General features: G+C 46.3%; 46 protein-coding genes, 2 pseudogenes and 1 riboswitch (1 of these 49 cut by a window edge). Of the genes and pseudogenes, 21 read left to right on the forward strand and 27 right to left on the reverse strand.

Annotated elements, in window-relative coordinates:
* The 3 genes in view from L0660_RS08775 to L0660_RS08785 are tightly spaced (each overlapping or abutting the next) and all read left to right on the forward strand, a layout consistent with a single transcriptional unit that may run on beyond the window.
* A protein-coding gene (locus L0660_RS08775; protein WP_235159154.1) for a helix-turn-helix transcriptional regulator crosses the window boundary here: on the forward strand, nucleotides 1–93 show its 3' end. Its footprint begins 276 nt before the window's first position; 93 of the gene's 369 nt are visible here — the last part of the coding sequence; its start codon lies beyond the left edge, outside the window; its stop codon occupies nucleotides 91–93.
* A complete protein-coding gene (locus tag L0660_RS08780) occupies nucleotides 77–580 on the forward strand; it encodes an SRPBCC domain-containing protein (protein WP_235159155.1) in 504 nt (167 codons plus the stop codon). The genes L0660_RS08775 and L0660_RS08780 overlap by 17 nt, the downstream gene beginning before the upstream one ends.
* The gene (locus L0660_RS08785; RefSeq protein WP_235159156.1) at nucleotides 577–1,194 is read left to right on the forward strand and encodes a dihydrofolate reductase family protein; all 618 of its coding nucleotides are present in this window, start codon (nucleotides 577–579) and stop codon (nucleotides 1,192–1,194) included. Before L0660_RS08780 ends, L0660_RS08785 begins: the two co-directional genes overlap by 4 nt.
* 123 nt (nucleotides 1,195–1,317) lie before the next feature.
* On the opposite strand, the gene L0660_RS08790 is transcribed toward L0660_RS08785, so the two are convergent.
* The 9 genes from L0660_RS08790 to L0660_RS26105 form a co-directional block, all read right to left on the reverse strand.
* Entirely contained in the window at nucleotides 1,318–1,536 is a 219-nt protein-coding gene (locus L0660_RS08790) for an alpha/beta fold hydrolase (RefSeq protein ID WP_235159157.1), read from the reverse strand.
* Between the two features lie 3 nt (nucleotides 1,537–1,539).
* A complete protein-coding gene (locus L0660_RS26310) occupies nucleotides 1,540–1,710 on the reverse strand; it encodes a GrpB family protein (protein WP_374759642.1) in 171 nt (56 codons plus the stop codon).
* The gene (locus tag L0660_RS08795; protein WP_235159158.1) at nucleotides 1,707–2,483 is read right to left on the reverse strand and encodes a metallophosphoesterase; all 777 of its coding nucleotides are present in this window, start codon (nucleotides 2,481–2,483) and stop codon (nucleotides 1,707–1,709) included. Before L0660_RS08795 ends, L0660_RS26310 begins: the two co-directional genes overlap by 4 nt.
* 98 nt (nucleotides 2,484–2,581) lie before the next feature.
* Entirely contained in the window at nucleotides 2,582–3,184 is a 603-nt protein-coding gene (locus L0660_RS08800) for a DUF6428 family protein (protein ID WP_235159159.1), read from the reverse strand.
* Between the two features lie 55 nt (nucleotides 3,185–3,239).
* Complete coding sequence (locus L0660_RS08805) at nucleotides 3,240–3,572, reverse strand: helix-turn-helix transcriptional regulator (protein ID WP_235159160.1); 333 nt, start codon at nucleotides 3,570–3,572, stop codon at nucleotides 3,240–3,242.
* A gap of 261 nt (nucleotides 3,573–3,833) precedes the next feature.
* On the reverse strand, nucleotides 3,834–6,086 hold the full coding sequence (locus L0660_RS08810; protein WP_235159161.1) for a xanthine dehydrogenase family protein molybdopterin-binding subunit: 2,253 nt from the start codon (nucleotides 6,084–6,086) through the stop codon (nucleotides 3,834–3,836).
* 285 nt (nucleotides 6,087–6,371) lie between these two features.
* A complete protein-coding gene (locus tag L0660_RS08815; RefSeq protein ID WP_235159162.1) occupies nucleotides 6,372–7,013 on the reverse strand; it encodes a hypothetical protein in 642 nt (213 codons plus the stop codon).
* Between the two features lie 25 nt (nucleotides 7,014–7,038).
* Nucleotides 7,039–7,518: a (2Fe-2S)-binding protein gene (locus L0660_RS08820; RefSeq protein WP_255703373.1), complete on the reverse strand. Its 480-nt coding sequence runs from the start codon at nucleotides 7,516–7,518 to the stop codon at nucleotides 7,039–7,041.
* Between the two features lie 81 nt (nucleotides 7,519–7,599).
* A complete protein-coding gene (locus L0660_RS26105; RefSeq protein WP_255703372.1) occupies nucleotides 7,600–7,722 on the reverse strand; it encodes a hypothetical protein in 123 nt (40 codons plus the stop codon).
* Between the two features lie 170 nt (nucleotides 7,723–7,892).
* On the opposite strand from L0660_RS26105, the gene L0660_RS08825 reads away from it, so the two are divergent.
* Nucleotides 7,893–8,798, forward strand: a complete 906-nt coding sequence (locus L0660_RS08825; protein WP_235159163.1) for an AraC family transcriptional regulator — start codon at nucleotides 7,893–7,895, stop codon at nucleotides 8,796–8,798.
* Nucleotides 8,799–8,965: 167 nt separating this feature from the next.
* Here L0660_RS08825 and L0660_RS08830 read toward each other — a convergent pair whose 3' ends face one another.
* The 3 genes and pseudogenes from L0660_RS08830 to L0660_RS08840 all read right to left on the reverse strand — a co-directional run bounded on the left by L0660_RS08830 (nucleotide 8,966) and on the right by L0660_RS08840 (nucleotide 12,012).
* Nucleotides 8,966–10,285: a DUF389 domain-containing protein gene (locus tag L0660_RS08830; protein ID WP_235159164.1), complete on the reverse strand. Its 1,320-nt coding sequence runs from the start codon at nucleotides 10,283–10,285 to the stop codon at nucleotides 8,966–8,968.
* 67 nt (nucleotides 10,286–10,352) lie between these two features.
* Nucleotides 10,353–11,775 (reverse strand): annotated as a pseudogene (locus L0660_RS08835) (alanine/glycine:cation symporter family protein).
* 63 nt (nucleotides 11,776–11,838) lie between these two features.
* Nucleotides 11,839–12,012, reverse strand: coding sequence for an alpha,alpha-trehalase (locus L0660_RS08840; protein ID WP_235159165.1), 174 nt, complete (start codon nucleotides 12,010–12,012; stop codon nucleotides 11,839–11,841).
* Nucleotides 12,013–12,127: 115 nt separating this feature from the next.
* On the opposite strand from L0660_RS08840, the gene L0660_RS08845 reads away from it, so the two are divergent.
* Both L0660_RS08845 and L0660_RS08850 read left to right on the forward strand, forming a co-directional pair.
* Entirely contained in the window at nucleotides 12,128–12,844 is a 717-nt protein-coding gene (locus L0660_RS08845; RefSeq protein ID WP_235159166.1) for an alpha/beta hydrolase, read from the forward strand.
* 3 nt (nucleotides 12,845–12,847) lie between these two features.
* Nucleotides 12,848–13,357 carry a M48 family metallopeptidase gene (locus tag L0660_RS08850; protein ID WP_235159167.1) on the forward strand — a complete coding sequence of 170 codons (510 nt, stop codon included), beginning with the start codon at nucleotides 12,848–12,850 and terminating at the stop codon, nucleotides 13,355–13,357.
* A 51-nt stretch (nucleotides 13,358–13,408) separates the two neighbouring features.
* Here the strand turns inward: L0660_RS08850 and L0660_RS08855 are convergent, their stop codons facing one another.
* The 3 genes from L0660_RS08855 to L0660_RS08865 form a co-directional block, all read right to left on the reverse strand.
* Nucleotides 13,409–15,772 carry a TonB-dependent receptor domain-containing protein gene (locus L0660_RS08855; RefSeq protein WP_235159168.1) on the reverse strand — a complete coding sequence of 788 codons (2,364 nt, stop codon included), beginning with the start codon at nucleotides 15,770–15,772 and terminating at the stop codon, nucleotides 13,409–13,411.
* Between the two features lie 103 nt (nucleotides 15,773–15,875).
* Nucleotides 15,876–16,943: an AraC family transcriptional regulator gene (locus L0660_RS08860; RefSeq protein ID WP_235159169.1), complete on the reverse strand. Its 1,068-nt coding sequence runs from the start codon at nucleotides 16,941–16,943 to the stop codon at nucleotides 15,876–15,878.
* A gap of 97 nt (nucleotides 16,944–17,040) precedes the next feature.
* Entirely contained in the window at nucleotides 17,041–17,598 is a 558-nt protein-coding gene (locus L0660_RS08865) for a DoxX family membrane protein (RefSeq protein WP_235159170.1), read from the reverse strand.
* A gap of 168 nt (nucleotides 17,599–17,766) precedes the next feature.
* Here L0660_RS08865 and L0660_RS08870 point away from each other — a divergent pair, with 168 nt between their 5' ends.
* A complete protein-coding gene (locus L0660_RS08870; protein ID WP_235159171.1) occupies nucleotides 17,767–18,231 on the forward strand; it encodes a transposase in 465 nt (154 codons plus the stop codon).
* A 137-nt stretch (nucleotides 18,232–18,368) separates the two neighbouring features.
* Here L0660_RS08870 and L0660_RS08875 read toward each other — a convergent pair whose 3' ends face one another.
* From L0660_RS08875 to L0660_RS08900, 6 genes are all read right to left on the reverse strand, one after another.
* Nucleotides 18,369–21,347, reverse strand: coding sequence for a DPP IV N-terminal domain-containing protein (locus L0660_RS08875; RefSeq protein WP_235159172.1), 2,979 nt, complete (start codon nucleotides 21,345–21,347; stop codon nucleotides 18,369–18,371).
* Between the two features lie 11 nt (nucleotides 21,348–21,358).
* Nucleotides 21,359–22,795 carry a SusD/RagB family nutrient-binding outer membrane lipoprotein gene (locus L0660_RS08880; RefSeq protein WP_235159173.1) on the reverse strand — a complete coding sequence of 479 codons (1,437 nt, stop codon included), beginning with the start codon at nucleotides 22,793–22,795 and terminating at the stop codon, nucleotides 21,359–21,361.
* A gap of 11 nt (nucleotides 22,796–22,806) precedes the next feature.
* Complete coding sequence (locus L0660_RS08885; RefSeq protein ID WP_235159174.1) at nucleotides 22,807–26,058, reverse strand: SusC/RagA family TonB-linked outer membrane protein; 3,252 nt, start codon at nucleotides 26,056–26,058, stop codon at nucleotides 22,807–22,809.
* A gap of 10 nt (nucleotides 26,059–26,068) precedes the next feature.
* Complete coding sequence (locus L0660_RS08890) at nucleotides 26,069–27,022, reverse strand: cytochrome-c peroxidase (protein WP_235159175.1); 954 nt, start codon at nucleotides 27,020–27,022, stop codon at nucleotides 26,069–26,071.
* Between the two features lie 17 nt (nucleotides 27,023–27,039).
* Nucleotides 27,040–27,498, reverse strand: coding sequence for a protein-disulfide reductase DsbD domain-containing protein (locus L0660_RS08895; RefSeq protein ID WP_235159176.1), 459 nt, complete (start codon nucleotides 27,496–27,498; stop codon nucleotides 27,040–27,042).
* A gap of 101 nt (nucleotides 27,499–27,599) precedes the next feature.
* Nucleotides 27,600–28,913: a peroxiredoxin gene (locus L0660_RS08900; RefSeq protein ID WP_235159177.1), complete on the reverse strand. Its 1,314-nt coding sequence runs from the start codon at nucleotides 28,911–28,913 to the stop codon at nucleotides 27,600–27,602.
* A gap of 291 nt (nucleotides 28,914–29,204) precedes the next feature.
* Between L0660_RS08900 and L0660_RS08905 the strand changes: the two genes are divergently transcribed.
* The 6 genes from L0660_RS08905 to L0660_RS08930 all read left to right on the forward strand — a co-directional run bounded on the left by L0660_RS08905 (nucleotide 29,205) and on the right by L0660_RS08930 (nucleotide 39,550).
* Nucleotides 29,205–30,515 (forward strand): hypothetical protein, encoded by a 1,311-nt coding sequence (locus tag L0660_RS08905; RefSeq protein ID WP_235159178.1) that lies wholly within the window; start codon nucleotides 29,205–29,207, stop codon nucleotides 30,513–30,515.
* A gap of 122 nt (nucleotides 30,516–30,637) precedes the next feature.
* Nucleotides 30,638–30,738, forward strand: a riboswitch (SAM riboswitch).
* 210 nt (nucleotides 30,739–30,948) lie between these two features.
* Nucleotides 30,949–31,575: a YceI family protein gene (locus L0660_RS08910; RefSeq protein WP_235159179.1), complete on the forward strand. Its 627-nt coding sequence runs from the start codon at nucleotides 30,949–30,951 to the stop codon at nucleotides 31,573–31,575.
* A gap of 242 nt (nucleotides 31,576–31,817) precedes the next feature.
* Nucleotides 31,818–34,571, forward strand: coding sequence for a TonB-dependent receptor (locus L0660_RS08915; protein WP_235159180.1), 2,754 nt, complete (start codon nucleotides 31,818–31,820; stop codon nucleotides 34,569–34,571).
* 25 nt (nucleotides 34,572–34,596) lie between these two features.
* Nucleotides 34,597–35,391: a DUF4397 domain-containing protein gene (locus L0660_RS08920; protein ID WP_235159181.1), complete on the forward strand. Its 795-nt coding sequence runs from the start codon at nucleotides 34,597–34,599 to the stop codon at nucleotides 35,389–35,391.
* Between the two features lie 1,267 nt (nucleotides 35,392–36,658).
* On the forward strand, nucleotides 36,659–38,614 hold the full coding sequence (locus L0660_RS08925) for an ATP-binding protein (protein ID WP_235159182.1): 1,956 nt from the start codon (nucleotides 36,659–36,661) through the stop codon (nucleotides 38,612–38,614).
* Nucleotides 38,615–38,680: 66 nt separating this feature from the next.
* On the forward strand, nucleotides 38,681–39,550 hold the full coding sequence (locus tag L0660_RS08930; protein ID WP_235159183.1) for a HEPN domain-containing protein: 870 nt from the start codon (nucleotides 38,681–38,683) through the stop codon (nucleotides 39,548–39,550).
* 160 nt (nucleotides 39,551–39,710) lie between these two features.
* Here the strand turns inward: L0660_RS08930 and L0660_RS08935 are convergent.
* Nucleotides 39,711–40,133: pseudogene (locus tag L0660_RS08935) on the reverse strand (DUF6250 domain-containing protein); the annotation flags it as partial.
* A gap of 723 nt (nucleotides 40,134–40,856) precedes the next feature.
* On the opposite strand from L0660_RS08935, the gene L0660_RS08940 reads away from it, so the two are divergent.
* The 7 genes from L0660_RS08940 (at nucleotide 40,857) to L0660_RS08970 (ending at nucleotide 47,172) form a co-directional block, all read left to right on the forward strand.
* Nucleotides 40,857–41,573, forward strand: coding sequence for an SDR family NAD(P)-dependent oxidoreductase (locus L0660_RS08940; RefSeq protein WP_235159184.1), 717 nt, complete (start codon nucleotides 40,857–40,859; stop codon nucleotides 41,571–41,573).
* Nucleotides 41,574–41,668: 95 nt separating this feature from the next.
* Nucleotides 41,669–42,673, forward strand: coding sequence for an FAD-dependent oxidoreductase (locus L0660_RS08945; protein ID WP_235159185.1), 1,005 nt, complete (start codon nucleotides 41,669–41,671; stop codon nucleotides 42,671–42,673).
* Nucleotides 42,674–42,681: 8 nt separating this feature from the next.
* Nucleotides 42,682–43,386, forward strand: a complete 705-nt coding sequence (locus tag L0660_RS08950; RefSeq protein ID WP_235159186.1) for a MarR family winged helix-turn-helix transcriptional regulator — start codon at nucleotides 42,682–42,684, stop codon at nucleotides 43,384–43,386.
* A 177-nt stretch (nucleotides 43,387–43,563) separates the two neighbouring features.
* Complete coding sequence (locus L0660_RS08955) at nucleotides 43,564–44,496, forward strand: fasciclin domain-containing protein (protein WP_235159187.1); 933 nt, start codon at nucleotides 43,564–43,566, stop codon at nucleotides 44,494–44,496.
* A 79-nt stretch (nucleotides 44,497–44,575) separates the two neighbouring features.
* On the forward strand, nucleotides 44,576–45,631 hold the full coding sequence (locus L0660_RS08960) for a sensor histidine kinase (protein WP_235159188.1): 1,056 nt from the start codon (nucleotides 44,576–44,578) through the stop codon (nucleotides 45,629–45,631).
* Between the two features lie 28 nt (nucleotides 45,632–45,659).
* Entirely contained in the window at nucleotides 45,660–46,424 is a 765-nt protein-coding gene (locus L0660_RS08965; protein ID WP_235159189.1) for a LytTR family DNA-binding domain-containing protein, read from the forward strand.
* Nucleotides 46,425–46,458: 34 nt separating this feature from the next.
* Entirely contained in the window at nucleotides 46,459–47,172 is a 714-nt protein-coding gene (locus L0660_RS08970; RefSeq protein ID WP_235159190.1) for a hypothetical protein, read from the forward strand.
* Between the two features lie 162 nt (nucleotides 47,173–47,334).
* Here the strand turns inward: L0660_RS08970 and L0660_RS08975 are convergent, their stop codons facing one another.
* Complete coding sequence (locus L0660_RS08975) at nucleotides 47,335–49,767, reverse strand: TonB-dependent receptor (protein ID WP_235159191.1); 2,433 nt, start codon at nucleotides 49,765–49,767, stop codon at nucleotides 47,335–47,337.
* Nucleotides 49,768–49,987: 220 nt separating this feature from the next.
* Here L0660_RS08975 and L0660_RS08980 point away from each other — a divergent pair, with 220 nt between their 5' ends.
* Nucleotides 49,988–50,602, forward strand: coding sequence for a Crp/Fnr family transcriptional regulator (locus L0660_RS08980; protein ID WP_235159192.1), 615 nt, complete (start codon nucleotides 49,988–49,990; stop codon nucleotides 50,600–50,602).
* Between the two features lie 147 nt (nucleotides 50,603–50,749).
* Here the strand turns inward: L0660_RS08980 and L0660_RS08985 are convergent, their stop codons facing one another.
* The 4 genes from L0660_RS08985 to L0660_RS09000 are packed head-to-tail and all read right to left on the reverse strand — an operon-like array spanning nucleotide 50,750 to nucleotide 57,447.
* Nucleotides 50,750–52,369 (reverse strand): RagB/SusD family nutrient uptake outer membrane protein, encoded by a 1,620-nt coding sequence (locus L0660_RS08985; RefSeq protein ID WP_235159193.1) that lies wholly within the window; start codon nucleotides 52,367–52,369, stop codon nucleotides 50,750–50,752.
* An 11-nt stretch (nucleotides 52,370–52,380) separates the two neighbouring features.
* A complete protein-coding gene (locus tag L0660_RS08990; protein WP_235159194.1) occupies nucleotides 52,381–55,710 on the reverse strand; it encodes a TonB-dependent receptor in 3,330 nt (1,109 codons plus the stop codon).
* A gap of 35 nt (nucleotides 55,711–55,745) precedes the next feature.
* Complete coding sequence (locus tag L0660_RS08995) at nucleotides 55,746–56,738, reverse strand: FecR family protein (protein ID WP_235159195.1); 993 nt, start codon at nucleotides 56,736–56,738, stop codon at nucleotides 55,746–55,748.
* 28 nt (nucleotides 56,739–56,766) lie between these two features.
* Nucleotides 56,767–57,447, reverse strand: a complete 681-nt coding sequence (locus L0660_RS09000; RefSeq protein WP_235159196.1) for an RNA polymerase sigma-70 factor — start codon at nucleotides 57,445–57,447, stop codon at nucleotides 56,767–56,769.
* Between the last annotated feature and the right edge of the window lie 224 nt (nucleotides 57,448–57,671).

Raw genomic sequence — 57,671 nt, forward strand, 5'->3', positions numbered from 1 at the left:
AATGAGTCTCGCAAACGCTGGAATCAGCGATTCGAAAAGTTGGACAAATTTTTAGCAGATACAAAAGACAGCGAAAATGAAATCACAGGATAAGGAACTCTTAATCACACGCATATTCCATGCGCCCATCGATAAGGTTTTTGACGCATGGACCGACCCTGAAAAACTTAAACGCTGGTATGCGCCCGATGGCTGCACGATCGACTATAAGCATATCGAGGTTAAGGAAGGTGGACGCTTTCATTACCGCATCACTCATCCGACCCACGGCAGTGGATGGGTTATCGGCAAATATCTGGAAATAATGCGACCGGAGAAACTAGTATATACTATACGGCTTTCAAACGAAAACGGCGACCTACTACCACCAGATGATTTAAAATCAGCAGGTTGGCCGGGCGAGATATTGATCAAAGTAACATTCGAATCTCTCGGTAACCAGACAAAGGCAGTGATCTACGAAGCTGTATCGGAAGAGGAAGCCCGTAAAACCGGGGCGTATAGCGGCTGGATCGAAATGTTTGACAAACTGGAACTTCAACTACAAAGCATTCCAAACCATAATTCAGCATCAGCATGAGCAAAATATTCTTTGACAGCGGGATTTCTCTGGACGGCTATTTCGCCGGTGACAACAGAAGTCCACAAAACCCGATGGGCGGCGTGTCGGGCAAACTTCATCAATGGATGTTCAAACAAAAGGCATTCTGGAAACACATCAAAATGGAAGGCGGCCAGGAGGATGGTACCGATGGGACATTGATCGACGATGTGTTTGCCCGGACAGGTTCGTACATTATGGGAAAGCGGATGTTCGAGGAAGGCGAAGTGGCCTGGGCGGAAGACCTGTACGAAGCCGACGTATATGTGCTTACGCGCGAAAAGCGCGAGCCCTGGATTCAGAAAGGGACTACAACCTTTTACTTTATAAATGACGGCATTCAAAGTGCGTTGGAAAAAGCACGGGAGTCAGCAATGGGAAAAGATATCAGGATACAGGGTGGCGCGAACACCATTCAACAATTTCTCAACGCTGGTCTCATCGACGAATTTTTCATTCACATTGCACCGGTCTTTCTGGGAAGTGGCATCCGGCTATTCGATGGAATTGAAGACATTTATGATATGCAGATCATGGAAGTGATACCGTCCGAACTTACCACGCATTTGAGGTACAAGCTGACAAAGAAATGAAAGATTGAATCATCAATCAGCATTTTGCTGGCTGTCTTATCTTATCCTGACCTGCAATAGCTAGTAGTGATTGCTATTCCCAATAAGGCCAAAACAAGCATGGGATAAGCTGATTTCCGAACATTATGCCAGCAAAAATCTTTCTATTAATATAGTAACCTGGCGATATGGTTCAGAGCCGGCTTTCAGTGTCGTAATTTCACCAAGGTAATCGCCATGGCCGCCCGGAATGATCGTTAGGTCTGAGCCTTCAATCAGCTGATGCATCTTCAATGTATGTTCCAGTGTTGCGACATCCTTGTCACCAGTCAAGATCAATGTTTTTGCTGTGATGCTGGCCAAGGTTTAGAGGCTTGTCATCATTCTGTTCCCTACGTTGTGCGGTGTTTCGATTTGTGGATCAAAGCAACTTACTGACACCTGTATGTCAATGATATCTTTTGCAGCAAGACCCGGGACAGCGGTAGATCCTATATGATGAAATGTGGATTTGAAAACCGGCAGTGCTATTTTCATTTTCCCAGACGTAATGATTCTGCATATGCATTGGGAAGGATGCTCGCTTCGACAGCCTTGGCTGCTGTTTCGACATCGTATTCAAAACGTACAAAATCTACCGTAATGCTTTCCTTACTTGCTGTGGATGCATCTGCATTAATGTGCAGGATTACATAGCCGCCCCTTGCGTCACCATCTTTTGGCTTACCAACCGAACCAATATTGATCGCATGCCGGAAATGGTCTGTGCCGTCTGGCTGGACTGATCCCAGGATCCTATGATAGGGTTTGTGGGTATGGCCGAAAAGCATGACATCAGCGCCTGCCTGCTCCATGATCCGCAGCATGCTTTTTTCATCGCGGTCCTCAAACAAGTATTCATTGATCCGTCGCGGACTCCCATGCACCAAAAGAACTGATAACGGTTTCTCATTAAGTTGAAATTCCAGACGGATGTGTGCCGGCAAGGTTCTTAAATAAGCGCGCTGCCCGTCTTTGACAAGTTCGTTTGTATAAGCAATCGATCCTTTGCCGTTTTCCTTTTCATCGTCTGTCTTATATGCACAGCCACAATCGTCGCTGCTCCTTCCGATGCCAAAGTCGTAGTTACCGGCAATGGTAGGAATACCACGCTTTCTGATTTCATCAATAACTTCATTTGGCCATATGTTGTAACCGACCAGATCACCCAGGCAATAAATAGCATCAATGTCTCTGGTTTCAACATCTTTAAAAAACGCATCCAAAGCCGGAAGGTTGGCATGGATATCTGAAAAAAGGGCAATTCTCATATAATAGGCAGTTAATTGGAAAATTTATGCTGTTGTTTGAGTGCAAAATTGACCATCAGGATCAATACCGGCATTGCTGAATTGCATCCGGCACTTGCTCAGCAGCACCCAGAGCCAGGCTTGCAGCTGTCTCCATCGGAGGTGACCAGTTCAAGTTCCTGTTTGACAGGGGCAGGCGCGCAGCAGTATGCTTCTGCTGACGGTGTGCCGCAGCTTTGGTTTCGGGTAAGTGCCTTGCATTGGGTGAAGTCCGGGACCAGGTTAACAGTGAAAGTTTCACCATCGGAAGCAAACTCTCCGGGGTACATCTGGCGTGTATCAAACCTGGAATTACCGAACTCAATTTTAACGATTGCATTAGGGTTCAGTGGAAGCGATTTTTCAACCAGGTCGACAATTTTCAGCGCTTTGTCCACTTTCATTGAACGGTCTACTCCTTTTTCTGATGGTTCCCATAGCTGCACGATCACTTCTGTCCAGCTGTTCATTACCCCGCCGCAATCAACCGAAACAATGGGTGCTTGTTTGATCTCGGTAATGTGGTAAGAACTGTCTACAAACTTGCCTTCTTCATATTGGAATTGCAGGTGCAGATCAGGATTTTGTTGAAGGGTATTTTTAAAATCACCCCAGGTCAGCGGCCCCCGGGTCAGCGGCCCCCGGGTCATCGGCCCTTCGGTCATCGGATTTAATTGGCTCATGGCTTCTATTGGTTAAATGTATTATTACGATTGATATTTTCAAAAAAATTCCTGCTTAATTGCAGCAGGATTCACTAAGTGCAAATGTGTCCAGCAACGAACCAAATGTTTGCTGCGCTTCGACCCACACGACCGGGTTTATACAATAGCATACCCTCGGCGGATTGATTTCGCCCTGGATGATCCCAATTCTTTTGAGCTCCTTCAAATGCTGGGAAACAGTTGCCTGGGCAAGTTCGAGCTCATCTACCAAATCACCGCAAACGCAAGCTTTTCTGGAAATTAGCAGTTGCAGGATCGCAACCCTGGCCGGGTGCGAAAAAGCCTTTGCCAGATCCGCGATACGGTTCTGCTGCTCGGTAAATATTTCAGTTTTAGTTACTCCCATGCTGCAAATATAGACAGCATTTGACCAATTGCAATATTACGATTAATATTTTTCGTCTGCTAAATTCTATGGTATCTTTTACGATTCTGAACCGATGAAGGCATTTTCACGTGTCCTACAGATAAGGTCTTTTATTGTTTGTGCCAACCCGTTTTTATAGACAACTAAACCTGCCGATGGGTCCGCCTGTAAAAACATTACGAACTGAGGTTACCTAACAAAAAAGACCTGATCGTTTTGACCAGGTTCTTTTTTGATGCTTTAAATAACTTTTTCCGTTTCGTCTTTGAAAGGCTGGTTATAATAACGCTTCCCTTTCATTTTATATAGCGCATTGGCCACGGCCCCAAAAACCGGTGGAAACGGAGGTTCGCCCAATCCGGTTGGATCCAGTTCGTTTTGCACGAAATGGACTTGGATGCTTTTGGGCGCTTCGTTCATCCGGATCATCCGGTAATTGTGAAAATTGCTTTGCTGGGCGGCACCTTCTTTGTGGCTCAACTGACCATAAAAGGCATTGCCAATCCCATCCACGACCGCTCCTTGCACCATGTTGGTAGCAGCATCGGGATTAATGACAATCCCGCAATCCATTGCGCTGAAAACGCGCTCGACATAAGGCTGGCCATCTCGCGTGATCATATCCACCACGTGCGCCGCATACGAATTGTGACAAAAATAAGCGGCTACCCCACGGTTGTATTTTTCATTACCAGCCTTGCCCCAGTTTGATTTATCACGCACCAATTCCAGTACACCGGCGTATCGATCGGCATCATATTCATTGTTTTTCCCAACAGGCTTTTCTTTGGCTCTTTTCAAGAGTTCCAGCCTGAATGCGATCGGGTCTTTGTCAGCTGCTTCCGCTACTTCATCCAAAAATGATTGCTCGGCAGCTGCATTGAAATTAGAACGCGGCGCACGGAAAGCACCGATAGTGATGTTAGAAGCGATCTGCCAGCCTTCTGCAAGGTAATTATCTACGGCCCCGGCCGGAAAACGGTTTGCATGGATTGGATGCTCCGGAATTCCACCTCCTTTTACGTGAAACGCGATCAGGTTTTTATTAGCGTCCAATGCCGCGCGGTAAGTGGCGGTGTACATCGGCCGGTAAATGCCGTAGGTCATGTCGTCCTCCCTTGTGTACATCAGCTTAACAGGCGCTTTCATTTTCTTGGAAATCAGCGCAGCTTCGTAGAGATAATGGCCATAAGCCCTGCGTCCAAAGCCACCGCCCATGCGAGTCATTTGTATCTCAATCTTGTCGGCGGGCAGGTTTAATAGCTTTGCAAGTGTAGGCTCAGACCAACCTGGGGCTTGTAACGGACCTGCTACCAGCGCCTTTTCATCTGTCACATGGGCAAAGAAATTCATCGGCTCCATGCAATTATGCGCTAAAAAGGGCCCGTTGTATGTCCGCTCGATCACCTGGGCTGCATTCTTGAAAGCAGCTTCCGGATCACCATCTCGTCTCAATTCCTGGGCCGGCTTGGCAGCATATTCCTGCATTTGCTGCATCTGTGTCGTGGTACTTTCAAGCGCTCCCGGAACGGTAACTTCCCTTTTTCCACCCCTTCCACTTATTGTGTCTTTCACATCACCAGCTGCTTCCCAGTTGGCAACCAGCTTTTTACGCGCACTGATCACTTCCCAGGTGCTACTTCCGACTATAACCAGCAGATCATTGAAGCTACGCGTATCAAAACCACCCTGTTCAAAATCATCCGCATATAATTTAAGAGTAAAAACATCTTTAATACCCGGCATTTTCAATGTTTCGGCGGCATCGAAAGATTTTAGCTTCATGCCAAAAGCAGGCGGGTGCTGGATCATGGCGATGAGCATTCCGTCAACACTATAATCCAGCCCGAAAAGCGGCTGGCCGGAAGTGATCTTCTTTATTTCTACGTTCTTCTTAGACTTGCTGACTATGGTAAAATCCTTTGGTGCTTTCAGCTTCAAATCTTTTGGCACAGGCACGCTGGCTGCTTTGCTGGCCATATCTCCATATTTAGCAGATTTCCCGCTCGAATGCGACAAGACACCTGCCTTGGTGCTCACTTCGCTGGCCGGCACATTCCAGGTTTGGCCGGCAGCTTCACGCAGCATCTGCCTTGCAGCAGCCCCAGCCTCACGCAAGGGTTTCCAGTACATGCGTACAGAATTGCTTCCGCCTGTAAATTGCGCCCCGAGTTTGGCCGGATCGTGCGGCCCCATCTCGACGCTCACGTTTTTCCAATCCACATCCAGTTCTTCTGCCAGCATCATCGGCAGAGAAGTCATTACATTTTGCCCAAATTCAGGGTTGGGACAAATCAGTTTCACCTTGTTATCTGGTAAGATATGAATGTAACCATTCAGGGTTGCCCACTGCTCAGGCAAGCTCAGCGCCTGGGTCTTGTCAGCAGATTTGAAGCTGGATAACCAGCTGACGGTAAGCATCATTCCGCCACCAGACAGGATTGAAGCTTTTAGAAAAGAGCGTCTGTTCAAGGCTGTTTTATCTTTGTCCATGTTCGGATATCTTTAAATGGTTAACTAAGGATCACTTTTTGCTTCAATCTTAACTGATCAGGTGCATGCATTTATATCTATCTTGGCTAGTCCTGTAAGGACGGCCTTCATTTTTATCTATTGCCGGGCCGTAGCCGAAGCTTAGCCCATACAACCTAGCCCGAGCGCCGACACTTCAAGCCTGCTTTTTCCTAATTGTCTTTTTTGCATTGTGTTCTTACTTTTCGTTGAAACCCACCTTTCTGTCACCCTACGCGCACCGGGCCGGCGGGCTGTCGAAGGGCCTTACTTCTTTGGGGCGTAAGCTCCGCTTTGAAGCCAGGTAATCCAGGCTTTTTTGAATTCTGCATGCGTTACCGGTGGCAATGTTCTTCCTTCTCCCGGATCCCAGCCTGCCAACACAAGCCCATCATCGGCGTGCTCGATCAGCTTTTTGATATCCTTATTCCCATTTTGCTTTTTGTCGACCAACTGTTTGGCTAGCTCATGCGCACTTTTTCCTTGAAAAACCATTTTCATGGCAGCAGGCGGCAAATGCCACTCAGGGTTGCCGGGCGGCATATGAAGGCCAGCTATGTTGGTTTCCTGATGGCAATTCGAACATTTCATGGCATAGACGCCCTTTCCATCCAAGCCGCGTTTGGGTCCCATTGCATGCAAATGGCTGTCATCCCCTTGCAGCGGCACATCGCCGGCCGGATGGCAGTTCATACAGCGAGGGCTCATCAGCGTTTTATAAACAATTTCAAAAGCTTGCACCGACGCTACGCTATCACGGTTAATGGTGCTGAATGTAATCTGTTTTACCGGCGCATCATTCCGGAATGCAGATGCCCCGACGGCGACGATAAAAATGAATATTGACAGCACGGTAGCGGCCTTTTTCGGAACAAACAGTTTCATTCCATTTTCTGGTTTTTGCTTCATAAGGTGAATTTGAAAATGGATGTTGTTAACCTTTCGTACCTGTTTTTTTCTGCAACTCGGCAGCCGTGTGGATCGCCTCGCGAATCCGCAGGTAGGTGCCGCAGCGGCAAATATTGCCCGCCATCGCATCATCAATATCCTGGTCGGTTGGGTTAGGCTTTTCGCGCAGCAGCACCGCAGCCGACATAATCTGCCCGGAATGGCAATAACCGCATTGCGGCACGTCAATTTCCTGCCAGGCTCTCTGGACAGGGTGCGAATTTGTTTCAGACAACCCCTCGATCGTTACCACCTTTTTCCCAGCCGCGCGACTCACCTTGGTCACACAGGAACGCACCGCTTCTCCATCCAAATGCACCACGCAAGCCCCACACTGCGCGACCCCGCAACCATACTTAGTCCCTTTAAGACCAGCCAGATCGCGGATCGCCCACAAGAGTGGCATTTGCGGATCAGCTTCCAAAGGGTAATCCTTTTTGTTGATATTTAATGTGATTTTAGCCATGGTGAACAGTGTTTACATTGATGGTGTGATGATACGATATCTTTATTAAATATTGGTTTTATTATCGCTTAATATCTCTTTTCAAACTGCATTTGCCGCTGCCGTTTTCTGCTTGCCGATTGTTTGGGCAATGACAGTAACAAACTCTTTTGACTGGGCAGGCGACCAACCTGTACGCAGTGAAATGTTCAGGTTCTCTGCCATTCTTTCTTTACGGAATTCCGCAGTTTAAGTGGATTGTAAATTTCGGCTTTGATTTGAGAGCAAATGGTATACAGATTCCTGTTTTATCTACCAATATTCCTGATTTGCCTTTCCTGATTTTTCAGCAGGTAATGAATTGGGTAACTTTGGGTAGCTAAAAATTTCAGCCTATGGAAGACATCATCCGTTTCGAAACTGTAAATCAATACAATGCATTTAACCAGCAGGAAACACTGCACCCGTTGGTAACTGTGATTGATTTGTCAACCGCAAGTCCCAGAAAAAAGACCAGCCAATACATGGGCTGCTACGGGATTTTCTTAAAAGATGTCGTCTGTGGTGATCTTCGTTATGGGAAAGAGTATTATGATTATCAGGAAGGCACGCTTGTCTTCATGTCTCCCGGACAGGTTTTCACCGTAGAAAATGATGGGGAGCTTTATCAACCCAAAGGCCACGCGCTCGTATTTCATCCCGATCTGCTTTTGGGAACTTCACTGAACGGGAAGATGCAGGAATTTTCGTTTTTTGGTTTTCAGGTCAATGAAGCCCTGCATTTGTCCCAGCGTGAAAGACAGATTGTGATGGATTGTTTTGGCAAGATCAAGTATGAGCTCGAACACGCCATTGACAAGCACAGCAGAAAACTCATAGTCGCGAACCTTGAATTGTTTCTGGATTATTGCACACGCTTTTACGACAGGCAGTTTCTTACCCGCGATAACATACACAGGGGAATCCTGGCAAAATTTGAGAGCCTTTTGAGCAGTTATTTCAGCTCAGAGAAACCTCAGACCATTGGCCTGCCGTCTGTCTCGTATTGTGCCGATGAGCTCAATTTATCAGCAAAATACTTTGGTGATCTAATTAAGAGAGAAACCGGCCAGACTGCGCAGGAATACATTCAAATGAGGGTGATTGAAGCCGCCAAAGAAAGGATATTTAGTAGCGACAAGACCGTTAACGAGATCGCCTTTGAACTGGGCTTTAAATATCCCCAGCATTTTAGCCGCCTGTTTAAACAAAGGATCGGGCAAACTCCCAACGAATACAGGATTTTAAACAATCTCAATTAATTCTAATGCGCAACGAAATGCAGCCATCAAAAGGACTGATCCGTCTGATGTCAGCATTCCTGCTGACGCTCACGCACATCTTTGTAAACACCCAGGTAAAAAATGCCGGATCAGAAAATAATACGCCGATTTTTCCAAAAGGGCAACTGGCCCCCGCTAGCACTCATTTACGGAACTGCCTTTTCTACATATAGTTTGATTGAATCACTCTTGAGCCTGACCTGCAACCAGTTTTTTATTTTTGTAAAGTCCCTTCCAGTCTGCGTCAGATTGGCAGAACCCAAAACAACAACTGTATAATTGCTTGTTTTACCCCCATTTGTAAAAAACGTTTGCCGTTCAGCTGAGCAGTATCTTACGTCGGGGAATAGGGGTTTGATCTCATTGAACAAAAGACCGGTAGCCTTATTAAGTGCGCCAATGCTGTCTTGTCTTTGAATATTACGGCTGAGCTCGGTCTTTAACTGATTTATCTCAGCCTGATACCGGTCGCTCTGAGTTAGATCTCCGGAAACATCATTAATAGAAAACCCTTGCTGAACGATCACCGTTGTGCTTGCAAGTCCGTAAATTGCCTTTCGGCTGTTTAACCGTTTCTTTTCAGAGTCGTTGATCAGTTTCCCTCCATAAATAAGCTTGATCTGCTTTTTAGCTGGATCCAGTTCGTGCTTTAAAAGGAAATCACCTTCAATATAGCTTTCATTGGTTATAAAATTGTTGGCATTCTGAATAAAATGCTCTTTTTGAACCAATAAATAACCATAGTAAATGCTGGGAATGGTCGTTAAGAGCACCAAAAAACTGACCCAGCGATTTGCCATGGTCTTTTGATGTTCGTTGGCATAGTCGCGGATGGGATATTGAAGCAGCCTTACCGTGATCAGCGTTGCGGTTCCTATAAATACAGTGTTGATCGTAAGCAGGTAAAATGCGCCAAAGAAGAATCCCCAATTGGCCGTTGCCAATCCGTAACCCGCCGTACAAAGCGGAGGCATCAGCGCGGTTGCTATGGCAACACCAGGAATTACATTGCCCTTATTTTTGCTGGAAATCGCCACGATTCCGGCAAGTCCTCCGACCAGTGCGATGATTACATCATAAATGTTAGGCTGCGTCCTCGCCAGCAGTTCAGAGTGCGCCTGGTAAATGGGTGTAACATAAAAATATATGGCAGACGTAAGCAGGCCGGCAACAATAGCAAAAAGATAATTAACGAGTGCTTTTCGGAAAAGTGAAAAATCGTAAGTCGCAATGCTATATCCCATCCCAAGGATCGGCCCCATTAATGGTGACACTAGCATGGCGCCAATGATTACCGCGGTCGAGTTGACATTTAAACCAACCGATGCAATGAAGATGGCAAAAATAAGGATCCACAAGTTTGTTCCTTTAAACTCAATGCCACTCTCGACCGTATCGTGAATCTTTATGTAGTCCTCCCGCTCAGAAGAAATATCAAACCTTCTGAGTAACTTTTCAATGATCATAACAGTGATTTAAAATAAGATAGTTGGAAGGACAAAATCACAAGGGATTCGATTTTGCCCAATTACATTAGTGCCACTCTTCTGCATTTTTGACTCCCCAGTCAGATGCTTTATAAACAGGATCTTTGCCTTGTTTTTTCTGCTGCTGATAATCTTTCAATGCGTCCAGCGCGGGTTTTCTCAAAAGCAAAATGGCGATAATGTTCAGCCAGGCCATCATTCCAACACCAATGTCCCCGATTGTCCAGGCGAGTTCGGCTGTTTTTACTGATCCGTAAAATGTGGCCGCCATGATCAGGCCGCGCAGCACCCACAGCATGACTTTGCTGTCACCATCTTTCATTAAATAGCTCAGATTGGTTTCAGCAATGTAGTAGTAAGCCATAATCGTCGTAAATGCAAAGAAAAGCAGTGCTATGGAGACAAATCCACTTCCCAAAGCAGGAAAGTGCGCATTGATCGCCTGCTGCGTAAATTCAGATCCGATTGCCATGCCTTTTACATTCTCGACCATAAAACCGCCATTGGGATTTACCACATTGAACTTGCCTGTAAAAAGGATCATCAGCGCAGTGGCCGTACACACAAACAAAGTGTCGACATAAACAGAAAACGCCTGAACCAAGCCCTGTTTCACAGGATGGCTCGCTTCTGCTGCGGCAGCCGCGTGGGGCGCTGTGCCCTGGCCGGCCTCATTGGAATAAATGCCGCGCTTAACGCCCCAGGAAACCGCCATACCAAAAAATACCTGCAAATGCAGGTTCCATGTCAAATGCCGAACGGATGATCAGGCTGAAAACGGCCGGAACTTGCGTGATATTAATGGCAATAATGATCAGCGCCATGAGAATGTACGCACCCGCCATAAACGGGACAACCAGTTCTGCCACCTTGCCAATCCGCTTCACCCCGCCAAAAATGATCAGCCCGAGCAGTATTGTGATGGCAGCTCCCGTCATTTCAACCGGAATGTCAAAAGCAGTTTTAGCGCTTGTGGCAATGCTGTTGCTCTGCACGCCGGGTAAAAACAGTGCGGTGCTGGCAATGGTGGCGATCGCAAATAATGTTGCATACCACTTCACACCTAATCCTTTTTCAATGTAGAATGCCGGACCACCGCGATATTGTCCGTCTTTGACCTGCTTGTAAATTTGTCCGAGTGTGGCTTCGACATAAGCAGATGCCGCGCCCAGAAATGCAATGGCCCACATCCAGAAAACTGCCCCGGGCCCTCCCATTGCAATAGCCGTTGCGACACCTGCAATGTTGCCGGTCCCTACCCTTCCTGAAATTGCAATGGCAAAAGCCTGAAATGATGAGACTCCTTTTTCGGATGCCTTATTGCCAAAAAGCAGGGTGACCATATCTTTCAAAAACCGCACTTGCAGGAAGCGTGTTACGACTGAAAAATAAATCCCTGTTCCCAGGCAGAGTGCAATGAGCGCATTGCTCCAAATGACACTGTTAATAGAATTGACGATTTGCTCCATGTAGGGGGTTAGAGGATAGGTTCAGAATAATACTATGTGAAGCCTAAATAAAACCAAAATTTGTTAACACACGGCATTTTCGAAGAAATACCATATCTGGTTCTTGCTTTCGACCAGTCTTAAATAAACTGCATTCGTCCAGCCGAATCCTTCCTCGTTAGCGTATTCACCGCCACCGGCAGTAAGATTTGTATCGGAGATGCGCAAGCGAACAGCAAATGGTCCGTTTTCGCACAAAAAAACAAGAAGCCATTTGCTAAGTATTTGATTAAGAGCAACATGTTTGACGGCATAATTCTTTCACCAATACATGACAAATCTTAAAAGTAGAAATTATATTTAATCTCCAGCCATGAAAAAATTTTGTGTTTTAATAGGGTTACTGTGCCTTTCCAGTTTGACAAAAGGACAATCCGGCCAGCAAGCGATCGTACTGGGACATGTTGATACGGTGTATTCTGAGGTACTAAGGGAAAATAGGCCAATTTTAATTTATTCTCCAAGTTATGATACTGCTTACTTCAGTAAACCGGCATATCCGGTACTATATGTTCTGGATGGAGAAGGATATTTTGCTTCGCTGGTAACCATGATACAGCAGCTTAGCGCTCATAATGGCAATACAGTATTTCCTCAAATGATCATAGTAGGTATTCCTAATCTGCGGGGGACAAGAAACCGGGACCTTACCCCCTCCCCCAGTTCAATGGATCCAAAATCTGGTGGTGGCGAAGCCTTTACTGCCTTTTTGGAAAAAGAACTAATTCCTTACGTAGATAATCACTACGCCACAGCTCGATACCGTACTTTAATCGGGCATTCGTTGGGCGGTCTTTTGGTAATAAATACATTATTGAAGCATCCTTCACTTTTTAACGCCTATGTAGCTTTGGATCCAAGTATGTCTTATGATGAGGGTAACCTGCTCAAACAAAGCAAGGAGTTGCTACAACAACAGAGCTGGAAGCAACAGAGCCTATTTTTAGGCGTTGCTAATACCATGAAGCCTGGCATGGATACCGCGCAGGTCAGATCAGATACTACTTCAATTACTTACCACATCAGGTAAATATTGAAGCTGAAAGATCACTTGACACAAGCCACTGTCAAAGGATTGCATTGGGACCACAAATATTATTCTGAGGACGACCATGCATCAGTACCACTAATAGCAGAATATGATGCGTTACGCTTTATTTTTCGCACCAACCGTTTTCCTAGCAATCAACCCCAAAATCAATTTTTTGATAAAAAATATTCTGTTGAGCAATTGAAAAAAGCCATGGACGCGCATTACCGTCTTCTTTCAAAGGAACGCGGATATGAGGTAAGGCCGCCGGAACCCTTAATGAACCAGTTGGGGTATTCCTTTTTGCAGCAAAAAGATTTTGAAAGAGCCTTCTTTTTCTTTGAAACGAACGTGAATTACTACCCAAACAGCTTTAATGTCTATGACGGCCTGGGCGATTACTATTTAGCTGTTGATAAAAAAACAATAGCAGTTGACTGTTTCAAACAGGCACTGAGATTGAAAAACACTTTGGAGATAAGAGACAAACTTCATAAACTAAGTTCAAAATAAGGTGAAAAGACTTTCCATTCGAAGAAAGTGTAAACCAGAGACCTGGCCAAACTAATTGGCCCTGCTGTTCTCCGGTTGCGCTTGTCTTTGCTGTTGTGCAGCTGGCGCTGTGCCGCCAAATCTGTACGTTGCAGTCAACTTAAAATAGTTATTGCCAAAACGTCTGTTATAATAAACCTGCGTTTTTCCAACATTGTAATCGCCCTCGGCTATCGACCGGTTAAAAATATCGTTTGCACTCAGGTTTAGTTTCAGTTTATTACTGACAAATGATTTCTCGACTCCAGCCGTAACGAGCGATCGCCGGGCATCACGGCGGATGCCATAATAACGCTCACCAAGGTGCGAGGCGAGCAACTGCATTTTAATGCCGTGTGTTAAAATGAATGTGTTGCTTGTATAAAAGTAAGCCTGAGGCGTTACTTTTCCGGTCGCATAATCATATTGGTCGTCAAAGGACCGTCCGTATGTAACACTGACGGTGTTGATCGATTGCCACCATTTACCGATCGAGAAAGGTCTCGTTAATGATGCAAGAAACGTGCGGTCACTGCTTCTGTTGATCGATTTGAGCACATAACTCTCGGAAGTGTTTCCTCGCAAAGCCGCCCCTGAAAGCGGGTCAATGGTGTACGTGTAACCAATCTTAAATTCCGTTTTTTCCAGATTCAAACCGATTTCAAATGCATGTGCTTTTTCCGGAACAAGATTGGGATTCCCTTCAATGGTGGTAAAAGCGTCCTGGTAAATGACAAATGGATTCAGGGCCTGATATCTCGGACGGGTGATCCTGGCGTTGTAGGAGGCTCTGAGCTTACTGCCATTTTCGAACGGATATGCCAGTTGCAGATTGGGAAAAATGTTCAGATAGTCTTTTCCAAAATCCTGCCCATCACCTGCGGTCGTGCTCAACTTATAAGTCGTCCACTCCGCCCGCACACCGACATTGGCACTCAGCTTCCCGACATTCCCCGAAAAACTGGCGTAAGCCGCTCTGATCGTTTCTTTATAATCAAACAGACTTGACAGCTTTGAATCCGGTACATAAGGTCCGCCAGCATTGTTTCCAACCAAAAAACGGGTGTCGGAATTGTTTCCCACTTGGCTGAATCTGAGACCGGACTCCACTTTCATGTCTTTTTTAAAATATTTTGAATGATCAGCTTGAATGGCAGCAATGTTCAGATCTTGTGAAAAAGTATTTCGCAGGTAACGCTGGGCAGACCCACCAAACTCTGAAATCACATCTTCATTGCCCGTCCCGAAAGTCGAATACTGGGCACTCAGGAACACTTGCGAACCCAGTGTATCGATGGTTTTGGTAAAGTCGGCCAGGATCGTATTGTTTTGTCTAAGTTCGTCTCTTACAATGCTGCTGCCATAATTATTGTCAGTCGTCAGCGAGGTGATCCGGTTGCGGCTCTCAACTGTTCCGCCCAGTTGATCCCTGTTTCCATTATAGGAAATGGATAATACAGAAGCAGGTGAAAAGCGGTAGCTGACACCCATGCCATAGGTCGCATAAACATTGAAATCCCGTTTCCAATCTGTTGTGAGAGCAGAATTGAGATATTCGGAGGAATCCGGACGATTTCTGACAGTGTAAAGCAGTTCCCTTCCACTGCCTTTAAGTAAGGCAACATTGGCGGAAAGTGCGAATTTGTTCTTTGCAAAAGCCAGATCGGCAAAGCTGTTGGCATTGCTGCCGGCAAAATCCGATGCGGTCAGGTGCTGGCTAAGCCTGCCGCTCAATCCGTTCCCATCCGGAGCTTTCGTAATAATGTTGATCACGGCCCGCCCGCCTGCATCATAACGTGCAGAAGGATTTGCAATAACCTCAATACGGACAATCTGCGAAGTTGAAATACTCGCCAGGCGCTCGGCGGGAATTAAAGTCCCGTTCAGATAAATGATCGCCTCCCCCTTTCCCTGAAGAGAAATCACGCCCTCATTAACCGTAAGCCCCGGCGTCCGTGAAAGGATCTCGGTGACAGAACTGCTGCTGGCCAGCACGGTTCCAGCCACATTGACTTCCATGTTGCCATTTTCGCCATAATGCATTAACGGAGCCGAAGCAGTAATGGTCACTTGCCCCAGGTCGGTCGCACTTTCCTGCATGACAATTGTGCCCAGGTCTACATCGGCTGTTTCTGCAAAGGCAATGTTAATCGTGGTGTCTTTGAAAATAAGCGAGCTCAGCGTCAGCCTGAGATGCACATTGTTCAGGCCAGCAATTGCAACATTTCCGCTAAAAGGACTGTTTTGGATCGCCTTTCCGGTAGTGTCGGTCAGCAACAAATTGCCGTCAATGGAAGCACCCGCTGCGTCGGTAACCGTTGCTGAAATGCTTCGGATTTGTGCTGAAACGGGCAGGCTTAATAAAATTGAAATGACTAGAAAAACGATAGATTTCATGACTTTGGATTAAATGTCCAAAGCTAGTCTGCTTGAAAAACAGGAAGGTTTTGAAGTCGGGAATTCGGAGTTCGGATTTATAATTCCGTACCGACCGCATTAGTTAAGTAGTTGATAATCCTTCTCTAAACAGGCTGGGCGTGGTTCCGCGGTATTTTTTAAATGCGGTGAAAAACGTAGACTTTGCATTAAAGCCAACCTCGTAACCGATCTCTTCGAGCTTGATTCCGTTGTTGCTTGCGATCAGCTCGCAAGCTCTGGTAACACGATATTCATTGATATAAACATTGAAACTTTTGCCCAGATTGTCGTTAAGCAGCTGCGAAAGCTGATGCCCGGAAATGTTAACCGCCTTGGCCAGATCATTCAATTTCAGGTCAGGATTTTTGTAAAGTTCCTGTTCTGTGATGACTTTATGAATCTTGTCCGTAAGGCTCGATGCATGATCTTCGGCGATCTTCTTTTTGGCATAACGCTCCGGTTCGGCATAACCCAGGAATGTTGTATTTGACTTTTTTCGGCTGAAAAACAGCGGGATATTCAGGTAAAGCAGCAATGAAAAGAATATAGCGCCGGTAATGTATACGCTGCTGAATGACCAGAAAAAGACGATGAGATAGGCGATCAAAATAACCGCATTTCCGAAAAAGATAGAAAGGATCGGCTTCTCCGTGGGCGAGAGATTTTCGGTTTTGTCAAACAGCTTTGCGATCCGCTTTTTGAGCATCCATCCGGTCAGAACAAAATAGGCAACCCATTGTGCGTAAATGATATGAACAATGTAATGGTTCCAATCCCAGGGATGGCTTTGATAAGGAATTAATATGCCTAAAATAGTGATTCCCGCCAGCCAGGCACAATAAATATACTTCCATCGTACAGGTGTCTTAACCGTGTTTTCAAGTGCCGCCCTGGTGAAATAATAAAGCGAAGGGCCGATTAAAAAGCAACCTGAAAGTCCGATTTGAAGATAAATCCGCGGGAGGTTGGGGTAAAAATAATTGAAAACAGCCTTGGTGATCCGCATGGTTAGAGCCAGCAGCAGCAGACCCAGAAAGTATGATGCAGGCGCTTTTGGCTTTTTGAAAATCAGCAGATAGCAACTTATAATCAGCCCGTTAAACGCGCCCAGTGCGCTAAAAAAGAATAGGATCTGCTGACCTGGGTTCATGCATTTGGCTTGTAAGTAAGAACATCTCAAAACGGGTTTGTAAAAATAATAATATTAAAGTCTGAAAATAATAATGACCGCTTCCACACGACCAAGTCTAAGCATATGGAACAGTAGATACGTCCCGATATACCCCCGCAACTCTTTTGCTTAGCGTAGCCCTAAATCCCTGTGGCCTTGCAACGATTCGCGCTCCGGTCCACGTTGATGCGATTACCATGCCGGCAGCTATCAGGATAATATCTTTGATGATGTATTGGGCTTCCAAGGTCGGCGCATGCATTGTGCCAGAGAAAAGCTCAGAAGGATAAAGGAATAACGGGGACATAGCGCCCACCATTTGAAGCGCAAGCAGCCATACCCCTACCCGCAGGAACATACCGGTTAAAAAGCAGAAGCCGATCAGGCATTCAAGGGTAGCAACAAATACCATTGCACTATGCCCTGTGAAAACACCCAAGGTAAGCTCAGAGGTTGTGCGGGTTGCCAGTGATTCGATTGGACTTATTCCCGTAAAAAATTTGAGCACGCCAAAAGCAACAAAAACAATCCCCATCGTAAAGCGAAGAATGTTAATGCTATTGGCTACCAGCCATTTATTAATGGATGTGTCAAGTTTATCAAAGCGGTCAAAAAGGCTGAGTGAATTCTTCATATGTTGCAGGTCTGGTTCAGGCTATCTACGCCAGGATCGGCTCAAAAGATCGCTTTAACATTAAGTTAATGCGGGCGGTTGTTGAATGGAAGAGCAAACACTTACCAGTATTTATTATTTCTATACTAATTCCATAGATTATATATTTATATCAAAAAATATGTATTTTTGGAAAAGAATAGAATCAAGAAAAATATGCTTGCGAAGGATGCGATAAGACTTTACAAAGACGAGGACCTTGCCATTGAAGCCTTTAAAGAGTATCGACTTCAAAAAGGGATCGTATGCAAAAAATGCGGCGGGTCCCACCATTATTGGCTGGCTTCCAAACAACAATTTCAATGCAAAACATGCCGGTTTCGCACTACACTTCAGAGTGGGACGCTACTGGAAGGCAGCAAACTTCCGATTTCCTATTTTTTTGTTGCTTTATACCTGCTCAAAAATAATCGGAGAGACCTGTCTGTGGCCGAATTCCAAATTGAAACGGGTCATAAGTACAGTGAGCCGCTCTACGATTTTCTGCGCAAAGTAAAGTTGTATCTCAAAACGGAAGATCAGAATTCAATACTAATAACCTTCCTGGAAGTCGCCAGCGCCTCCTTGCACAACAGCTCTGCGGATAACCTTTGAGTCCTTGAATACGTGGGCCGCCGCTGACGCCTCATCTTCACGGCGGCGGACGCGACATCTGCTCCCGGTGAGTTACATGACCATACGTGTAAGTTACCGCGACGCATCGCCTTGCTTACCAGATTACCCCACAATCCCTACTTTGCCCGGTTCAGCAATGCATTTATATCACTAACAATCCCATTTTTAATCACAGTCTTCACATTTAGCAAATCCTTGATATTAGTTAATGGATCACCATCCAAAATGATCAGATCAGCCAGTTTCCCAGCTTCAATACTGCCCAGGTCATCTCCTACTCCTACTGCCTCGGCAGACCACAATGTGGCCGACCGCAATGCCTGAAAAGGAGTAATTCCGCCATCGACCCAGCTTTGTAGTTCAGCATGCAGACTCACTCCCGGTGCTATAATAGGCGAATCCGTCCCCGGCGTAACACGCCCGCCAGCAGCCAGGATTGCTTTTAGTGTTTTTTGAATGTTGCCAAATGAGGTCAGAAATGCAGGATTTGTCTTCAACCGCAACTCGCCAGATTCCCTTAGTTCCTGAATTGATTCTTTGGAATAAAAAGATTGAAACTGACGGTTATCAAAAAACGCAGTGTCTTTGTTAATCAGATAATGCAGTCCGCCGTGCAGCGAAGCCGTTGGCGTAATGTTCAGACCCGATTTGGCAATGATCTGCACAACGTCCTGGTAAGAATTATTTTCCGCCGATAGTTTGGTAGAATAGCCCCGCCGGCTCGTGGCGCCGATATGCTCGACTGCATCGACTCCATAACCCGCAGCGGGGAAAATCTCGTGAGATGAAACGGGAATACCATTTCTGTGTGCAAATTCGGTGACCTGTTTTTGCAAAGAATCAGGCATGCGCACGTAGGTCTTGATCATATCGTAACCAAGTCTTACCGACCTTTTAAGCTCCTGATCGAGCTGCGCGCCAGCCCGGTTGCTGACGGCAAGGCCATAATAAATGCGGTTTCCGTCCATCAATGCCCCGGCGTAAAACGTGCGCGGACCTTTGCGACGCCCACTTTCCCAGGATTCTTTCCTTTCTACCACATCAAAAGGCTCCGTTCCCGGCTCGCGCGTGGAAGTTATGCCGTAAGACAGCCATAGTCTGCCGAGCTGCTCACCGGCCAGAGCCGACTGGTGCGTGTGCATTTCAAACAGTCCGGGGATCACCACACTTTTGGACGCGTCAATCACCTTTCCTTTTCGTAATGCATTGTGCGGCTCGATCTTCCTTATGCGGTTCCCTTCGATCAGAATGTCCACATTCTCTTGGTATTTTTCGCTTTTTCCGTCAAAAACTTTTCCGGCGTGAATGGCGTAATGTTCTTTGGGCTGCTGTGTTTTCCAGGTCAGGTCTAAAGAAAATGTTTCCTGTTTCCCATCGCGCAGATTGACTTGTTTTAATGCATCCGTGGCAATAAAAACAATGTGCTCTGAGTCAGCCGTCCAGCTAAAACCTTCCGACAGCTCGCGCGTCCATTGCTTTGGTGTGCCGGTCAGCTTGCCCGCTTCAATGGGAACCGTCCACAGGTAACCATCCAGTCCGTAGGCGAGCGATTTGCCGTCTGGCGACCAGTATGGGCCATTTTTGCCTCTTGCGGCAGGCGTCCGTTCCGCAACGGGCGCAATGAAATCGCCCGTTTTTTCTTTGACATTGATGAGCAAAAATTCACTCACACCTTCTCGATAACGCGTTGAATAAGGCTGTAAAGCAGAAAGGATAATGGATTTGCCGTCCGGCGACCAGCTTGGCTGCGAAGCATCAAACAATGGCGCATATACCAGCTCGGACTTTGTGGTTTTCAGGTCCAAAATTTTAAGTGAAGTGCGCAGCCAGCCTTTCGGATCAGACTCATAATAAGCGATTTGGCTACCGTCCGCCGACCAGCTCGGATATTTGATCGCATGTTTTGCGTCCAACAAAAGTTTATCCTGGCCGGTGGCTAAATCCCTGACCCAAAGATCCGAGTTACCATTCCGGTCGGAAGCATACGCAAGCTGCTTTCCGTCGGGAGACCAGGCTGGATCTATTTCAATGAATTTATCATCTGTAAGTTGCAGCGGCTTTGCAGTCCCTTTTGTCAACAGATACAAATCACCCAATGCGGTGAACGCAATCTGTTTTCTGTCTGGTGAGACGACTGGGTTTCTAATTCCCAGCATGGGCTTAACCTTTTCAGAATCGAAGTCCCGCTTTTTTCTTGCGTACGTATGCCGTCCTACATTTACCTGCGCTTCAAATGAAATGTCGGTTGATGTTTTCTCTCCCAATTTTCCTTTTTTGATTTGGCCGCTTGACGTATAGAGATATTCGTTTTCAGAAATCCAGGCTGCGCGGAAAGGAAAAACATCTTCCTCCGGTCGGGACAATGTCTGCCACTCGCCGCCACCTGTCTGGACAAAGTCCAATGTGCTTTCGCCTTGCGTTACACTATTAAAAATGATCCACTTCCCGGAAGGATGCCAAGAAGGCGAAGCCAGCTTTTCCTTGCTGCTGACCAGCAACTTTTCCGCACCATTTGCATTCTGCACATAAATGCCGCCGCCTGCTTTTCGCTCTGAAACATAGGCCAGCCTGCCATCAGGCGAATATGCAGGGAAATAATCGTTGGCGGGATCGGTCGTGAGCTGTTTCAGTTTTCCGGAAGCAAGCTCAACGTGCCAGATATCATAGTTACCACTGCGGTCGGAAGAAAAGGCGATATGGTTTCCGTCAGGCGACCAGTAAGGTTCGCGATCGTCATAAACGCCCGTCGTAACCTGATTTAAACCGGTGCCATTTTTATTAACTGTCCAAATATGATAGGTTCCATCCCGGTACGATTGAAAAGCTAACTTTTGACCATCAGGTGACCAAGCTGGCTGCCGAATGTCGCCTAATGCATCCGAAATGGGTACTGCTTTTCCTCCACCAATTGGCAGAATCCACAATGTTCCTTGCAAATCAAAGGCGATCGTTTGTTTGTCCGGCGACAAGGCCAGCGCAAAATTGGTACCTTCAGTGAGCGTAATTTTGGTTAAATCCGATTTGAAATCCTGGCCTGAAACGCCCATGCCGAAACTCAGAAACAGCAATGCAAGTAATCCGATGCTTTTAGTCATTCTCAGTTCAATCACTTTTTATTGACCGGTGTTGGTTCAAAAACACCCGGAACCGGATTGGGCGCATTGGTATTCGAATTGACTTCGTCCTGCGCGAATACAAATCGCTCAGGCAAAACACTGCCGTTGTTGGCAGGAACCGGTACAACCACTGACTCTTTTCGGGTCCTTCTCAAATCGTTGAAACCTAAGATCTGACCAAAAAAAGTAATATAGCGTTCTTCCAGGATTTCCCGCAGCAGCGCGTCACCGGCCGCTTCACGTTTTTTATTGGCGATCCCCCCAGCGGTAAAATCAGCCGCGACGTACGGTTCGTATTTAAAATTCTCTTCGCGGTAAGTGGTGCCAATGTAACCACCTTCATTCAGGTAAGCGCGGTACTTGTTCAATTGCAAAAGTCCTTCTTCCAACCCATTTACCCGGTAACCCGCCTCAGCATGGATCAACTGGTTTTCCTGGAAAGTGATCAGTGGAAATGGCGCGTCCTGCGCAAAAACGCCTCGTTTGGTTGCTGTGCTGGTATAGTTATGTTTGAAGTTGGATTTCACACCGTTGGCCTCCGTGTAAGTAAGGTAGAAATTCAAACGCGCACGCTCGTCGGTTTTTGCATCACCGCGATAGGCTGCACTAGCCGGATCGAGGATCGTGGTGATGTAGGCGCCTTGTGAATCAATGTCTGTAATGGAACGGCCGGTAAAATAGAAATTCTCATTGATGCCCGAGGAAGTTCCATGCGGCGCCAGCAGCGAACCTTCTGCGTTTTTTATGCCGAGCTGCGCTTCTCTGTAAGCATTGGCATAGTCTCGCACGTCCAGATAAAAGCGCGCTTTGAGCGTATGTGCCACGTCGATCCATTTAGTCGTATTTCCGCCGAAATGAATGTCGGCTACCCCAGGCGTTGTTCCCTGGTTGGTTTCCAGGTCTGCGATGGCATCATCGAGCAGCTTTTGTAACGATTTGTAAATATCCTCCTGCTTGTCAAAAACCGGATTTGGGAACTGTGCAATGTCGGCAGCCTGCGCGAAAGGCACGTCGCCCCAGCCGGAAGTTGCCGCACCCGCTGCATGCGCCTTGACCACTTTTGCAATGCCCGCAATAACGCGGTTATTGGTTAGCCTGGCCTGTTCTTCTAACAGTTTCGTTTGCTGCAATACACCGTAGTAAATGTTCTGCCAAGAAACATTGAACAGTCCACCCGAGGCATTGTAAAAATAAATGTCGCGGTACTGGCGATCGATGCCCGTGAAGTAACCAGACCAGAGTCCGGCAACCCGCGCAGTGTGACCTTCGTGAATGGTAATATTTCCGAGCTGTAAACCTGTCAGCAATAATGTCGCCGAGGCTTGTGCAGGGTTATTGGGATCAGTATTGAGCTCGTCCACAATGCTTTCGCAGGACAGCAAAACCATCAGTAGGGGAATAAAGATATATCGCTTGAAGCGTTTCATACTCTTAAATTTTAATAGGTTAAGCGTAAAGTCAGGATGAGCGAGCGGGTTCCGGGGGAGTTGAACCAATCCATATTCCGGGCTAGCGGGTCGCCGGTCAGGTTGGTGTCGGGGTCAATGCCTTTGATTTTTGACCAGAGAAAAAGATTTCTTCCGGTTACCGAAAAATCGACTGATTGCAGCGGAATCACTTTGCGGAATTTCTCGCTGTCCAAATGATAGCTCAAAGACAATTGCCGCAGGCGCGTCCAGCTTCCGTCGCTTATCATATGCTCTTTCAAGTCGCTGAAACCGCCGCCGATCGAGGTGTAATAGGGTTCGTCGAGCAGCACCGGGCCACCGCCGAAATCGTGCAGATTACCGCGGACGGTCGTTCCTGCGGCAAACACTTTCCCCGTATAGTTGTTAACATCCTGCGTCAGTGTTACCTCTTTGCCCACATCGGCATGTGTACCAAAATTATACATCACCGCGCGGGTACCTTCATAGAAATCACCTCCCTGTGAAGTTTCGAACAATACGTCGAGCGTAAGTTTCTTATAACGCAACGTCGTGCCCAGTCCACCGCGCCAGTCCGGATTCGGATCACCGATGATGCCACTGGTAGAGGCCAGCTGTGGAAAATTGTTTTTGTCCAGCGCGAGTTTCCCATCTTCTGTCCGCTGGTATTTTCCATACCAAAACACGCCCACCGGCTGACCTTCTACGGCGCGCACGTCGATAGAACCGCTGATGCCAGTCAGGAATAAGGAGCTGGTTCCCGCAAGGTCAGTCACCTTGTTTCGATTGCGATTCACATTAGCATTCACCGACCAGTTAAAATCCTTACTGCGGATCAGATCCAGCGCCAGATCAGCCTCGATGCCTTTATTTTGCAGCGTGGCCGCATTGGTATATTTACTCACAAAACCTGTTGAGGCTGGAAGGGTAACGGGAATCAGCAGGTTATCGACTTTATTTTGATAATAGGTAAAACCAAAACGGGCTTTATTGTGCCAGAGCCGCAGGTCTGCCCCGATCTCATACTCCGTTTTTCGTTCCGGGCGCAGCTTATCGTTTCCCTGCTCTGGACTTTGCAGGAATGCGCCGTTCCCATATTGCGAGCCGGCAATGTTATCACCTAAAATCCCTTGCGAGAATGCGGCTGCCAGGTAATTTGTCTGTGTTTTGTAAGGCAGGGGCTGCACGCCTACTACTCCAAATGACGCCCGCAGCTTGCCAAAGTCCAGTCCTGAATTTTCCAGAAAAGGCAGGTTCGAAAACTGCCACGCAATATCTGCTGACGGATAATAGAATGTGTTTTTCGCATTTTTACCAAAAGCCGAGCCAGCCTCCGCAGCCAGCGAGACATTTACAAACACCGAATTGAATGCGGATAAACCGGCCGTGTTGTAAAAACGCGCATTACGGATGTGCGAGCGGACTGTGGTTGGTGTGCGGTTAGCGGAAGTGGCGTTCGAAGGATTGGCCGGAGCGTCGGGAATGATAAAGTTTTTAACGTCCAGATTGTCGTTCAGATAACGCCGGTCATTGACATTGAAGCCGATCACGTAAGTCAAGGCATAATGTTTACCAAAATCTTTTACAAAACGCCCGATCAGATCCGTGTTTAGTTCCGCTTCTTTGAACAGCCTGTCGACAAACTGCCCACGTCCATTGTTGCTCAGATCGTTAACCGGGAAATAATCCAGCCGCTCGTCGGTGTAGATGTCATAACCTGCCCGGGCGATGAGCTCAAACCATTCAACCGGCTTGATGCCCAGCTCCACGCTGTTCAAAAACCGATTGACAGAAGAAGTGTATTTCTGTTCATGAAGCGCCCATAACGGGCTCCCGATCAACGGGTTTGCAGACGCACCAAGGTAACTTCTGTACGTGCGCTGGCGGTTGAACTCCGGCGAGGCCGACGGGCTGGCGTAGTAGGTTCCTTTGTAGTCCGATACATCGAAATCAGGCGCATTTCTAAGTAAACCCACAGGCGCGCCCGAAGTGTTGTTTCCCCTGCCCTGCCTGTTGGAAGTGATCCTGCTCATTGTAGAATTAGCAGCAATGCGGAAAACATCATTGAACTTGCGTTCGGTGTTGAGTTTAAAACTGGTGCGTTTGTAATCGCTCGCGCCATTGAAAACACCTTTTTGATTTAAATGTCCGGCGCTGAAATAAAATGTGGATTTTTCGGTTCCGCCGCTAACGCTCAATGTGTTGTCAGCCGCAGTACCGGTGCGAAAAACCTGGTTGTAGTTCGATTCGTGGAAGGTTTCCCTGGAATTTTTCTTGACGATCGGATAATGTTTGGTCCCATCCTGCGCTTCGAAATAGGCTCCTGTCGTATTCAACTCGTCGGCCGCTCCGGAGCGGTCGGCTATTTTGTCTCCCCAGGAATTGGTACCGGCAGGATTGTATTTACCTCCCGCTCCCTGCCCGAATGTGTTTTGTCTTGCGTGAAATGCATTCACCTCATCAAAAGAATACGAAGAATTGAACGAAATGCTCAGTTTTTCGCCGCTGCCCTTTTTGGTCGAGATCACGATCACGCCGTTGGCGGCACGTGAACCCCAGAGCGCTGCGGCGGATGCTCCTTTCAGGATCTGGACCGAGGCAATGTCATTGGGATTGATATCGTTCAGGCGCGATTGCTGCGATACATTTCCCTGCGAGCCTCCCTCACTTGAATTGCTCAATGGAACACCGTCCACAATAATCAGCGGCTGATTATTGCCGGTAATGGTGCTCAGTCCTCTGATCTGAATGAAGGATCCCGCTCCGGGGTCACTGCCATTTTTATTGATTTGCACGCCAGAAGCCTTACCAGCCAGACTGTTTATTAAATTCGGTTCACCTGAGGCGGTAATCGCTTTTGCGTCGATTTTGGAGCTGGTCGCTGCCAGTTTATCCGAGCTTTCCTTAAAACCAAGCGCAGTAACGACGACTTCGGAGAGCTGCTGCGACGACTCTCTCAGTGCAACATCAACTTTGGTTCTGGTACCAATCGTCTGCTCCACCGGATCATAGCCGATAAAGGAAAACACGAGCACATTGTCGCTTTCATTGATACTGAACTGGTAACTGCCATTTGCATCGGTGGAAATACCCTTGCTGGATCCTTTCACGACCACATTCACGCCGGGTAGCGGACTTTTGTCCTGAGCGGACGTTACTTTGCCGCTGACTACTTTTTCTTGCGCAAAAGCAATATTGAAATAGACGGATACAAGCGTACAGAGCAGCCAGAAGCTGCCGGCCTTTCGTAAATTTTTATACATGGGTATGGGATTACTTTTTCTTAAACCGGTCGTCAGTCAACGCGTCCAGAAATGCTACAATGTCATCAACTTCGCCGTCGGAGAGGTTGAGCGAGGTGCCTAGGGACAAGTCGCGTTTGATGCTGTTACTGACAAATTTGTCGGGTGTGTTATAATATTGAACGACTTCTTTGAGTGTTTTGAACATTGCATTGTGCATGTACGGTGCAGTGACGGCCACATTACGCAGGCCGGGCACTTTAAACAGACCGATGTGAGCGCTGTCTTTGGTGACTTTGAACCGGCCGGGATCAGTCAATTCCTTTCCATTAAAAAGGCCAATGTTCTTAAAACGATCGGCAGTAAAGTCCTCGCCGGAGTGGCAAGTGGCGCAACCCGCCTTACCAATAAACAGTATACGTCCGCGAACCGCTTGTTCAGACATCGCCTTTTCATCCCCGTCCAGATATCGATCGTAAGGTGTGTTGGTGGTTTCCAATGTTCGTTCGAAAGAAGCGATTGCACTCAGCAGATTTCTTTGGTTTACCTCTGTTTTAAAAATCTTTTGAAAAGCCGCGCTATAGAATGTATCCTGCTTTAAACGCTCTACAGCCTGTTCGACCGGTAGGTCCATTTCGTCATGGGCCAACAATGGGCCAAGTATCTGCTCTTCCAGCGAAGCCGCCCTTCCATCCCAGAAAAATTCTGTACGCCCCGAAAGGTTCGTTAGCGCCGGGCTGTTTCGCGAAACTCTGGTTCCTTTATCACCCACACTGAAGGCAGCGGTGTCAGCGAACGCAAATTGTGGAATGTGACAGGAGGCGCAGCTGATGGCTTTTCCTCTTGACAAAATAGGGTCGGAAAATAACTTTTCACCCAGCTCTGCCTTCGTGGAAACGTCATTTTCCTGATGCTGAAATGCCACAGTTATCACAAAAAACAACGCAGCCGAAAGAACGGTAACAATTTGCTTGACTTTGAACATGCTGATGAATTTCTGTTTCAATTAATCCGAAAAGACTCCTGGAAAGGAATGCAAAGGCCGTCTTCGTTGCTACACAAGAGCCCCTTTATGGTTCCCGCAACATTAAATCCGTTTTTTGAAACCTTAATTTTCTGCCGGAACTGTGCCTTCTCGGTGAAATAGGTGTACTGCACATCCCAGGTGGGGTCAGTCGTTTTTTTGGGCTGAACAGGGTTAATGGTGCCTATCAACTGATACGAATCGGTTTCCACAAATTTGAATTCAGTAGGAAGCGGACCAATTTCGTTTTTGAAATCACTGGAATAGAGCTTCCAATTTTTATCAATCGAAGCTGAGAAAATGAGCTCGACTTCATCACCTACTTTCGCATTTTTGCTAGAAACGGATACATTCCATTTAGAGATGTCAGAAGGTTCCTGGGCGAAAACATTTATTGAAATAAACAGAAAAAGGAAGAACAATTGCTTGAACATCATACTAATACGGCATTATATTGTGAAGGATTAAACAACTGCAAAGTGAGAACTCTCCCTTGCAGTTGTTTCAGATTACCAATTCGCGTACCAATCACCCTTTATTATTTTCCGCTTTTTGCAGGAGCAGTATTGGCAGAAGAGAACGTGGCCGGAATGGGCTCAGCGATTAATGCGTCGAGATCCTTGTTCCATTTGGCAACATAATCCTCGAAATATTTTCCGGTAACCGTGCCGGTGTAGCCCGTGTGGATCTGCTTTACCTCGCCATCACGACCGATGATGATCGTGGTTGGAAATGCCATCATGCGGTTCAGTGCAGGCAGTTTTTCGGAAGCGACCTTCTTGTCTGCAATACCGCCGAAGAGAATGTCGTATTCAATTCCGTACTTCTTCTTCAATGTGCCCAGCGTGTATTTGGCGTAGGCCAGATCGTCTTTTTGTTCAAAACCAATCGCAATCGCTTCTACCCCACGCTTTTTGTTTTCTTTAAACCAGGGTGAAAGGAAAGCTGTCTGATCTGTGCAGTTCGGGCACCAGGTGCCGATGATTTCGACGATCACCACTTTACCTTTGTATTTGTCATCGCTGAGCGAAACTTGCTTTCCGTCCAGGTCAGGCAAGGTGAAATCCAGTTTGGTATATCCTTCTTTCAAATAGGTCAGTTTGTATGGGTCTGGCAATGCTGCCTGTTCGTTCTTGGCACCTTCAAACTTGGTATTGTCGTAAATACCCGAGCTGATTACACCCGTGATGGAGCCATCTTCATTAATTTTTCCTTTATAAACCCTTGGGTTAGGACCAGAAAAATGGGAAAGCACAAATTCATCGCCTTGCACAACGCCTTCCAGCTCGCGGCTGTCCCCTACTGTTGACATTACCACGCCGGTCAGTTTGTTTCCTTCTTGTTTGAGAAGCGCTACATTATCAGGCATTTTGGCTTTGCTGAAAACCTGCAAATCCCATTTGCCGCTCAAATTGTGTTTGGTAGGCTGCTCTTTGCCTTTTTCTACAAAGCGATAATCCTTGCCATGCTCGGCTGAAAATGGCAACGAATTCCCCCGGAAGCCAGGAACCAGACTGCGGTATTCACCTGTAATCTTTCCGTCTGATTCCACCTTTGCGACCAATGCTGCATCATAAGTGTTCATTTTTACAAAAATCGAATCCGCGCCGATTTTTGTCACATGGAAATCGTCCCTCCGTGAGCCGTTCAGCAGCGTCAGGATCGGATCCTTTGCGTTTTTAGCATTGTACTCGAAATTGAATGGAATGTGTGTTTCGCTAATTACAAACTCCCCGCGCCAGATGCCCTGCTTGGGCGATTTAGCATCAGGCTTGTCTGCTGTTGCTACAAAACTGCTTAAAAGCGTGGCACCTGCCAAAGCCACAACCTTGATCTTGTCGTTGATTTTCATACAACTTGTGTTGTTAAAATGGATAATAGTTAACATATATTCTTGCCAGACAAGCTGAAAGAATCCTCACTGAACCGGAAACATTTGCAGGATTTTTTCCGGTATAATTGTTAACCTATCAAAGGTGGTTTTTAAAAGGTCGTCGTTAGACTTGTACAAATGTAGATTACATCTCTATTAAATTTGTAGACTTAATAGAATAATTCGATTTCATACCACCAAACGGATTGCACAGCAAAAGTCTGCCTTCTACTTTTGTCAGCGTCAATTCATTCACATTTCATTTTTACAATGTCATTACCGAAAGCACCTTCGGCATTTTCCAGCTGGAAAACGCACGAAAAAATTGCGTTACGCGCCGCGCTGATCTACGCCATTATCAGCACAATTCCCTTTACGCCCGAATTTTACCGGCAAGATTTCGACGCAGGTTTTAATGTTAATTCCTACAAATTCCGGTGGCTGGATGCCATCTCGCAAAACAAGCCCTGGTTTTTCGAAAGCCAGGAAGGAAAGAACTATACAGGATGGTTTATCACAGTTGCTATCTGCCTATTGGCAGGATGGGCCTGGAAAAGGCTTGACAGGAAGCGCATTGACTATGAGAAACTGTATTACTGGTTTTACACCGCGGCGCGCTACGGCATTGCGCTGAGAATGTCCTGGTTTGCTTGGGCGAAAGTGTTTCCGGTGCAAATGCCGTTTCCGACAATCAGTCAGCTGAACACCAACCTGGGCGATTTCACGCCGGGTAAGTTATATTGGCTGACCACCGGCGTATCGCCGTTTTTTGAAGTTTTTGCGGGATTTTTCGAGTTGGCGGCGACACTATTTATCCTTTTCCGGCGGACTACCACGTTGGGGGCGCTGATGATGGTTGCGATACTGGTGCCGATCTGGTTCGTTAACATTGGTTACGACGCGGGCGTCGAGCTTGCCAGCTTGCACATTCTCACGCTTTCGCTGATGCTTTTGGCTCGGGATGGCAAACGGTTTTATGAGATTTTGATTGAGCACAAAGCTGTTGCACTGACGTATGTGCCAAAGATCACCTTTACCCAAAATTGGAAGAATAGCGCCCTTCTTGCGTTCAAATATGCATTCATTTTCATGTTCATCATCCATCGCGGTTACAGTTACGGGACCTTGTATGCGAGTGGCAAGACCTTCAAACTTCCTCTGGACGACGGACTTGCCGGATTTAGCGGGTTCTATCATGTGGCTGATTTTAAGCTGAATGGTAACACGATCCCGGATGCGATTGGTGACACCACGCGCTGGCAGAATGTCGTATTCGAAAAGTTTAATTCCATCAGCATTAAAATAGACAAGCCTTTCAAGCTCAATACCAAAAATTCGATACGAACAACGGAATATTATGGCAACATCGGCCGGTACTATTACGGATATTCCGCCGACACTGTCAACAAAGTTTTCACCTTGCGAAACCGCGCCGACACGCTTAGCAAACTCTTTTTGGGGTATGAAAGGCCTGATCCCAATAAAATTATTTTGTCAGGACTAAATGAAAGAAATGATTCGATTTATGTCGTTTTGAAGAAGATAGATAAGAAATATCCTTTGGAAGAGAAGCGAAAATAGCACTCACAACACCTGTACGCTAGTGGCAAGATCCCCGAATAATTCTATTAATTTTTGACAATCGGTAAAAGATGACTTTAACTTTGCATCGTCTTACGATTACTACCTGCAAAGTAAAAGTGGATTTATAAAGAAAGAGGGAGAGACAGGCTCGGCGAACTCTTAGCAACTTTCCAGGGTGGAATCAGTGCTAACCTGCCTAACATTTTAGGAGCTATAAATTTACAAATCATGTCTAGAAAAAGCATCCAAATCCGTCCGGTTCCCTGCGCAACAAAATGTTGTCCTGAGGACAAATGGAGAAGCTAATCAGCTTAAACTGAGTAATCCAGTCTACCGAACATTAAAACGCCTATTCGCGTTCGATGGCATTATTTTATCGCATTTAGTCTACAAAACCAATAGACTTAATATTTTAACCATTCAATTTATTATGAAAAAGACCATTTTATCCGCATTATCTCTCGCTACACTTGGCTTGGCATCTTTCACAAATACTGTAAAAGAAAATCCGTACACAGTAGACACACAGAAAAGCAAGCTGGTATGGAATGCCAAAAAAGTAACCGGCGAGCATTCGGGCCTGGTTCCCATCAAGAGCGGCACGTTACTGGTAGACGCTGGAAAATTAAAGGGCGGCAACTTTGAAATCGATCTGAAAGATCTCACAGTAACTGACCTGAAAGACCCTGAATACAACAAAAAACTGACCACACACCTGAAAGGCGAGGACTTTTTTGCTGTCGAAAAACATCCAACCGGCAAGCTAAATATCACCTCGGTAACGCCCTCCGGTGCAAATAAATACAATGTGAAAGGTAAGCTGACTATCAAAGGCATTACCGAGGATGTTGCATTTCCAGCAGAGGTGACTACAACAGGGAAAAACCTGACGGCTAATGCAAAAATAGCCATTGACCGCACCAAATACGGCATCAAGTATAATTCAAAAACCTTCTTTTCCGCGATTGGCGACAAAGCAATTGACGATACTTTCAACTTGGACGTCTCGCTGATTGCAACAGAATCTGCTTCTACAACCAAGGCTAGCGTGAAGTGATATTGCCTCTTGTTGTACTATAACATTGCTTCTGATTTGGCGACGGAGGGATGATGGGTTTACTTGTCAAGTCAGCATGTGCAGGAATTCGGACAGGAACTGCAGGCTCCCCAGCCCGAAGAAATGGACATCGCTGCGATTCCGTCGTCACCAAATCAGAAAATCAACGTGACGTATAAACTTGTACGTTATCACGCGGCTATGCCGGCTATCGTCAGATGAAGCCATAAACACCTCATTGAATGAAAAGATATATTCTACTATTATTTGTATTTGCCGCCTTTAAATCTTTCGCCCAGCAGCGCATACTGAACGGAAAAGTAACAGATGCCGTGAGCGGCGAAGCATTACCAGGCGTAAATGTTTCGGTAAAAGGCACCCGGCAAGGAACGCTGACTGATGCAGATGGGAAATATGCGTTGAACCTGATCAAAGGGGAAACGCTCGTATTTTCTTTTGTAGGTTTTTCCGCCCAGGAAGTCAAGATCTCAACTGATAATCAATATGATATCAGTCTGCAACCTAGTTCGCAGCAGTTGGGCGAAGTGCAAGTGGTAGGTTCCAGAAATGCGAACCGTACCAAGCTGGATTCTCCGGTTCCGGTCGATGTGATCGATTTGAAACCGCTTTTGGAATCGGCGCCTCAGGTGAGCATTACGCAGCTTCTTCAATATGTTTCGCCTTCATTTCACTCGGTAAATGGCAGCAATGCGGGGGATGCCGGTTCGGCGCTGAACCTTTCACAATTAAGGGGTTTGGGCGTGGATCAAGTGCTGGTTTTGGTGAATGGAAAACGGCGGCACAAAAGTTCAAACATCAACTGGGGAGGGCTTGGAAACGGTGCCACAGGTTATGATCTGAATTCGATTCCGACCGCCGCCATCCAGCGTGTTGAGATCCTTCGGGACGGGGCAGCTGCTCAGTATGGTTCGGACGCAATTGCAGGCGTTATCAACATTGTTTTGAACAAAACCACTGAACAACTGACACTTAGCTCAACGGCCAGCACCCGGCGAAGAGGAGACGGAACGACCACCCGCACGAATGCAAACTATGGATTTGCACTGGGCAAAACAGGCGGTTACCTGAATGCAACCGCGGAATTCGCCACGCAGGCCATTGCGCTTTTACCTGGAAATGATGATGCCGGCTTATACTTGGGCCCTATTTACGGCGGCGGTGCCAACACCCGGAATTACGACGCGATATACACCAAAGAAATCGACGAGGAAATCCTAAAAAACAGAGGAATAGACAGGCACTTTTTTGACCGTCGAGGCGGCGGTTCCAACAAGGCCAAAGATGCATTGCTATTCTTTAATGCGGCTGTGCCTTTGCGACAAAATGCGGAAGTATATGCATTTGGCGGCATTAGTCACCGCAATTCCCAATTCACCGCCGTGTTCCGACTGCCGGGCTGGACTGAGCGGAACAATGCATTCCTCTACCCTGATGGATTTTTACCGGCCATGGAAAACATCATCACAGATAAGTCCCTGGCGGTGGGTGTGAAAGGCAAGATCCAGAATTGGGACGTGGACATTTCGAATGTTTATGGCAAAAACGACTTTGGGAATGTGATTACCAATTCGTTGAATGCCAGCCTCGGCCTAAAAACGCCCAGGACGTTTGATGCGGGCAGCTATAATGCAAGCCAGAATACGGGCAGCATCGACATCAGCCGTTATTTTGACCGAGCCTTAAAAGGAATCAATGTTGCCTTTGGCGCGCAATATCGCGTGGAAACTTACCAGATCGTTGCTGGTGAGTCCGCTTCTTATTCAAAAGCAGATTTGCGAACGGTTTATGGACTTGATACAACAGGAACAGGCATTGTTTATAACACCAATGAGGGTCAAATCGGTCTGAATGGTCTCTCGCCGGGTTCGCAGATCCACGCTGGTTTCCGGCCTGAAAATGCTGTGAATGTAAACCGTTCCGTGCTGGCAGGTTACGCGGATCTCGAGGCAAATATTACGACAAACTGGCTTGTTTCAGGGGCGCTGCGCCTGGAAAGCTTCTCCGGGCTGGGCAATGTAACAACCTATAAAATTGCTTCGAAATACAAGATTGCGGACTGGCTGGGCATTCGCGGCTCGCATAATACAGGCTTCCGCGCTCCGGATCTTGCTCAATATTATTATACTGAAACCTCAACCAGTTTTCAGCAGGGCCGCGCGATCGATCAGGTGACAGCCTCTAACCAAAGCGCCGCTACCCGAGCGCTCGGCATTCCTACTTTAACGCCTGAAAAGTCAAAGGGATACACATTGGGGATCACTTCTCAGCCGCTGAAAAACGTTGAATTTACGGCAGATGCTTATTGGGTGGATGTCAATAACCGGGTCGGAAACACGGGAAATTTTTCGGCGACCGACGTCAATTTGCCGCTCGAAGTACGCAGCCTTTTTGTGCAAACGGGCACGACCCAGGCTAAGTTTTTCTATAACTCGTTTAGCACTAGAACAAAGGGATTGGAACTCACGGGAAGTTACCGCACGCCGTTCCGAAGCGGAGGACTGACGTTTTTGCTGGGGGCCAATTTTGTAAAGAATGAGGTTGTCAGCGTGAATACGCCGAAAGGTTTGGAAGCGTATCGATACATTATTTTCAACGATGGAGAAAAAGCGCGGGTCACGTCCCACATTCCCGGAACGAAAGTGAATTTACAGGGAAGTTACAAGGTTGGCAAACTGACTTATATGGTGCGCGGCATTTACTTCGGCTCAGTTACAACGGCATCGGCATTGAATGCAACATTTCCCAAACCTGACTATTTCTTCCAAAAGCTCAACCCGATCTGGGTCGTGGACGCCTCTGTGGCTTACTCCTTTACAAAATCCATCCAGGCAGTCATTGGTGTAAATAACGCCTTCAATGAGCTGGGCGATTATTCGGACCCAAAACTTTCAGCATTGAACAACCCATCCATTGTTGGCCTGCAAAACGGAAGCGCTGGCATTCAGCCATTTATCCGGATCACAGCTCGACTTTAACACCCAAATTCATCTCTTCGAACTTATGATATCCACATTGTCTTTTTCAAAACGCCTGCTGCTGCTCTTCGCCGCAACAGCAACATTAGCTAGCTGCAAGGACACCAGTTATCTGGACATCGACGCGGCCAATCGCCCGCCGCTGAGCGCCTACATTAGTTTTGTTAATGCAAGGCCCGTCAACTCTGCCCTCAGTTTCTGGACATTTACCGATAAGATCACCCCGACGCCCGTGGCCGTCAACAAGGCTTCTGACTATTATCCCACCGTTTTCGGCAATGTTCAGATCAATTTTACCGAAGGCACCAACACGAGCTATAAAGCCTCGTACCAATTCGGTAACAGCGCCACATTCACTGCAACCGGCAGGCCCAACGGCCCGATCGCCACATTTTATCACACGGTAATCGCAGCCCGCACAGAAAATAACAAGTCGGATTCGCTGATCCTGTTCTACGACGACCTGAAAGCGCCGGAGGCGGGCAAGGCCAAGCTGCGGTTCGTAAATCTGTCGCCGGGCGCGGGCACATTGAATGTGTTGAGTAACGGAAAAGCCTTATTTAGCAACGTTGCTTATGGCCGTGCTGCCAACTCTGCCTTGTCGGGAGAAGCATTCAGTGCCTGGTCGCTGGGGCCATTTCAAAATGTCAACCCAGGTCCTCACGCGCTGACATTATCAAACGCTGCCAACGGCACTACGCTCGGCGCAGTGGGTAATTTCAATCTGGAAGCCGGGAAAATTTATACGGTATTTACAAGCGGGCTCCGGCAGGGCAGTCCAGACCTGGCTTTTAATATTTTGGAGCATCCGGTGAAGTAGCTGATTGAGAGCTCCCTGCTAAACCTATTTTGTTTGTAACGGAGATTTAATTAGCTGTTTCAGACCTCATATCTTCTACTAACTTTCTGGCAACGAAGGTATCGTAGATAATTTTTAATTTTGGTCAGTTCCTTGAAAAAGCTTGTCGCCGGCTTATCTCCATAGATCGGTGAACTGACCATTCTGTCCACTGAAAATAAACTCACTATCTGCCCTACAGCGCCATTTGAGAGATATTCAATGTATTTCGTTGCTACTTCACTTTTTGTCATGATTCATTTTAGGGGTTAAGTATATAGCAAAAGTAGGATACGCTGGGAAACATTAAAATCCAAAGGAGCGATTCTGATGTTTTGGAGCAATTTGCGGCTACCGGGCACGAGGAATTGCGTGCTTACTGGCTACAGGAGTGGCAAGAAATTGATCCCGCGGTCGAACCCATTACATTTGATACGAAGCCGGACGGCCGGATCGCGATTCAAGTCCGTCAGACCATAAAGGATTTGGACGGTCAAGTTTTAAGCGATACGCTCTTATTTCATGTCTATACTTTTGGAAGAGGAAAGGGGCGGGCGATGGCAATTGAGCATTAGGGTAAGACCAGCTTATCTCCTTGTGTTTCATGGCAAGTTTTCCACTCATCACCAGAACTACGCTGTGGAAGAAAATGCGGATTTGGCCACGGTTTTTTGCTTTGGCACGGCGACGCATTATTTACTCAACAATTCGGGTCAAAACCAGTGGAGTCGTTGGGACTTATGATTGCCATCTGGTAAGACAGCGTGGAAGCCGGAAAGTAAATGCCACGACTTGCATTTTAATTACCACGACCGAAATCCGTATTTGCCTATTTGGCACGTGAGCGTCTATTGGAATCATAAAACAACAAGATTTGTAAATTATAAGAATCTCAAGGCGAGCTTGAAATGTGTTTTTGATCAACGCATTCCCGGTCAGCAGATGTTGGCTCGGACGCATTTTAATTTGCTAATGTTGATAGACGCCCGGAGAGCAATCAAACTAGAATTGCATATCCTGACTTTGACCACCCTACAATTAATGCAGATTTCGTGTTGAAATAGTGGCGGCAATTGACTAGAATTGTAGGATTACGCAAACCTGCTACAATGACGAAACGAAGCACAACGGTTAGCAGATCTTGTTGCTACGAAACTTATAGTAAGTGTTATATGAAGGATATAAAACGCCATTGAATATTACATTTGAAGGATTACCAACATTGTAACCCTCAACTTAAACTAAACAAATGGCAAAAATAATTGACATAGGAGTCGAGAAAGATCACATTGAATCATTGACGAGAGCAAATGGAATAAATGCGCTTGCAGAACTTTTATGGAATTCGTTAGACGCAGATGCTAGTGAAGTCAAAATAGAATATGTTCCAACCGAACTAGGTAACTATGAATATATTAAGGTGCTTGATAACGGACATGGCTTGACCTACGAAAAAGCACAAGATGTTTTTTCTAGACTTGGTGGATCTGAGAAGAAAAATAAGACGCAAAGCCCAAGTGGAAGGCAATTTCACGGTAAGGAGGGGAAAGGCCGATATAAAGGTCTAGCATTAGGGGATCTAGTGAAATTTACTAGTGTCTATCAAAATAATGGAGCATATTCCGAGTTTACGATAACTCTTGACAGGAATCAACTGTCAAGAACCGAGATAAGTGATGTAAGACAATTGAAAAAAGGTGAAGGTAAGGCAGGATTTGCAGTTGAAATAGGTAACGTAAACTTTAAAAACGCAGATTATGCTTTAAAATCAGAGAACAGAAAAGAACTAGAAGAAAGATTCGCATCCTATTGGACAAGCTATCCAAAATTCAAGATTTTCTTTAATGATATTGAATTACAATTTGCTTCTCTTATTAAAAACACAGAGCAGACTGAGGTAATGGTTCACCTTGGTGATCTTTCTTACAAATTCATTATTAAGATTTTAGAATGGAATTTCGAAAATAAGAAGAAGACATATCTCTGTAATGCACAAGGAATACCCTTTTTAGAGACCAACTTGGGCGTCCGGTCAAGCATACCAATCTCAGTTTTCATTCAATCCGTCTATATCGAAAAACTGCATCGAGAAAATGCATTAGATCTATATGAGGCTAATGAAATATTATTTGGAATCCTCAAAGAATCCAAAGACTTTGCCAGAGACTATGTTAGGCGTAGACTTCATGAATATTCTAAGGAGTTTATTAACGATTTAAAAAAGAAGGGAATTTATCCTTACAAAGAACCCGCTGAAAATATTATTGAAGTTTCCAAAAGGCAGGTTTTTGACATCGTCGCACTTCAAATCAACGAATATCTTCCCTCGTTCAATGAACAAGACGACAAAAACAAGAAGCTTACATTGAAATTAATCAGTGAATCACTTGAAAATGACTCTAAAAATTTAAGGAGAATACTCAGTGAGGTTATAGAATTACCAAAAGAGCAGCGAGAAGATTTGGCTGAGTTACTTGAAAGCACCTCACTTTCTAGTATAATTGATGCGATGACTGAAATAAAAAATCGTTTACACTTCCTAAACGGTTTAGAACAGATAATTTATGATAAAGATTTAAATAAGAACATTCTTGAAAGAAGGCATTTGCATAAAATTGTAATCAACGAGACTTGGATTTTCGGTGATGAATACACATATGGTGTTGATGATCTAACTCTCAAAAATGTACTAAAATCATACCTCAAAGATTGTTTAAAAAGAGAAGACTTCGAAAGTGTTGTAAATGCAGAAGATAATTCTGAATTAGAGACCATTCCTGATGTCTGTCTTTGGCAGCAGTTCAGCTTAGGTACAGCCGGAAAAGAAAATTTGGTGATTGAATTAAAGAGACCGAGTTTGGATGCTGGTTTTGACGAAAAGACACAGATAGAATCTTACGCCACCAAAGTAGCAAATGACAAAAGGTTTCCAAAAAGCAAAACCAGGTGGAAGTTTATTTTAATAACAAAAGATTTCAAAAGTGAAATTGTACCATTGTTAACGCAGAAGAATCGAAAATATGGTCACATTCATGAAGGCGAGAACTTTGATGTTTTCATTCTTTCTTGGGGTGACATCATTAGTGAGGCAAAACAGCGGCATGAATTTATAAAAGAAAAGCTAAATCTAAATTTGCAAGACAACGAAGAGGGGCTTAACTACTTAAAAACTAAGTATAAACAATACTTACCTAGCGAACCTTGATCACCGAGAGTGTTCAGTCAGGGAATCTCGTAATAACTTGTCAAAATAAGATCTACCACACACCATATGAAAACCACCCTCTCCCACCTCCCACAAACCAAGCAAGAACAACTTAAAGCCCTTACCCAAATAGTCCTGGACAAAATCCCAGCAGAAATGATTATTCTCTTCGGCAGCTATGCGCGGGGTGACTGGGTGGAAGATTACCAGGAGAAATACGAATATGTAAGCGATTTCGATATTCTGATCGTAACCAAAGACAAGAATTCTGCCAAACAAGTTAAAAAATCGCGGGAACTGGATAAGGAATTGATGAAGAATGAGGAGATCACAAGAACCAGCATTATCTATCACAGCATTGGTTTTGTTAATGATAAGATCGAGCGGAACTACTATTTCTTTATAGATATTTTAAAAGAAGGAGTTATGCTTTTCGATTCGGGAAAATTCACCTTGTCCGAGCCGAAACTGATGAATCCAGAAGAAAGGCAGATAAAAGCTACGGATGCATTTGAGCATTGGTTTAAATCGGCTTGTGCATTTTTGGTAGGTTTTAGACTTTATTTTCAGGAGGCAGAAAGTGATTCAGTTTTCTACACTAATGCGGCTTTTGAGCTTCACCAAGCGACGGAACGATACTATACCGCAGTCCTTTTAGTATTCACAGATTATAAACCCAAGATTCATGATATCGAGGAATTAGGGAATCAAGCCATTAAACTTCATTCTGATTTCGCTACTGTTTTCCCCAGAAATACAGGCGAGGAAGAGCGATTGTTTCAGCTTCTAAAAAAAGCCTACATTGATGCCAGGTATGAAAAACACTACAAGATTGAGAAAGTGGAACTGGAATACCTTGGCGGTCGGGTTACTTTGCTGAAAAATCTTACGGAGCGGATTTGCAGAGAGCGGATTACGCAGCTTACGAGCGGGTAGAAGGAACCGACATAGCAATCCATATTGAACATCCATTGGTATTGAACGAGTGTTTGATGCACCCGCCCAGTTGTTTATAAACATATAAGGCCAATTTAATTTACCTGCAAATGCATTTTTGACTTTCGAGCCAATCATTCGCTCCATTGCCCTGTACAAATCACAGCATTTTCCAAACGCGAAAATTGTCAATCGCATGACGGGACGCCGTGGATCGGAACCCGAAATAACCCACTGTCAGCGGAGATGTATCATTCCAGTCAAAGATCACATTGCCATCGACTGAGAAGGTGGCCCGTCCATCCTGGACTTTGATTGTAATGTGGTATTTGTGGTTGGGTTTTAGAAGATGCTCTTTATCCGTAAACTCTTTTAAAAGCGGCTTTTCCCTATTTCCATGGTATTTTCGAAAACGTGTGGTGGAGTTGCGATTGCCTCCAAAACCCACATAGTAAAGTGAGAGCGAGTCGTATTCTTCAAACTTGCCGCTGCGTGTAAATTAGTTTGCGTTTCGAGGGTCGGTCGCCATCCAGAACTGGTTCAGATCCGATAGCCGGTCATTCTTTCCCCCATCGACCAGAACCCTCCAGTCGTATCATTTAAACTTCTCACATTCTGTTTCGTGCCAGCTACACTTCCCGATGCTGAATTCCATTTTTCTGGCTCGCAATCCCTTTTTACTGCTTACTCAAATCTTGATCGATTCGTGGTGCAACGCATGTATATCGGCAACTTACCACCTAAGTAATTACTGCGTTTCTTCAGATAAAAGCAACGTGAATGTTTTATTAAGCATAACATACCTGTTTTATGTGAGTGAAATTCGGTTTGCAGCCTTTAAAAATCAAGATGTTTAAGTCGTGAACTAGTTGAAATACAGTTACTTACACTACTAACCCAGGAGCTACCTGAGAGCCCGGGTAAGATCGATATAACAAGCGTCATCTCAACCAGATCATTATCTCAGAAAGCAAGGTTTATTTGGTAAAAGAGGTAAAGAAATCAACAAATCGGAAGTCTTCAAGCCTTACAAATATCTGTGCGGAAAAATTGCGGAAGTTGTCAGCGAATATAACCCTGCATTATCAGTCTCCAAGATCGCTGAGCAGCACACGCATCGAAACGTTGAGTTATCATCAGTTTTTCTGCTATTATTTGTCCCATATAATACTTGATCTGAATAATTAGTACGATATAGTATTATATTTGAATAAGATTTTAATCCAATGTTATATCGTTCGCACCGCCGAACTATACCTCCAACCTTTCGGATCTAGAGATCGCTGAATATTTGAAATAAATGGCAATGAATTTAAATGGAAAAAATATCCTGGTTGTGGGCGGAAGCTCTGGGATCGGTTTGTCACTGGTGAAAATCTTACTAGAACACAGTGCATCGGTCTATGTGATTTCGCGGACGAAGCCCGCCGATCTCCCCGAAAGCATATCACACTTGCAAGCCGATGTAACAGGCGACCTTGAAGCAGTCAGCGGGTTTCTGCCGGACCAATTACATGGCTTGGTTTATTCGGTTGGCAGCATTAACCTGAAACCATTCAACCGCCTCACTTCCGACGATTTTCTAAATGATTACCACATTAATGTCCTGGGAGCTGCCCGGATTATTCAGCATGCAATGAAGCCATTGAAGAATGCGGCGGGAGCTTCTGTAGTTTTAATAAGTTCTGTCGCGGCCAATACCGGTCTGCCTTATCACGCAAGTATTTCGGCAGCCAAAGGTGCCGTTCAGGGTCTGGCCATATCGCTGGCTGCTGAACTGGCTGGTCAGAAGATCAGGGTTAATGTAGTGGCGCCGTCACTTACGGATACGCCCATGGCGCAAAACCTGCTGAGCTCGCCCGAAAAACGCGATGCATCTGCAAAAAGGCATCCGCTTGCAAAATATGGGCAACCGGAAGATATCAGTAAGTCCATTGCATTTTTGTTATCGGATGACAGCAGCTGGGTAACCGGCCAGATCATCGGTATTGACGGAGGCCTGGGCAAATTAAAAACAGCATAGTATGGGTGTAAATATAAAGAGCGGGCAAATTGCTGAACTGGAAAAGCAAAACCGGATATTGAGCCACATGAAATAAATGAGCCCAGCTAAGTGCTATGGAAGATAAACTTGATATCATCATCATCGGTGCGGGATTAGCAGGATTGACACTCCGGCAGCCCGGTGCATTGATCAGCACGCTGGCATCACCCGCAGGAACATTTGCCGACAAGGTTCGCATGCTTGGATTGAAGCTGAAACTGACCGGTAAAAGCATTGATGAAATTTTTACCGGCAGTGAAACGACCACCATGGCCTATCTGCATGACGCCGGATTCAGTCAGCGGATGATCGGGCAGTTTTTCAAACCGTTCATGACCGGGATTTTTCTGGAAGATAAACTGAGCACTTCGAGCCGGATGTTTGAATTTGTATTCAAAATGTTCAGCCAGGGCGATGCGGCTGTTCCCGCCAAGGGAATGGGCATGATTCCGTTACAGCTAGCCAGTTCACTGTCATCTAACGAGATCGCGTTTGGTCAAAAAGTGGTTTCCATTGATGCAAACAATGTCACAACGTCTGCAGGACAAGTTCATAGCGCAACAAGCATCCTCATCGCCACCGATCAGCTTGAAATCCCTGACCCGTTCAGGAAACTGCCCTACTCCTATCATTCGGTTACCAATATGTATTTCACTTCGACGGCCAAACCATATGACAAACCGTTGATTGCATTAAATGCAATGTCTGGCAAACTTGTCAATAATATAGCCGTCATGAACCGGATCGCGCCCGCTTATTCAAAAAATGGCGATGCCCTCATATCCCTATCGCTGATTGGAGACCATTCAAAAGCGGATAATGCGCAGCTTCAAGGGCAGGTTTTGCGTGAAATGCTGGCTTGGTTTCCAGAGGCCATGCAATGGAAGCACCTGAAAACTTATCATATCGGTTATGCGCTGCCTAACGATGACCAAGTTATTAATGTGCCTGGAAATGACGCGATCAGGCTAACAGAGCAATGCTTCATTTGTGGGGACCATCTGCTAAACGGTTCGATCAATGCGGCTATAAAAAGTGGGCGGTTAGCCGCAGAAGCAATCATATCCGGACAGAAATAAACGACTAAATGAAATCATACCAGCTTATTCATGAACTAATCTCACTGGTTGAACAGCTCGAACAGCAGAATCCGGAAAGGGAGGTTACCATGCAGGATTTTGCTGGATTTATGGTTCATACCGTTGGCAACTCTGCGCCGAACGTTACGTCTGCCGCTCGTCTTAGCCACGATGTCAGATTTGGTAAAAATGAGATAACCGCGCAGGAACAAGCATTCCAGCTTGATAATAACATCGGCCAATTGTTTGTATACATGAGCCGGTATGCGAAATCCTACATTAAAAAAGCCCTGGACGATACCGCGTTACTAACTGCTGAGGATTTTACAGCGTTGGCGATTCTACTCACGCATGACAACCTGTCCAAAACCGAGCTGATCCAATACAATTTGCAGGAAAAAACCTCGGGTACGGAAGTGATCAGACGGCTCCTGGCGGCAGGACTGATCAAGCAATGGGATGACGCAAAAGACAAAAGAAGCCGGCAAATCGCCATCACGGACCAGGGCAAACAACTGCTTTATACGGTGTTTGAAGACATGAATCACGTGGGCAAAATGATCTCGGGAAATCTTACCGTTTCCGAAAAACTGACACTTCGGTATTTGCTTCAAAAGTTAGAGGATTTTCATCAGCAGCATCATCAGCAAAAGACGATTTCCAATAAAGCGGACCTGAAACGGGTAACAGAAGCGCTTACTGACCAAAAATAAGCATAACCGTTCCCTCAATTCCGGCTGTCCATCCGTTGTAGCGGGCTGCTCATCCATTTTCAAAGGCCATTGACACCAGACGCAGAACGGATCCGGCAGAGCCCAAGGTTGTTAAAATGATTGTTAGTACAATTTTAAAACACCTTACCAATTCAGATTATGAAAACGTTCACAACAATGACAAGCCTAAAAACATGCCTGTTTGCAGCAATGTTGGCCTTTACACTTTCATCCTGCAACGACGATGACGACGACCAGACAGTAGATCCGGGTGCTGGCAACATTCCCGCCGTTGCATCCGCGGACCCTCAATTTTCAACACTTGTTGCGGCTTTAACTAAAGCTGAGCTCGTTGCCACCCTCCAAGGTGCTGGTCCTTTCACCGTTTTCGCACCAAACAATGCAGCCTTCACAGCAACAGGCATCACCAGCCTGGACCCGCTGACCAAAGATGCATTAACCCCGATCCTGACTTCACACGTGGTGAGCGGCACTGTGAAAGCGGCCGATGTGAAAAGTGGGACCGTAGAAACGGTTAATACCAACAACGATATTTATCTGTCCAAAAACGCGGATGGCGTATTCATCAACGGCAAGATTAAGGTGATCGCAACCGACGTTGCGGCTTCCAACGGTGTGATCCACGTGATCGATAATGTGATCGTGCCTCCTACCCGATCGCTGGTGGAGATTGCGCAGGCGGACACTAATTTTACCGAGTTGGTATCGCTTGTGCTGGCGGCTGATCCGGCGGTTGCCACGGCACTTACCTCAGCTGGAAACGGCCTGACCGTGTTTGCTCCTACCAATGCAGCATTCCGTGAATTGTATAAAACTACGCCGAAAGCCACATTGCTTGCACCTGCCAACCGCGCTTTGCTTACCAGTGTTCTGCTTTACCACGTAGTCCCTGGCCGTGTTTTCTCCACAGATCTCCCTAATGTTTCAGGGCCTGTTGCAACAGCTAATACAGGCGAATCTGTAACCTTCGACCTGGCTGGCGGAGCGAAAGTGGTGGGAACAACCAGCGGCGCATCCAACATTACAGCAGCTAACATCCTGGCAACCAATGGCGTTGTTCACGTGATTGACAAGGTTTTAATGCCCTAAACTAAAATGAACGCAGATTGGCAGACGATTGCATTCAATCGTTTGCCAATCTGTTTTATCTGACTAACTCGCCGCAGTCATGTTCCATATCAGGTATCGGTTCGGGTTTATGCTTTTGCTGGGGGTTTACTCCTTCCTGAACACATTGCTGCTCGAGACTTTTGACTATTATCACTTTGGTACAGACCAATTTGTGATTTTTCTGCTTTTTCTGGCAGTTACTGCCGGAATTTGGGAAGGAAACAGGATCTGGGACAATTGGCTCTCAACCAGGGACATTGAGCCATTTTGGAAACGGATTGGCTATCATCTTGCCGGAAGCGTCATCATCACAGCGCTGGTAACATTCCTGTTAGGTATTCCAACAGCCTATTACAGCCTATCTCCCGATTGGAGCCAATGGAAACTTCCTTTGAAGCTCCTGCTGATGTTCTGTTTCCGGGTGAACCTGTTTTTGAACACCATTCATGTGATTTTTTTATACATGAAAAAGCTCGAAGAAAGCCATAAGCAACTGGAAACTTACAAAAGAACCACCAGCCAGGCCCAGCTGCAATCGCTCCGAAATCAGGTTAACCCGCATTTTTTATTCAACAACCTGAGCGTTTTGACGGCGCTCATCGCACAGGACACAGCTGCTTCCGTGGAATTTGTAAGGCAGTTCTCGAATGTTTACCGCTATATTCTCAAAAGTGATGAAAAGGAATTGATCGAGCTGCGGGAAGAACTGAAATTTATAGACTCTTATTTATATCTGCTCAAAACCCGTTTCGAGGCCGGGCTGAGTATCAAGGTCGATATTTCCGAAGGCTGCCTGTCGGCATATATCCTGCCGGTATCCATTCAAATGCTCGTTGAAAATGCGGTAAAGCACAATATAATATCCAAAAGCAAACCATTGCGGATTGAGATATTTTGTCTTGATAATGAGTCGATTACCGTTAGGAACAACTTGCAGAAAAAGATAATAGAAGATGAGCGGTCGACCCGGCTGGGGCTGACTAACATTGCTAAAAGATATGATTTCCTGGGACATCACGGCGTGACTGTATCGCAAACGGACCAGTTTTTCAGCGTAACAATCCCGCTGATCCGACTCAATGCAGCGCATAATAGCCTGGCGTATTACGACTGATAATGATTAACATTCAGATTTACCTTCCATGAAAGTACTTATTTTAGAAGACGAAGCACTTTCGGCCAGAAGAGCTTCCCAGTTACTGACCGAATACGATGCGGACATTGAAGTGCAACACGTCCTGGATTCGATAGAAGAGGCCGCCATCTGGCTGAATCAAAACCCCGAGCCCGACCTGATGCTGCTGGATATACATTTATCCGACGGGCTCTGTTTTGGGCTGTTTGACAAAGTGACTGTGAAAAGCCCGGTTATTTTCACCACGGCTTACGATCAGTACGCATTGCAGGCATTCAAAATGAATAGCATCGATTATTTGCTCAAGCCACTGGACAAGGGCGACCTCACGCGGGCATTGGATAAATACCACCACTTAAAACACGACCGAAAAGGCGTTTCCACCCTGGATATAGAAAATCTCAGAAAGACTATCCAGGCACTGACCAAAAAATACAAGACACGGTTTTTGGTCCGGTATGGTGACACCATTCATTTCAAGAACATCGAAGAAGTTGCCTACTTCTACGCGGACGATAAGGTGGTGTTCATGGTAACGAACGAAGGAAAAAAATACCTGATGGACAGTAATCTTGAAAGCCTGGAAGAAATGCTCGACCCCGCTTTGTTTTTCAGGATCAACCGGAAGGTCATAGCGCGGATCGAAGCCATTCAAAAAGTTAAATCATTGCTTAGCAGCCGGTTGCAAGTATTCTTAAAGCCCGTATTTAACCAGGATGTATTCGTGAGCAAATACAAAAGCCATGAATTTAAGAACTGGCTCGACAACTAGAGATTCCAATTTTTACCTACCCAACCTTCACTTTATGAAATTGCTCACTACCCTATTCATCTTTTTCACCGCCGGCTGGACATCCATTGCACATGGTCAGCAAAGCCGGGAAGTTAGTTTACACCTGAAAAACGGGTCGGTGATCCGGGGCAGGTTGCTCGAAGCAGATGGACGCTATCAACTCGAAACCTACGACAAAAGCATTTGGGTATTTCAAAAAGAAGAAGTCGACACGCTGATCGCTGAAAAGCCCGTCAACCCAAACATTCGCTATAAACACAAGGGATTTGTGCATTACACCGAACTTGGGCCGCTGGCTATGAGCAACCGGGCTTCGAATGGCGTCACCACTTCTGCTTTTTCCTTTCAGACTACAAACGGTTACAAGTTTAATCAATGGATTTATACTGGCTTGGGGATCGGTGCAGACTTGTATGCCGTGCAAACGTTTGTACCTATCGTTCTAAGCGTCAGGGGTGATTTCACGAGCAAAGTCTCCAAGATTCCATTCTACTTTCTGGAAGGCGGTTATGGGTTTAATACAACTTCCAACGATGTGGATAGCGTCCGTTTTGGCGGAGGCGCTACCTGCTCGGCGGGTATCGGGATGAAAATACTTTTTAGCGGAAACACGGGCTTCACCATTGCTGCCGGTTACCGCTTTCAAAGATCTTCTGTTACCGAAGGAACGCGGGAAAAGCTTGAAGATTTCAACAGGCTGACACTGAGGGCAGGATTTTCATTTTGAATTTTTCAAGCCTTAAACCGTCTCAAATTTCATTTAAGTCATCTCAGATCAATAATCCGGCAAGCCTAGCGCTGAGCACAGCAAGAGCGAATTGCAACCGGCAGCACCTTTTAGGCTCGGGAAGCGAATGCGCACGAAAGCTCCCGCTTCCTTTGCGACTTGCTATAAATAGATCCGGTACATCAGGTTTGGGAAGATGCCAAACTGCGTGAAATAACCCACAGAACCAGATTTACTGTCATCGTAATATTCCGAAATCCGGCTCCTGCGATTGGTAATGTTGTCAATATTGAGAAAAAGCTCGCGGGTTGTTTTACGTTTATTGACCTTGTAACTGGCCGAAAAAGTGACCTGGTAAATGTCGTCAATCTTGTTTTCGTAAGCTTTGTCGTAATCCCAGATCGTACCACTTTCCGGTTCAGAAGTGACCTGTCCTGCACTGTTGCGCAGCAGCGGAATGTACTTTTTTCCCCCGCCGAAAAACACTTTTGCATTCAGCGAGATGGTCTTGTTATGCTTGCGGCCCAGGTTACTAAACTCCTTGCCAGCCAACACATTCACAAGGTAATTATCAGCATAGGCTTTGTTTCTTTCTTTGCCATCAAGCGGCGTGTATTTGGACTGGTACAAAGAGGAGTTGATAAGAAAATAGTAGTTCTTGTCAAAAAACCTTTCAATCGTCAGCTCAATTCCATAATTCCGGCCCTTTCCTTTATTGACAAGCTCAACGTAGCGAAAGTCCTGGCCTTCATTAATGGTCGCATAAGAGCTGGTATCGGAGTTTTCGACGGGCAGATTGTACAAATGCTGGTAGTAACCTTCCGCTTTGATCCTGAGATTCTCCGTTAACCGGTATTCATAACCTGCCACAAAATGGTGCGCTTTGAGCAGGCCCAGATTCCGGTTAGGCTCTGTGTAGCTACCATTGGGTTGTTTTACTTTTGCAAAATAATTGTGTACCCGGTCCATGGTGCTATGCAGACCATATCCAGCATTGACTATCCCCCGGCTGCCCGCATTCCAGCGCATCGCCAGTCGTGGTTCGAGCGTGCTTTCTTTGTTGTAAAGCACACTCATATTGTGGAGTCCTACTACAATGGTTACCGTGTTTCCGGCCCTGTATTTCCAGCTTACAAAGTTGCGAAGCGTAGCAATCCCCTCCTTAAAGTCAGACAGTACCTGAGGCGCGCCAGTACTATCATCCAGAAAGCTTTGCGCGTAAGAAAAGTTGTTATACGCAAACTTGGCCCCGGCCTCAATCCGGTTGCGCACATTCAACTTATTATTATAAGTGATTGACGCGCGATAGTTGGTATTGTTCAATCGGCTTTTGTAATTGGGCCTTTTGTTTGCCAACGAGTCCCTAAGCCACTGGCCGGCGTCATCACGGATTTTGATGACATCGAATTGATCAATATCCTCATTGATGCCATTCCCTGAAAAGGAAAGCAGCGTCAATAATGATCCGTTTTTACTGATTTGCAAGCGATGCGAAAGGCCTGCATTTATCAGAAATGAACGTTTATCATAGTCTTTTCTGATTGTTTCCCGAGCCGACTGATTTCCCGGAATCGGGGCTGTTCCGGGATTGAAGTCGGCAAGATATACCTTACTTAACCCGCCCAGGCCAAACAAGGAGAATGAACCCGCTTTTTTGGTAGGTAAGGATAATTTGAATGCGCCATCCTGAAATGTCGGAGCGCCGCCCTCTATGTCCACCAATCCTATGTCACTTAAAAGACCAATGGTGGAATACCGGTAGCTGGCCAAAAACGACCCCTGATAATCTTTTCGAAACGGGCCTTCCAAAGTCACATCGGCACCCAAAATCCCTAATCCAAGAATGGACTGAAATTGCTGATTATTCCCACTCCGAAGCTTCACGTCATACACACCCGAAAGCACATCACCATATTCCGCCGAAAATGCGCCTGTGTAAAAATCCGACGTAGCGAGCAGATTGTTGTTCAACGCGCTGACACCGCCGCCCACTGAATTCTGGTCGGCAAAATGGTTGGGGTTGGTAATCTCCACACCTTCGAGCCGCCATTGGACATATTTTGGCGAATTGCCCCGAACGATCACTTCATTGCTGCCCGTAGAATTGTTGGTAACCCCCGCAAAGTTCGACAGAATCATAGCCGGGTCATTGAAACCTCCGGCATATCGCTTTGTTTCATCGATTGAAATAGACCTGCCGCTCAATAGCGCCATATCATTTTGCGCCTCACCTTTGTTTTCGGTTGCAGTTACGACCACTTCATTCAACTGGGTGGTTGCTTCCTGCATAACCAGATCCAAAACCACCTCCCGGCCCGCATCGACAACAATGTTAGAAACCTGACGCTGCTCGTACCCAACGAGGCGAAGTTCCAGCCTGGTACGGCCCAATGGAATTTGTTCTAACAAAAACCGGCCCGACTGGTCCGTTACTGTTCCTTTTACCGGCACTGATCCGGCAACGAAAACCGTCGCACCGACTAATGGCTGCTTGCTGTCGGCGTCGGACAATGTCCCGCGGATGTTTTGAGTGAGGGTCTGAGCGCTCCCGGCCATGCCTAGTAGCGAGAAGAATGTTAAATACAGGTACTTCATGTTCCTTTGCTAATAGTTGATATTCCGCAAAGTTGAACCGAAGTCAACCGGCATCCATTGACTTTGGTTAAGAAATGAAGCGTGAACGTTGTACCATTTAGCCCAGATGAAGTTTCAAGGCGGTAAGTGAAATACCGGTTTTTTTCGAATGCACTACAATCTTCGTATATTCAAGGATGGTATAAATTTAAGATCCGGCACAAATAAACAAAGGCTGAAAATGCACGACGTACTATTTGACTTTTTATCAAAATATGTTCCTTTGACAGAAGATGAAAAGAATATCATCATCTCTTTTAATACTTTTCGGACAGTCAAAAAGGGTACAGTTCTCCTAAGGGAAGGACAATACTCAAATGATATATACTTTGTATTGAAAGGTTGTATTCGGATTTATTACATCATTGACGGAGTAGAAAAAACGACTGCGTTTTATACAGAAATGGAAGGCTTGACACCGCCTTCCGTTCTCAATAAAGCACCTTCCCAATATTATGTATCTTGTATTGAAGACTCGATACTTAACGTTTCGACTCCTGAAATGGACGTCGAGGCATTTAGCAAATTCCCGAAATTTGAATCGCTTTGCAGAATTCTATCAGAAGAGCTTCTAGTTAAACAGCAAACCAAATTTGACGAGTTTAAGACCTCTTCTCCTGAACAACGATACCTGAACTTACTGCAATCGCGGCCAGACCTTATTCAGCGTGTACCACAGCATCAACTAGCGAGTTATTTAGGTATCACACCCGAATCTTTAAGCAGGTTAAGAGCAAGGATCGCCGAAAAAGATAAGGCGCATATCAACGCTTCTCAGCCTGCTTCCGTGGTTTAAAATCACTTTTTCCAGCGATTGCCTCCTCTATTCATTCAGAGATTCGGAGGGATCACACCAGATTGAACTGTTGCCCATCAGTGTGATCCGGTCAAATATTTGCCGTTTTTCCGCACTCAACCCTTCTGGTGCTTAAAGCATTTAAGTTTAATAATTAGGATTCTGCTGCATATTCGGGTTCGCGAGCAGTTCATTTTGCGGGATTGGCCAGAGGTAGTCGCGACTTGGATTATAGGACCGTTCTTCTACGCGCACTGGCACACCCGTTTCTGGATTAGTCGCGCCAAAAACCTGGCCGTTCATTACCTCATTCACGATCCCCCACCTGCGGATATCATAGTAGCGCTGTCCTTCAAAGGCCAGTTCCGCCTGCCGTTCGCGACGGATCAGCTCCCGAAGTTTCACCTGCGAATTGTACACTTTGATGTCAACATTCGGCATTTTTGACCTGTTTCGTACCAGATTGATGCTTTTCAACACCTCCGGGTTATTCCATTCACCCAGCTCGATCAGCGACTCCGCATAATTTAGCAACACTTCCGCATAGCGAATGATCATGAAGTCGAGCGTGCCTCCTCTGGGCTGTCGGTCGCGCGGATCCAGGTATTTTTTGATCCAATAGCCGGTTGCCGTAGACTTTTCCAATCCAATGCGGTCAGGGTTACTGGTTGATGCATTAAATGGATCGACGGTGTAGGTGTTATCAACAAACTTCTCACCTGAAAACAATACCGAAGCAAGCAGCCGGGGATCCCGGTTGTTCCGGTGGTTCGGATTTTTTCGGTAAGCGGCCAGAGAATCTGCGCCCAGCTCAAAAATCGTTTTACCTTGCTTCGTTTCCCAGTTATCGACCACCGTGCTGGTAGGTGAAGTGTACGTTTCTCCGCCAATCCCGAACGGTGCAAAACGCGTCCAGGCCACAGCGGCACCACTCGGACGGATCATAATGCGCTCGTTATTAAGCATTCCGGAATAGGTAAACAATTCTGCAAGATGATTAGCCCCGGCCGTTTTGCTGGTATACAACTCGTAAATACGCTTGTCGATCACCTTTTTAGAAGCATCGCGGGCCAGTGCAAAATCTTTTTTATAGAGTGCGAGCCGGGCGATCAGTGTCCAGCAGGCCGAACTGTTTACCCGCCAGAATTCATCGTTGGTATAAGTGTCGGGCAAGTTTTGCGCACATTCGGTGAGTTCGGAAATGATAAAATTATAGACCTCTTCTTCGGAATTTCGCCTTAGGTTATTCTCGTTGGGCGTCAGCGACTTGGTTACAATGGGTATGCCGCCAAAAAACTGAAACAATTCCATATGATAGTAAGCGCGCAGTGCACGGGCCTCATATTTCATGCGCGTTTTAAGCGCCTCGTCCATAAAGCATTTGTCTACATTTTCCAGGAAGCGGCTGGCCCGGCGTGTGCCCGAGAAGTCGGAACTCCAGAACCAAAGTGATGTGCTCCAATTGCTGTTGTGCACGCCTCTGGTAAATTCCTCATAGGCACCAATATAATCTGCACGGTGCACCGCCTCATCGCTCAGACCGGAAATGATCATAATATTGCTGGTGTTTAATGGCATATCTCGGCCATTGGTGCCACCCGGGAGGGCATCGTATACAATTTTCAAAGCGTCGCGGGCGTGGGTTTCGGTTTCCCAGAATTTGTCGTCGGTGATCCCGGTCGGGTGATTTTGCGTTAAAAAGTCTTCACAGCCGGTAAAAACCGTCAGCATCAAAACAGTAAGTGTTATTTGAAATCGCTTTTTCATCGTTGCAGCCACTAAAATTTGACATTAATACCAACTGTGTACACTTTCATGATCCCGTAGGTCCACTGGTTGCCCAGACTTTCAGGATCCATTAATTTCATAGGAGTAAACACGAAAGGATTCTGCGCATTCAGATACAGCCTCACTCCCATGGCCCCCACTTTCCTTACTGCCTTTACCGGAAGATTATAACCCAGCTGGATGTACTTCACGCGGCAGTAAGCCCCGTTTTGGATCCAGAAATCGGACGAAAGTTTGTTGTTCGCTGGTGTATTCGAAAGCCTTGGAAACCGTGCATCCGTGCGCTCGGGAGTCCAGTAACGGTCTGCATAGTAAGTAGTTGGAACACCTCCGTCGGCTGTCTGATCCAGCGGATAAGCCAGCATGCCAGTCAATCGCTGGTCGCTTTTCCCGGTTCCCTGCAACAACATTTCGATATCAAACTTTTTGTGCGCCAGGCGAATATTGGTAAAGTAGTTGACCATCGGGACAGGGTTACCGATTGCCTCCTGATCCTGTGCGTCGATCTGTCCGTTCCCATTCAGATCAAGGTAGCGGATATCCCCTGGCTTGGCCCCTACTACGGACGGAACCAAGGGTGTACCACTTTCTGCAAAGTCACTTTGCTGTAACAGCCCGCCCGTGCGGTACCCATATATGCTGCCGATCGGCTGGCCCTCCTGGTTGATACTGGTACTTGTCAGATATGGCCCGTTTTGCAGTTCCAGAATCCGGTTCTGATTGTAAGAGAGCCCCGGCTTCACCGACAGGTTCCAGTTTTTGCCCAACTCCTTAAAATAATTGAGAGACAACTCCCATCCCCGGTTTCTTACCTTTCCGGCATTGATAGGCACATTACCCATTCCGCCCACATAGGAAACCTGTGGTTGCAGGATAATGTCTTTGGTTACTTTATCATAATAGTCAAATATCAGTTCAAAGCTGTTGTTGAATAGCCCAACGTCGATTCCGACATCGAAAAGCCCGACGGTTTCCCAGGTAATATCAGGGTTACCCCAGATGTTCTCGTAACCGTTTGTGCCTTCTACCAATGTCTGGAACCGGTACAGTCCGATATTTTCGTTCCCCAGCAAACCGTAGGAAGCGCGCAGTTTCAGGTTATTAATGCCGCGCACATTCTTCAAAAATTCCTCCTGGTGCATATTCCATCCTACCGCCGCAGAAGGAAAGAAACCCCACTGATGCCCCGGCCCGAATTTGGAAGAACCGTCCATTCGCGCGGTTGCTTCCAGCAAATATTTGTCCTTAAATGAATAGTTTAGTTTGGTATAACCCGACACCATCGTATTCACATCCCAGTAACCCGAATTATTTTTTTCTGTTGAAAAACCACCAAATGCATAAAGACGGTGATCGTTTTTAGTGAAAGTGTAATCTGCATTGGCAGCCATGTACATATAGGTCCCGCGCGCAAAACTTGCACCCCGCTGCACCCCCCAGCTTTGCACCAACTGGTTTGTTCCGTAATCAAAGAAATTGTACGCGTCCGCTACCGTCCGGTCCTGGTCGCTGTTCAATCGAAAGCTGAACTGCCCTTTCAGGTTAAAGTCCGGAAAAATCTCCCATTTAGGCTGGATATTAATCAATGCCTGCCCGCTTTCGAAATCCCGGTAACCACCTTTCTCGGCGTACGCAAGTGGGTTCACAATATCCGCGTACCTGCCGTACATGGTGCGCCCGTTCTTTTCAGGGTATTTGGGTAAAATAGTCGGAGGCACACGGTACACGTCTTCCAGCATCCGGTTACCCTGGTTGGCATCCGGACGGGTATTGTTGCGTGTGTTTCTTTTTATGGCTAACAGATCAACGTCGAAAACAAAGCTTTTATTTACCGTAATGGACGTATTCGCACGAATGTTGAAACGGTCCATTTTGCTAAGCGGGATCATTCCATCCTGGTAGAGATAGTTGGCTGTTACCGCAAACCTGGCTAGGTTATTGCCCCCGTCAAGTGAAATGGAGTGGCTGGTGATCGGCGAGTTTTCCCGCACGATCAGGTCCACCCAATCCGTATTCGGGTACATGATCGGATCTGAGCCTTCTGCTGTTTTCTGAATGACTTCATCCGTGTAAAAAGGCTGGTTCCCTGAGTTGACACGCGCTTCATTGTACATGCGCATATACTGCGGCGCATCGACGAGTTTTTGCAAATAGGTAGGCGATTGCGAACCGACATAACCATCGTAAGTCACCGAGATTTTGCCTGGTGTACCTCGCCTTGTCGTGACCAGGATCACACCATTGGCCGCCCTGGCACCATACATGGCTGACGCAGCCGCATCTTTCAAAACCGTGACACTTTCCACAGTTACAGGATCAATGTGGTTCATGTCCATTGGAATCCCATCAACCAGAATAAGCGGGTTGGAATTGCCCAGCGTACTGATACCCCGAATTTTGATCGCCGCTGCGTCGCCGCCTGGCATGCCTGAGCTTTGCTGCACCTGTAAGCCGGTAACCCCGCCTTGCAGCGATTGCGACAAGGTTGTGATCGGCTTTCCGCTGATCTGCGAAGCGACATTCATGGTTGTGATTGAACCCGCAATGTGTTTTTTCTTCTGTTCCGTCTGTCCCACAACCACCGCTTCATCCAGGCTCGCAATTTCTTCCTGTAATGCGATGATCAGGTTGGAATTTGCTGATTTGGCAACATACTCCATGCTTTTGTGACCGACCATCGAGAACACCAGAACCGCGTCACGTGGCACATCGAGTGCAAAATATCCGTTTTCGTCCGTCGATGCGCCTTCGTTCGTTCCTTTGATGGCGATCGTTACGCCGGGCAGCTCGCGGGGCGGTTCGTGCGTATCGAACACTTTTCCCTTGATCGTGATCTCATTGGGTGCAACACGGGTCGTTTTCGATATCTCTTTTTCTGCTTCTGATGCCGAGGGAATCGCAGGCAATTCCTGTTTGTATCCTTCCAGCTGCCCGGGAGCGAGCGCCTCAGGCTTCATAAACTCGCGCGTCCTTTTCTGGTCCAGTAATACATACGAGCCCTTTTTTACTTTCCTGAACTGAATTCCCGTCGGTACCAGCAAGGATTTCAGGTTGTTTTCAAATGAGGCGCCGGATCGTATCGAATTGCCCGGTACGAGGATTTCGGGAAGGATCTTTTCTTCAAACAAAAGGTCAACCTCGTACTTTGCTTTCAGCAAAAGCAACATTTCTTTGAGCTTCATCGCGCGCTGAGGCTCTGCTTGCTGCGGAACTTGCTGACTTTTCAGCTTTGCCAGCAGCTGGCCGGATACGAGCGTGGGTAAAGCACTGATTGCAAGCAATAGGAATAGCCGTCGGACTGATAATAGTCGTTTCTGCATAATCAGTTGATTGGGTTAGGAAGTAAAGAAAAAAGTTAAGGGATAGGATTAATCAGGAATTGTTTTTTGGTTTTGACGATCTCGAAACCGTACATGACCGACATATTGGTCAATAATTCTTCGGCACTCTCTGCGGGAAAAGAACCGGTTGCAGTTCTGAGGGCGAGGCCTTTATCAGGGATATGAACCTCCACACCGAAAACTTCCCGGATCTTGCGGGCCACGGCGCTCAACGGGGTATTATCGAACACAAAACGATGTTCTTTCCACGCCATTTCCGCGGCAAGCTCTTTTTCAGACAACATTTCAACTTTTATTTCACCGCTTTTCACGATCGTCGCGCGCTCTCCCGGCTGCATGGTTCGCGGCTTCTCGGCAGCGGCGGAAGACAATCTTACTTTTCCTTTGTTCAATACCACATTGGTAAGCTGCTCACGGGCATGCACGGTGAACTCCGTTCCAAGCACGGTTATGAGGGAATTGTCCATCGTATGAACCTGAAAAAGCTGGTGATCAGGTAAGTGCTTAATGGCAAACTCCGCTTCACCTTCCAGAAATACATTCCGGTCCGAAATACCAAATGTCCAGCGCGGAACCCGCAGAACTGCGTTTGCATTGAGGGTAACCCGGCTTCCGTCGGAGAGGGTTATTTCTTTCATTTTCCCGAAACCGGTACTGTAGCGCTGGTAGCGGATCTGATCCCTGTTGATAAAACCCGCAAACGTGATCAATGCAAGGAATACTGCCGCAGCAAGGTAACGATATCCAGTAAACGTTTTTTTATCCTCAAAAGCAGCAGGAATAGAATGTACTTTTTGTGGCTCCTGCATATATTGATCAAAACGCGCCAGCGGCTCCTCCATTCGTGGATCGTAGACCGGGAAAGTCATCTCCCACTCGGCCAGCCAGGCATAAAACAGATCCTGGTTGGCTGCTGTCTGCAGCCACTCTTCGATCAGCTTTTTTTGAAGCACCGAAGTGCGGCCAGCGAAATGTTCAAATAGTAAAGGTTTGCTTATCAATGACATAATCGGCTTTAATAGCTTATTTGAGATTTTAACAGAATGAAACAATAAAGAGCACGACCGACTCTACCCAATAATGCCGCAGCCCGTGCCGGATCACATTCAGCGCTCTTGATATATGCGCTTCCACAGTTCGGGTAGACAAATTGAGTTCCGTGGCGATTTCCTTGCCAGCTTTGCCTTCAAACCGGTTCATCACAAAAACCTTCTGACATTGCGACGGAAGTCCCTGAACGAGCGTGTTCACCTGCTGGTAAAGCTCCTCGTACTGCATCATTTTTTCGGGTAAATGGGAGGCAAGGGGATCGTTTTCGATGATGGCATCGAGCGATAGTGTCTTGTTCTGTTCCTTTTGTAAGTAATTGAAACAACGGTTCCTTACCGACCGGAATAGGTAGGCACCGTAAGATATATTGATCGTGCAGTGAATCTGGTTGTCCCAGAAATTACAGAAAATGTCGGCGACTATATCTTCTGCAATGTCTTTGGAATACACAAACCGCACTGCATGGCTGCACATTGGCTTGTAGTAGCGCTTAAAAAGCAGCTCACAGCCTTTTTGAACGTCCGTTTCAAATGTTTTACGGATAAAGAACTCTGTATCCGCCAAACCATCCAGTCCTGCTTCCGGCATAGCTTCCTCCCCTGCTGCCTTCAAAGCGCGCTCGTCTCCCGCGTTATCAGAAGACTCCAGACTGATGATTCCGATCATATGTAACCCTGTTTTACTTTCCAAGGTATGACAGATCACCGGTTAAAATTACCTAGTCGTTTTAAAAAGAATTTTGTGATATCCACTCCAGAGCTCAGAATCGCCATTATTAGTCTATGCTCACATTACTGTACGCTCACGTCTAACTTTATTTTCCCATTTATATAAACGATGCAAATACATCTAAGACAATGTGTTATACCTGTTTTTTGTACCTTGGGAAT

Origin of the sequence: Dyadobacter sp. CY351, assembly GCF_021502625.1 — a bacterium.
In the GTDB taxonomy this organism is placed as follows: domain Bacteria; phylum Bacteroidota; class Bacteroidia; order Cytophagales; family Spirosomataceae; genus Dyadobacter; species Dyadobacter chenhuakuii.

Excerpts from the sequence above, each read along its gene's own strand:
- L0660_RS08895 (WP_235159176.1), bottom strand. The coding sequence starts at position 27,498 with ATGATGTTCAAGCAATTGTTCTTCCTTTTTCTGTTTATTTCAATAAAT.
- L0660_RS08905 (WP_235159178.1), top strand. The coding sequence starts at position 29,205 with ATGTCATTACCGAAAGCACCTTCGGCATTTTCCAGCTGGAAAACGCAC.
- L0660_RS08805 (WP_235159160.1), bottom strand. The coding sequence starts at position 3,572 with ATGGGAGTAACTAAAACTGAAATATTTACCGAGCAGCAGAACCGTATC.
- L0660_RS08880 (WP_235159173.1), bottom strand. The coding sequence starts at position 22,795 with ATGAAACGCTTCAAGCGATATATCTTTATTCCCCTACTGATGGTTTTG.
- L0660_RS08875 (WP_235159172.1), bottom strand. The coding sequence starts at position 21,347 with ATGACTAAAAGCATCGGATTACTTGCATTGCTGTTTCTGAGTTTCGGC.
- L0660_RS08920 (WP_235159181.1), top strand. The coding sequence starts at position 34,597 with ATGATATCCACATTGTCTTTTTCAAAACGCCTGCTGCTGCTCTTCGCC.
- L0660_RS08930 (WP_235159183.1), top strand. The coding sequence starts at position 38,681 with ATGAAAACCACCCTCTCCCACCTCCCACAAACCAAGCAAGAACAACTT.
- L0660_RS08965 (WP_235159189.1), top strand. The coding sequence starts at position 45,660 with ATGAAAGTACTTATTTTAGAAGACGAAGCACTTTCGGCCAGAAGAGCT.
- L0660_RS08980 (WP_235159192.1), top strand. The coding sequence starts at position 49,988 with ATGCACGACGTACTATTTGACTTTTTATCAAAATATGTTCCTTTGACA.
- L0660_RS08855 (WP_235159168.1), bottom strand. The coding sequence starts at position 15,772 with ATGAAATCTATCGTTTTTCTAGTCATTTCAATTTTATTAAGCCTGCCC.
- L0660_RS26310 (WP_374759642.1), bottom strand. The coding sequence starts at position 1,710 with ATGAAAATAGCACTGCCGGTTTTCAAATCCACATTTCATCATATAGGA.
- L0660_RS08830 (WP_235159164.1), bottom strand. The coding sequence starts at position 10,285 with ATGATCATTGAAAAGTTACTCAGAAGGTTTGATATTTCTTCTGAGCGG.
- L0660_RS26105 (WP_255703372.1), bottom strand. The coding sequence starts at position 7,722 with ATGGCAGAGAACCTGAACATTTCACTGCGTACAGGTTGGTCGCCTGCC.
- L0660_RS08955 (WP_235159187.1), top strand. The coding sequence starts at position 43,564 with ATGACAAGCCTAAAAACATGCCTGTTTGCAGCAATGTTGGCCTTTACA.
- L0660_RS08975 (WP_235159191.1), bottom strand. The coding sequence starts at position 49,767 with ATGAAGTACCTGTATTTAACATTCTTCTCGCTACTAGGCATGGCCGGG.
- L0660_RS08960 (WP_235159188.1), top strand. The coding sequence starts at position 44,576 with ATGTTCCATATCAGGTATCGGTTCGGGTTTATGCTTTTGCTGGGGGTT.
- L0660_RS08780 (WP_235159155.1), top strand. The coding sequence starts at position 77 with ATGAAATCACAGGATAAGGAACTCTTAATCACACGCATATTCCATGCG.
- L0660_RS08925 (WP_235159182.1), top strand. The coding sequence starts at position 36,659 with ATGGCAAAAATAATTGACATAGGAGTCGAGAAAGATCACATTGAATCA.
- L0660_RS08800 (WP_235159159.1), bottom strand. The coding sequence starts at position 3,184 with ATGAGCCAATTAAATCCGATGACCGAAGGGCCGATGACCCGGGGGCCG.
- L0660_RS08815 (WP_235159162.1), bottom strand. The coding sequence starts at position 7,013 with ATGAAGCAAAAACCAGAAAATGGAATGAAACTGTTTGTTCCGAAAAAG.
- L0660_RS09000 (WP_235159196.1), bottom strand. The coding sequence starts at position 57,447 with ATGATCGGAATCATCAGTCTGGAGTCTTCTGATAACGCGGGAGACGAG.
- L0660_RS08825 (WP_235159163.1), top strand. The coding sequence starts at position 7,893 with ATGGAAGACATCATCCGTTTCGAAACTGTAAATCAATACAATGCATTT.
- L0660_RS08985 (WP_235159193.1), bottom strand. The coding sequence starts at position 52,369 with ATGAAAAAGCGATTTCAAATAACACTTACTGTTTTGATGCTGACGGTT.
- L0660_RS08795 (WP_235159158.1), bottom strand. The coding sequence starts at position 2,483 with ATGAGAATTGCCCTTTTTTCAGATATCCATGCCAACCTTCCGGCTTTG.
- L0660_RS08945 (WP_235159185.1), top strand. The coding sequence starts at position 41,669 with ATGGAAGATAAACTTGATATCATCATCATCGGTGCGGGATTAGCAGGA.
- L0660_RS08890 (WP_235159175.1), bottom strand. The coding sequence starts at position 27,022 with ATGTTCAAAGTCAAGCAAATTGTTACCGTTCTTTCGGCTGCGTTGTTT.
- L0660_RS08845 (WP_235159166.1), top strand. The coding sequence starts at position 12,128 with ATGAAAAAATTTTGTGTTTTAATAGGGTTACTGTGCCTTTCCAGTTTG.
- L0660_RS08990 (WP_235159194.1), bottom strand. The coding sequence starts at position 55,710 with ATGCAGAAACGACTATTATCAGTCCGACGGCTATTCCTATTGCTTGCA.
- L0660_RS08910 (WP_235159179.1), top strand. The coding sequence starts at position 30,949 with ATGAAAAAGACCATTTTATCCGCATTATCTCTCGCTACACTTGGCTTG.
- L0660_RS08820 (WP_255703373.1), bottom strand. The coding sequence starts at position 7,518 with ATGGCTAAAATCACATTAAATATCAACAAAAAGGATTACCCTTTGGAA.
- L0660_RS08900 (WP_235159177.1), bottom strand. The coding sequence starts at position 28,913 with ATGAAAATCAACGACAAGATCAAGGTTGTGGCTTTGGCAGGTGCCACG.
- L0660_RS08940 (WP_235159184.1), top strand. The coding sequence starts at position 40,857 with ATGAATTTAAATGGAAAAAATATCCTGGTTGTGGGCGGAAGCTCTGGG.
- L0660_RS08865 (WP_235159170.1), bottom strand. The coding sequence starts at position 17,598 with ATGAAGAATTCACTCAGCCTTTTTGACCGCTTTGATAAACTTGACACA.
- L0660_RS08810 (WP_235159161.1), bottom strand. The coding sequence starts at position 6,086 with ATGGACAAAGATAAAACAGCCTTGAACAGACGCTCTTTTCTAAAAGCT.
- L0660_RS08970 (WP_235159190.1), top strand. The coding sequence starts at position 46,459 with ATGAAATTGCTCACTACCCTATTCATCTTTTTCACCGCCGGCTGGACA.
- L0660_RS08950 (WP_235159186.1), top strand. The coding sequence starts at position 42,682 with ATGAAATCATACCAGCTTATTCATGAACTAATCTCACTGGTTGAACAG.
- L0660_RS08995 (WP_235159195.1), bottom strand. The coding sequence starts at position 56,738 with ATGTCATTGATAAGCAAACCTTTACTATTTGAACATTTCGCTGGCCGC.
- L0660_RS08915 (WP_235159180.1), top strand. The coding sequence starts at position 31,818 with ATGAAAAGATATATTCTACTATTATTTGTATTTGCCGCCTTTAAATCT.
- L0660_RS08860 (WP_235159169.1), bottom strand. The coding sequence starts at position 16,943 with ATGAACCCAGGTCAGCAGATCCTATTCTTTTTTAGCGCACTGGGCGCG.
- L0660_RS08785 (WP_235159156.1), top strand. The coding sequence starts at position 577 with ATGAGCAAAATATTCTTTGACAGCGGGATTTCTCTGGACGGCTATTTC.
- L0660_RS08885 (WP_235159174.1), bottom strand. The coding sequence starts at position 26,058 with ATGTATAAAAATTTACGAAAGGCCGGCAGCTTCTGGCTGCTCTGTACG.